At 71.6% G+C, this 54,944-nt stretch carries 56 protein-coding genes, 1 tRNA gene and 3 pseudogenes (1 of these 60 cut by a window edge); 32 read left to right on the forward strand and 28 right to left on the reverse strand.

Annotated elements, in window-relative coordinates:
* Positions 1-150: 150 nt before the first annotated feature.
* Both AN216_RS12505 and AN216_RS12510 read right to left on the reverse strand, forming a co-directional pair.
* The gene (locus tag AN216_RS12505; protein ID WP_070196745.1) at positions 151-684 is read right to left on the reverse strand and encodes a DinB family protein; all 534 of its coding nucleotides are present in this window, start codon (positions 682-684) and stop codon (positions 151-153) included.
* Between the two features lie 78 nt (positions 685-762).
* Entirely contained in the window at positions 763-1,389 is a 627-nt protein-coding gene (locus AN216_RS12510) for a pyridoxamine 5'-phosphate oxidase family protein (protein WP_070196746.1), read from the reverse strand.
* A gap of 135 nt (positions 1,390-1,524) precedes the next feature.
* Here AN216_RS12510 and AN216_RS29690 point away from each other — a divergent pair, with 135 nt between their 5' ends.
* A complete protein-coding gene (locus AN216_RS29690) occupies positions 1,525-3,639 on the forward strand; it encodes a DUF8189 domain-containing protein (protein WP_212732697.1) in 2,115 nt (704 codons plus the stop codon).
* Between the two features lie 99 nt (positions 3,640-3,738).
* Here the strand turns inward: AN216_RS29690 and AN216_RS12520 are convergent, their stop codons facing one another.
* Entirely contained in the window at positions 3,739-4,587 is an 849-nt protein-coding gene (locus AN216_RS12520; RefSeq protein ID WP_070196748.1) for an alpha/beta fold hydrolase, read from the reverse strand.
* A gap of 180 nt (positions 4,588-4,767) precedes the next feature.
* Here AN216_RS12520 and AN216_RS29215 point away from each other — a divergent pair, with 180 nt between their 5' ends.
* The 5 genes and pseudogenes from AN216_RS29215 to AN216_RS12545 all read left to right on the forward strand — a co-directional run bounded on the left by AN216_RS29215 (position 4,768) and on the right by AN216_RS12545 (position 10,104).
* A complete protein-coding gene (locus AN216_RS29215) occupies positions 4,768-6,153 on the forward strand; it encodes a hypothetical protein (RefSeq protein WP_070196794.1) in 1,386 nt (461 codons plus the stop codon).
* 110 nt (positions 6,154-6,263) lie between these two features.
* Positions 6,264-6,760 (forward strand): annotated as a pseudogene (locus AN216_RS12530) (alpha/beta fold hydrolase); the annotation flags it as partial.
* Positions 6,761-7,019: 259 nt separating this feature from the next.
* Positions 7,020-8,003: a Bug family tripartite tricarboxylate transporter substrate binding protein gene (locus AN216_RS12535; protein WP_070196750.1), complete on the forward strand. Its 984-nt coding sequence runs from the start codon at positions 7,020-7,022 to the stop codon at positions 8,001-8,003.
* Entirely contained in the window at positions 8,000-8,587 is a 588-nt protein-coding gene (locus AN216_RS12540; protein ID WP_070196751.1) for a tripartite tricarboxylate transporter TctB family protein, read from the forward strand. Before AN216_RS12535 ends, AN216_RS12540 begins: the two co-directional genes overlap by 4 nt.
* A 2-nt stretch (positions 8,588-8,589) precedes the next feature.
* Positions 8,590-10,104 (forward strand): tripartite tricarboxylate transporter permease, encoded by a 1,515-nt coding sequence (locus AN216_RS12545; protein ID WP_070196752.1) that lies wholly within the window; start codon positions 8,590-8,592, stop codon positions 10,102-10,104.
* Positions 10,105-10,186: 82 nt separating this feature from the next.
* Here the strand turns inward: AN216_RS12545 and AN216_RS12550 are convergent, their stop codons facing one another.
* Both AN216_RS12550 and AN216_RS12555 read right to left on the reverse strand, forming a co-directional pair.
* Positions 10,187-11,578, reverse strand: coding sequence for a 6-phospho-beta-glucosidase (locus AN216_RS12550; protein ID WP_070196753.1), 1,392 nt, complete (start codon positions 11,576-11,578; stop codon positions 10,187-10,189).
* Positions 11,569-12,327 (reverse strand): DeoR/GlpR family DNA-binding transcription regulator, encoded by a 759-nt coding sequence (locus AN216_RS12555; RefSeq protein WP_070196754.1) that lies wholly within the window; start codon positions 12,325-12,327, stop codon positions 11,569-11,571. Before AN216_RS12555 ends, AN216_RS12550 begins: the two co-directional genes overlap by 10 nt.
* Positions 12,328-12,605: 278 nt before the next feature.
* Between AN216_RS12555 and AN216_RS12560 the strand changes: the two genes are divergently transcribed.
* The 5 genes from AN216_RS12560 (at position 12,606) to AN216_RS12580 (ending at position 18,279) form a co-directional block, all read left to right on the forward strand.
* Entirely contained in the window at positions 12,606-13,715 is a 1,110-nt protein-coding gene (locus tag AN216_RS12560; protein ID WP_070196755.1) for a carbohydrate kinase family protein, read from the forward strand.
* A 39-nt stretch (positions 13,716-13,754) separates the two neighbouring features.
* A complete protein-coding gene (locus AN216_RS12565) occupies positions 13,755-15,161 on the forward strand; it encodes an extracellular solute-binding protein (RefSeq protein WP_070196756.1) in 1,407 nt (468 codons plus the stop codon).
* Positions 15,158-16,075 (forward strand): carbohydrate ABC transporter permease, encoded by a 918-nt coding sequence (locus AN216_RS12570; protein WP_070196757.1) that lies wholly within the window; start codon positions 15,158-15,160, stop codon positions 16,073-16,075. Before AN216_RS12565 ends, AN216_RS12570 begins: the two co-directional genes overlap by 4 nt.
* Positions 16,072-16,893 (forward strand): carbohydrate ABC transporter permease, encoded by an 822-nt coding sequence (locus tag AN216_RS12575; protein WP_070196758.1) that lies wholly within the window; start codon positions 16,072-16,074, stop codon positions 16,891-16,893. Before AN216_RS12570 ends, AN216_RS12575 begins: the two co-directional genes overlap by 4 nt.
* A 96-nt stretch (positions 16,894-16,989) precedes the next feature.
* Entirely contained in the window at positions 16,990-18,279 is a 1,290-nt protein-coding gene (locus tag AN216_RS12580; RefSeq protein WP_212732698.1) for an FAD-dependent monooxygenase, read from the forward strand.
* A 48-nt stretch (positions 18,280-18,327) separates the two neighbouring features.
* On the opposite strand, the gene AN216_RS12585 is transcribed toward AN216_RS12580, so the two are convergent.
* A complete protein-coding gene (locus AN216_RS12585) occupies positions 18,328-18,885 on the reverse strand; it encodes a DoxX family protein (protein ID WP_070196759.1) in 558 nt (185 codons plus the stop codon).
* A gap of 156 nt (positions 18,886-19,041) precedes the next feature.
* On the opposite strand from AN216_RS12585, the gene AN216_RS12590 reads away from it, so the two are divergent.
* Positions 19,042-19,497 (forward strand): MarR family winged helix-turn-helix transcriptional regulator, encoded by a 456-nt coding sequence (locus tag AN216_RS12590; RefSeq protein WP_070196796.1) that lies wholly within the window; start codon positions 19,042-19,044, stop codon positions 19,495-19,497.
* 134 nt (positions 19,498-19,631) lie between these two features.
* Positions 19,632-20,027 carry a GntR family transcriptional regulator gene (locus AN216_RS12595; protein WP_070196760.1) on the forward strand — a complete coding sequence of 132 codons (396 nt, stop codon included), beginning with the start codon at positions 19,632-19,634 and terminating at the stop codon, positions 20,025-20,027.
* Positions 20,028-20,055: 28 nt separating this feature from the next.
* On the opposite strand, the gene AN216_RS12600 is transcribed toward AN216_RS12595, so the two are convergent.
* Complete coding sequence (locus AN216_RS12600) at positions 20,056-20,670, reverse strand: hypothetical protein (protein ID WP_070196761.1); 615 nt, start codon at positions 20,668-20,670, stop codon at positions 20,056-20,058.
* A 319-nt stretch (positions 20,671-20,989) separates the two neighbouring features.
* On the opposite strand from AN216_RS12600, the pseudogene AN216_RS31050 reads away from it, so the two are divergent.
* The 3 genes and pseudogenes from AN216_RS31050 to AN216_RS12610 form a co-directional block, all read left to right on the forward strand.
* Positions 20,990-21,190 (forward strand): annotated as a pseudogene (locus tag AN216_RS31050) (hypothetical protein); the annotation flags it as partial.
* Positions 21,185-21,325 (forward strand): annotated as a pseudogene (locus AN216_RS29695) (MFS transporter); the annotation flags it as partial. The pseudogenes AN216_RS31050 and AN216_RS29695, both read left to right, overlap by 6 nt.
* 251 nt (positions 21,326-21,576) lie before the next feature.
* Positions 21,577-21,843, forward strand: a complete 267-nt coding sequence (locus AN216_RS12610) for a hypothetical protein (protein ID WP_079166528.1) — start codon at positions 21,577-21,579, stop codon at positions 21,841-21,843.
* A 177-nt stretch (positions 21,844-22,020) separates the two neighbouring features.
* Here the strand turns inward: AN216_RS12610 and AN216_RS12615 are convergent, their stop codons facing one another.
* Together AN216_RS12615 and hmgA are read right to left on the reverse strand one after the other, a co-directional pair.
* Positions 22,021-22,779: a GntR family transcriptional regulator gene (locus AN216_RS12615; RefSeq protein ID WP_070196764.1), complete on the reverse strand. Its 759-nt coding sequence runs from the start codon at positions 22,777-22,779 to the stop codon at positions 22,021-22,023.
* Positions 22,780-22,810: 31 nt separating this feature from the next.
* A complete protein-coding gene (gene hmgA / locus AN216_RS12620; RefSeq protein ID WP_070196797.1) occupies positions 22,811-24,130 on the reverse strand; it encodes a homogentisate 1,2-dioxygenase in 1,320 nt (439 codons plus the stop codon).
* Positions 24,131-24,454: 324 nt separating this feature from the next.
* Between hmgA and AN216_RS12625 the strand changes: the two genes are divergently transcribed.
* Positions 24,455-25,099, forward strand: a complete 645-nt coding sequence (locus AN216_RS12625) for a TetR/AcrR family transcriptional regulator (RefSeq protein WP_070196765.1) — start codon at positions 24,455-24,457, stop codon at positions 25,097-25,099.
* Here the strand turns inward: AN216_RS12625 and AN216_RS12630 are convergent.
* Positions 25,090-25,551 carry a MaoC family dehydratase gene (locus AN216_RS12630; RefSeq protein ID WP_070196766.1) on the reverse strand — a complete coding sequence of 154 codons (462 nt, stop codon included), beginning with the start codon at positions 25,549-25,551 and terminating at the stop codon, positions 25,090-25,092. The two genes, AN216_RS12625 and AN216_RS12630, sit on opposite strands and share 10 nt — an antisense overlap.
* A 131-nt stretch (positions 25,552-25,682) precedes the next feature.
* Positions 25,683-26,165, reverse strand: a complete 483-nt coding sequence (locus AN216_RS12635; protein WP_420855722.1) for a hypothetical protein — start codon at positions 26,163-26,165, stop codon at positions 25,683-25,685.
* A 253-nt stretch (positions 26,166-26,418) separates the two neighbouring features.
* Between AN216_RS12635 and AN216_RS12640 the strand changes: the two genes are divergently transcribed.
* Positions 26,419-27,243, forward strand: a complete 825-nt coding sequence (locus tag AN216_RS12640; RefSeq protein WP_420855723.1) for an SDR family oxidoreductase — start codon at positions 26,419-26,421, stop codon at positions 27,241-27,243.
* Positions 27,240-27,827 (forward strand): TetR/AcrR family transcriptional regulator, encoded by a 588-nt coding sequence (locus AN216_RS12645; protein ID WP_070196767.1) that lies wholly within the window; start codon positions 27,240-27,242, stop codon positions 27,825-27,827. Before AN216_RS12640 ends, AN216_RS12645 begins: the two co-directional genes overlap by 4 nt.
* 93 nt (positions 27,828-27,920) lie before the next feature.
* Here AN216_RS12645 and AN216_RS12650 read toward each other — a convergent pair whose 3' ends face one another.
* The 4 genes from AN216_RS12650 to AN216_RS12665 all read right to left on the reverse strand — a co-directional run bounded on the left by AN216_RS12650 (position 27,921) and on the right by AN216_RS12665 (position 31,029).
* Entirely contained in the window at positions 27,921-29,135 is a 1,215-nt protein-coding gene (locus AN216_RS12650; RefSeq protein ID WP_070196768.1) for an acyl-CoA dehydrogenase family protein, read from the reverse strand.
* A gap of 5 nt (positions 29,136-29,140) precedes the next feature.
* Positions 29,141-30,163 carry a phosphotransferase family protein gene (locus tag AN216_RS12655; protein WP_070196769.1) on the reverse strand — a complete coding sequence of 341 codons (1,023 nt, stop codon included), beginning with the start codon at positions 30,161-30,163 and terminating at the stop codon, positions 29,141-29,143.
* A gap of 135 nt (positions 30,164-30,298) precedes the next feature.
* Positions 30,299-30,634 (reverse strand): DUF202 domain-containing protein, encoded by a 336-nt coding sequence (locus AN216_RS12660; protein WP_070196770.1) that lies wholly within the window; start codon positions 30,632-30,634, stop codon positions 30,299-30,301.
* Positions 30,631-31,029: a YidH family protein gene (locus AN216_RS12665; protein ID WP_070196771.1), complete on the reverse strand. Its 399-nt coding sequence runs from the start codon at positions 31,027-31,029 to the stop codon at positions 30,631-30,633. Before AN216_RS12665 ends, AN216_RS12660 begins: the two co-directional genes overlap by 4 nt.
* Before the next feature lie 213 nt (positions 31,030-31,242).
* On the opposite strand from AN216_RS12665, the gene AN216_RS12670 reads away from it, so the two are divergent.
* Both AN216_RS12670 and ligD read left to right on the forward strand, forming a co-directional pair.
* Positions 31,243-32,913, forward strand: a complete 1,671-nt coding sequence (locus tag AN216_RS12670) for an FAD-binding dehydrogenase (protein ID WP_070196772.1) — start codon at positions 31,243-31,245, stop codon at positions 32,911-32,913.
* Positions 32,914-33,114: 201 nt separating this feature from the next.
* Positions 33,115-34,026, forward strand: a complete 912-nt coding sequence (gene ligD / locus AN216_RS12675) for a non-homologous end-joining DNA ligase (protein WP_070196773.1) — start codon at positions 33,115-33,117, stop codon at positions 34,024-34,026.
* A 63-nt stretch (positions 34,027-34,089) separates the two neighbouring features.
* On the opposite strand, the gene AN216_RS12680 is transcribed toward ligD, so the two are convergent.
* Positions 34,090-35,208 (reverse strand): NAD-dependent epimerase/dehydratase family protein, encoded by a 1,119-nt coding sequence (locus AN216_RS12680; protein ID WP_079166529.1) that lies wholly within the window; start codon positions 35,206-35,208, stop codon positions 34,090-34,092.
* Between the two features lie 255 nt (positions 35,209-35,463).
* Here AN216_RS12680 and fdhA point away from each other — a divergent pair, with 255 nt between their 5' ends.
* On the forward strand, positions 35,464-36,690 hold the full coding sequence (fdhA, locus tag AN216_RS12685) for a formaldehyde dehydrogenase, glutathione-independent (protein WP_070196774.1): 1,227 nt from the start codon (positions 35,464-35,466) through the stop codon (positions 36,688-36,690).
* A gap of 95 nt (positions 36,691-36,785) precedes the next feature.
* On the opposite strand, the gene AN216_RS12690 is transcribed toward fdhA, so the two are convergent.
* Complete coding sequence (locus tag AN216_RS12690) at positions 36,786-37,157, reverse strand: DUF6479 family protein (RefSeq protein ID WP_070196775.1); 372 nt, start codon at positions 37,155-37,157, stop codon at positions 36,786-36,788.
* Positions 37,158-37,875: 718 nt separating this feature from the next.
* Between AN216_RS12690 and AN216_RS12695 the strand changes: the two genes are divergently transcribed.
* Positions 37,876-38,427 (forward strand): SDR family NAD(P)-dependent oxidoreductase, encoded by a 552-nt coding sequence (locus tag AN216_RS12695; RefSeq protein ID WP_139140913.1) that lies wholly within the window; start codon positions 37,876-37,878, stop codon positions 38,425-38,427.
* Positions 38,428-38,533: 106 nt separating this feature from the next.
* Here the strand turns inward: AN216_RS12695 and AN216_RS12700 are convergent, their stop codons facing one another.
* Positions 38,534-39,118, reverse strand: coding sequence for a DUF5709 domain-containing protein (locus AN216_RS12700; RefSeq protein ID WP_070196777.1), 585 nt, complete (start codon positions 39,116-39,118; stop codon positions 38,534-38,536).
* Between the two features lie 256 nt (positions 39,119-39,374).
* Between AN216_RS12700 and AN216_RS12705 the strand changes: the two genes are divergently transcribed.
* From AN216_RS12705 to AN216_RS12720, 4 genes are all read left to right on the forward strand, one after another.
* A complete protein-coding gene (locus tag AN216_RS12705; RefSeq protein ID WP_070196800.1) occupies positions 39,375-40,334 on the forward strand; it encodes a TIGR03557 family F420-dependent LLM class oxidoreductase in 960 nt (319 codons plus the stop codon).
* A gap of 155 nt (positions 40,335-40,489) precedes the next feature.
* A complete protein-coding gene (locus AN216_RS12710) occupies positions 40,490-41,698 on the forward strand; it encodes an aromatic acid exporter family protein (RefSeq protein WP_070196778.1) in 1,209 nt (402 codons plus the stop codon).
* 163 nt (positions 41,699-41,861) lie between these two features.
* Positions 41,862-42,221, forward strand: a complete 360-nt coding sequence (locus AN216_RS29700; protein WP_070196779.1) for a hypothetical protein — start codon at positions 41,862-41,864, stop codon at positions 42,219-42,221.
* 75 nt (positions 42,222-42,296) lie between these two features.
* The gene (locus tag AN216_RS12720; RefSeq protein WP_070196780.1) at positions 42,297-42,683 is read left to right on the forward strand and encodes a DUF2267 domain-containing protein; all 387 of its coding nucleotides are present in this window, start codon (positions 42,297-42,299) and stop codon (positions 42,681-42,683) included.
* Between the two features lie 54 nt (positions 42,684-42,737).
* Here AN216_RS12720 and AN216_RS12725 read toward each other — a convergent pair whose 3' ends face one another.
* The 9 genes from AN216_RS12725 to AN216_RS12760 form a co-directional block, all read right to left on the reverse strand.
* Complete coding sequence (locus AN216_RS12725; protein WP_079166530.1) at positions 42,738-43,256, reverse strand: hydrogenase maturation protease; 519 nt, start codon at positions 43,254-43,256, stop codon at positions 42,738-42,740.
* Positions 43,257-43,311: 55 nt separating this feature from the next.
* A complete protein-coding gene (locus AN216_RS29225) occupies positions 43,312-43,458 on the reverse strand; it encodes a hypothetical protein (protein WP_170843108.1) in 147 nt (48 codons plus the stop codon).
* Between the two features lie 76 nt (positions 43,459-43,534).
* Positions 43,535-43,741, reverse strand: coding sequence for a hypothetical protein (locus AN216_RS12730; protein WP_070196782.1), 207 nt, complete (start codon positions 43,739-43,741; stop codon positions 43,535-43,537).
* 22 nt (positions 43,742-43,763) lie between these two features.
* The gene (locus AN216_RS12735) at positions 43,764-44,354 is read right to left on the reverse strand and encodes a DUF5947 family protein (protein WP_070196783.1); all 591 of its coding nucleotides are present in this window, start codon (positions 44,352-44,354) and stop codon (positions 43,764-43,766) included.
* Positions 44,351-44,938 (reverse strand): NifU family protein, encoded by a 588-nt coding sequence (locus tag AN216_RS12740; RefSeq protein ID WP_070196784.1) that lies wholly within the window; start codon positions 44,936-44,938, stop codon positions 44,351-44,353. Before AN216_RS12740 ends, AN216_RS12735 begins: the two co-directional genes overlap by 4 nt.
* Positions 44,931-46,730 carry a nickel-dependent hydrogenase large subunit gene (locus AN216_RS12745; RefSeq protein ID WP_070196785.1) on the reverse strand — a complete coding sequence of 600 codons (1,800 nt, stop codon included), beginning with the start codon at positions 46,728-46,730 and terminating at the stop codon, positions 44,931-44,933. The genes AN216_RS12740 and AN216_RS12745 overlap by 8 nt, the downstream gene beginning before the upstream one ends.
* 77 nt (positions 46,731-46,807) lie before the next feature.
* On the reverse strand, positions 46,808-47,917 hold the full coding sequence (locus tag AN216_RS12750; RefSeq protein ID WP_070196786.1) for an NADH-quinone oxidoreductase subunit B family protein: 1,110 nt from the start codon (positions 47,915-47,917) through the stop codon (positions 46,808-46,810).
* A gap of 25 nt (positions 47,918-47,942) precedes the next feature.
* The gene (locus tag AN216_RS12755; protein WP_244502439.1) at positions 47,943-49,616 is read right to left on the reverse strand and encodes a hypothetical protein; all 1,674 of its coding nucleotides are present in this window, start codon (positions 49,614-49,616) and stop codon (positions 47,943-47,945) included.
* Positions 49,617-49,926: 310 nt separating this feature from the next.
* Entirely contained in the window at positions 49,927-50,310 is a 384-nt protein-coding gene (locus tag AN216_RS12760) for a winged helix-turn-helix transcriptional regulator (RefSeq protein ID WP_070196787.1), read from the reverse strand.
* An 82-nt stretch (positions 50,311-50,392) separates the two neighbouring features.
* Between AN216_RS12760 and AN216_RS12765 the strand changes: the two genes are divergently transcribed.
* Entirely contained in the window at positions 50,393-51,322 is a 930-nt protein-coding gene (locus tag AN216_RS12765; RefSeq protein WP_070196788.1) for an NAD(P)-dependent oxidoreductase, read from the forward strand.
* 154 nt (positions 51,323-51,476) lie between these two features.
* A complete protein-coding gene (locus tag AN216_RS29705) occupies positions 51,477-51,749 on the forward strand; it encodes a hypothetical protein (protein ID WP_139140914.1) in 273 nt (90 codons plus the stop codon).
* A gap of 995 nt (positions 51,750-52,744) precedes the next feature.
* Here AN216_RS29705 and AN216_RS12775 read toward each other — a convergent pair.
* Positions 52,745-52,829, reverse strand: a tRNA-Leu gene (locus AN216_RS12775).
* Between the two features lie 148 nt (positions 52,830-52,977).
* On the opposite strand from AN216_RS12775, the gene AN216_RS12780 reads away from it, so the two are divergent.
* The 3 genes from AN216_RS12780 to AN216_RS12790 all read left to right on the forward strand — a co-directional run.
* The gene (locus AN216_RS12780) at positions 52,978-54,297 is read left to right on the forward strand and encodes a M20/M25/M40 family metallo-hydrolase (protein ID WP_070196802.1); all 1,320 of its coding nucleotides are present in this window, start codon (positions 52,978-52,980) and stop codon (positions 54,295-54,297) included.
* Between the two features lie 162 nt (positions 54,298-54,459).
* Positions 54,460-54,693 carry a chaplin gene (locus tag AN216_RS12785; protein WP_070196790.1) on the forward strand — a complete coding sequence of 78 codons (234 nt, stop codon included), beginning with the start codon at positions 54,460-54,462 and terminating at the stop codon, positions 54,691-54,693.
* A 151-nt stretch (positions 54,694-54,844) separates the two neighbouring features.
* A protein-coding gene (locus tag AN216_RS12790; protein ID WP_070196791.1) for a chaplin crosses the window boundary here: on the forward strand, positions 54,845-54,944 show its 5' end (the start). 401 nt of this gene lie beyond the right edge of the window; the window shows 100 of its 501 coding nt (coding positions 1-100); the start codon lies at positions 54,845-54,847; the stop codon falls past the right edge of the window.

Consider the following 54,944-nt stretch of genomic DNA (forward strand, 5'->3'; position numbering starts at 1 on the left):
GGCTGTCCGACGCGGCGTGAGGCCGCGTCGGGGTGCTGTGGCGTGAGGCCGCGTCGGGTGCGGTGGCGTGAGGCCGCGTCGGGTGCGGTGGCGTGAGCGCCCACATGGGGCGCCCGGCGGGGCCCCGAACCGGCTCCCGTCCGGCGGGAATCACGGTCCGTGCCGCTCGGCGGCGCGTAGCATCCGCAGCTGACCGATCTCCGCGACGTTCTTCAACAGTTCGGCGTTCACCCAGGACACCATGTGCGCGACGGTGTGCTCGTGGTCGTGCTGCCACGGGAACGGTGCGGTGGCGGTCAGCTCGTCCTCGGTCAGCTCGTCCAACACCGCCAGCCAGTCCGTACGCAGCCCCCGCAGCCACGCCAGGGTCGGCTCCCCGGGCCCCGGCCAGGTCACGGCCGTGCGTTCCCGTGGTGCCCGGCCGCGCGCGTGGTCGAGGGTCACGCTCCACCACCAGCCGATGTGCCAACTGACCCAGCCGATGGTGGGCACGGGCACCGGGTCCGGTTCCGTCTCCGCCCAGTCCGGCAGCCAGCGGCCCGCCTCCTCCGGACGCATCGTCCAGCACAGGGCGGCGGGCTCCCACAGGAAGTCCTCCGGGGACAACCGCTCCAGGTGGTACTCGAACAGCGACCAGGTGAACTCGAACTGCCAACGCGACAGCGCACACGGTGACTCACGCATCGGGGAAGGCTGCCAGCGGCGGATCGGGCGCGCCAGCGGGTTTCCGGAGCGGCTCGCCCCGGTAGGGCCTCGGCGGCGTCAACCGTAGAGCTTCTCCGCGTACTTCGGCCCGTAGTACTCCTCCAGGAACTCCAGCGAGTCATCCGGCCGGTCCAGGGCCTTGGCCATCCGGGCCCGGTTCGGCAGCGCCCCTGGTTGCCACTGCTCGGGCTTCCACAGGGCGGAGCGGAGGAACGCCTTGGCGCAGTGGTGGTAGATCTCCTCGATGTGGACGACCAGGGCCAGTTTCGGGCGGTGCCGGCGTACGGTCATCTCGTCGAGGAACGGCGCCTCCCGTACGATCCGCGCCCGTCCGTTGATTCGCAGGGTGTCGCCTCGGCCGGGCAGCAGGAAGAGCAGGCCGACGTGCGGGTTGGCCAGGATGTTCCGGAGGCTGTCGATCCGCTTGTTGCCGGGGCGGTCCGGGATCGCGAGCGTGTGGTCGTCGAGGGCCTTCACGAAGCCGGGCGGGTCGCCCTTGGGGGAGACGTCACAGCTGCCGTCCGGAGCCGAGGTGGCGATCAGGCAGAACGGCGAGTGGGCCAGCCACTCCCTGTCCAGCGGGTGCAGGGCGGCGCGGGTCTTGTGCAGCACGTGCTGCCCCGGTTCGCCGACCAGTTCGCGGAGTTCGACCTCGGAGGTGACGTCCACCATGTCGTCTGCCATGCCGCTGAGCTTAGTACCGCGTTGACCGAGCCGCGCGGCGTGTCGGAAGCATTGACCGGTCGGGCGGGCGGTCGTACGTTCCGATTCCTGAAAACGATTTCTCGCGAATGGGCCCCGGATCGGAGACGAGTGACCGTGACGACACAGCACACGCGTGCCCGGTGGGCCACCCCGCCCGTACGGCGCGGCGGCGTACGGCGACGCGGCGGGCACGGCACCGTTGGACTGGTGCTGCTCATCAGCCTGTTGGCCGCCGCCGTGCCCACGGCCGCGGCGCCCGCCGGTGACCGGAGCGCGCGGGGTGAGCGGCCGCGGGAGCGAGTCGCCGGGAGCGGGCCGGAGTGGGTCGGATCCGGCACCTTTCGCAAGGTCTACGACACCTCCGCCGAACAACCGGCCAGGTACCTCAACGACCACAGCCTCATCAAGGGCCCGGACGGCACCTGGCACATGTTCGGAATCACCGGTGAGCAGGCCGCGCCCGGCGAGGTCCCGGACTCGGCCGAGGAGGACACCCTCGCGCACGCCACCGCGCCGGAGCTGGACGGTCCGTGGACCACCCGGGAACCCGCGCTCACCGTCGACCCCTCCTACGGCGAGGACCACCTGTGGGCGCCGCACGTCATCGAGCACGACGGCACGTACTACATGTTCTACTCCGGCGGCGGAGGCGAGACGGACGCCGCCATCAACCTGGCCACCTCGCGGGATCTCCACCACTGGACCCGGGAACCCTCCGGCACGCTCTTCCGGGACGGTTGGGTGGCCCGCGACCCGTTCGTGCTCCGCGTCGGCGACCACTGGGTGATGTACTACACCGCGACCGCCACCAGGGAGGGCGGCGCGCACGTGGTGGCGTACCGCACCAGCACCGATCTGCGGAACTGGTCGCAGCGGCGGATCGCCTTCACCGACACGACGACGAAGGAGAACTCCGCCCCGGTCACCGAGTCCCCGTTCGTGCTGCGGCGCGGTGGCTGGTGGTATCTGTTCATCGGTCCGCGTGGTGGCGGCTACACCGGCACGGACGTCTACCGCAGCAAGGACCCGACGGACTTCGAGTCCGCGGAGTACGCCGGGCACTTCCCCGCGCACGCCCCGGAGGTCGTACGGGACGAGGGGCGCTGGTGGGTCACCCACACCGGCTGGTTCCAGGGCGGTCTCCACCTCGCCCCGCTGAACTGGCGCGGCACGCCGCCCCCGTGGCACACCCGGCGCAGCCCGGCGGTGGCGCGGGAGGCCGACGGACGGCTGACCGCGTTCGCCCTGCGGCCGGACGGCACCGGCCTGGCGCGGCGTACCCAGCGGGCACCGGACGGCGAGTGGGGCGACTGGGCGGCGTTCGGCGACCGGGCCGCCGTGGTGCCCACGAGCGTACGCAACGGCGACGGCACCCTGGAACTCTTCGCCGTGGAGGACGACGGCACACTGATCCACCGCCGCCAGAGCGCGCCGAACGGCGCGTGGGGCCCCTGGCGGAAGCTCGGCGGGCGCGCGGGTGCCGCACCGACCGTGGTGCGCGGCGCTGACGGCCGGTTGGAGATGTTCGGCCTCGCGCCCGGTGGCGCCAGCCTGACCCACCGCGCGCGGACCGATCCCGACGGTGGCTGGGGGCCCGAGGAGAGGTTCGGAGGTCCGGCCGCGAGCCCACCGGCCGTAGCCGCCGACGCCGAGGGCCGCCTCCAGGTGTTCGTGGTCGACCGGGGCGGCGAGCGGGTCCTGCACCGCGCCCAGCGCACACCGGGCGGCGCCTGGGGGCAGTGGGAGAAGTTCGCCGGCCCGGCCAGTGGTCAGCCCGTCGTGGCCCGTCACGCGGACGGCGGTCTCGAGGTCTTCCTGCTGAACCCGTACGGGGACAGCCTCCGGCACCGGCGGCAGACCGAACCCGCGGGAGGCTGGGGCGAGTGGTCCGACTTCGGCGGCTTCGCCGGCGGTGCCCCCACCGTCGGACGCAACGCGGACGGGCGTCTCGAGGTCTTCGCCGTCGGCCCGGGCAACGACTACGTGTCGCGACGCGGCCAGCTCGAGCCCTCGGGGAAGTGGGGGGAGTGGGAGCACTTCGGCGGACCGGCCCAGTGCGCGCCGGTGCCCGCCAGCCAGGCCGACGGTCGGCTCAGCCTGTTGGTCATGCGGCCCGGCGGCGCCGGGTTGGCACAGCGCGACCAGCGCGCTCCGGACGGGAGCTGGTCACAGTGGCGGGACTTCTCGGCCGGCCCGGTGGGCGGTACGGCCTGTGGTGAGGCGAGCTGAGCGGATCTCCTCGCTCCGGGCCCGGAACCCGTACGTACGGCCCCGGTACCCGTACGGCATCGGAACCGTACGGGTACCGGGGGCCCGCTCCGCGAAGGCTCAGCCCGGTTCGTGCAGGAAGTCCCGCAGCGCGGCGGTCAGCTCGGCCGGCGCGTCCTCCTGTACGAGGTGCCCCGCGCCCTCGATGAGGCGCAGCCGGGAACCGGGGATGCGGGCGGCCAGCTCGTGTCCCCGGGCGACCGGGATCCAGGTGTCCGCCACGCCCCAACACACCAGCACCGGAAGCTCGATCTCCGGATAACGGTCCTGGATCTCGTCGGTGTACTTCTGGTCCGCTTGGGCGATCTGCCGGTAGAAGGCGGGCTGGCCGTCCTCGCCCAGCCACGGCTGGGTCAGGCGCTCCAACACCGCCGGGTGCAGGCCGACAGCGGACGCCGAGTCGACGTACTCCCGCACCAGTGCGCGGTGCAGCGCTGGCGGCAGTGCGTCGAACACCTCCGAGTGCTCGCCGACCAGTCGGAAGAAGGGCGATCCCCAGGGCTCCAGCGCGACCGGGTCGACGAGGGCCAGCCGGCGGTAACGGGCGCCGTGCAGCAGGTGAGCGCGGAGCGCGACGGCGCCGCCGAAGTCGTGCGCCAGGACGTTCGGCTCGGTCAGGCCCCAGTGCGCCAGCAGCTCGCTGAACACCCGCCCCTGGGCGGCCAGCGACACGTCCTGACCGGCGTGCTTCGCGGAGGTGCCGTAGCCGGGCATGTCCCAGACCAGGACCCGGTATCGCTGGGCGAGGGCACGGGCGACGCCGCGCCAGACGTACGAGGAGAACGGCGTGCCGTGTAGCAGTACCACCGGCTCCGCGTCCGGATCGCCGAGGCTGTCCCAACGGATCTCACCGTGCGGGCTGTCGTAGCCGCGGGTCAGTGTCCAGTCGCTCGAGGCGGGATGTGCCATCGGGCGCCTCCTTCGGCGGGTGTGTCGCGGGAAGTGTGCTGGACACACGCTACGTCACGGCCTCGGACGTCCCCGCCACGAGGCGTCGTTCTCCGGTCCTCCGAGGCGGCCGGGCGAGATTTCTTCTCCGCCGAATGCCCGCAATCACCCTTTTCGCGTTAGCGTCAAAGTATGGGCACCATGGCGCTGCCAGCGGGAAGGGCGGTGCGGCGGCACGGCCGTCGACGCCTGTCCGGCCTGTTGCTGGCGCTGCTGACCGCCGTGCTGCTGCTGGTCACCGGCACCGGAGCGGCGGCGGCGCCGCCCGCCGAGGGGCTGGACGAGGCCGGGCAGGCGCTGCGTAACGGACCGGTGTACGTCGATCCGCGTGCCCAGGACCAACTCTCGGACCGGCAGGCGGACGCGCTGGCGGACACCATCGAACGTGCCGACGCGCCGGTTTTCGTCGCCGTGCTGCCCGAGGACTCCGACTACGACCCGGCGACCCTCTTCCAGGACCTGCGTGCCGAGGTGGGCTTGACGGGCACGTACGCGGTCGCGCTCGGTGACCGGTTCGACGCCCGCGCCGACTCCTCGGTGCTCTCCCGGGACGCGGTGACCACGCTCGCCGACCAGGCCGAGCGCTCCTCTGACGGTGAGCTCTCGCAGACGCTCAGCACGTTCGTCGACCAGGCCACCGACCAGGCCGCCGGAAACGCCCCCGCCAGTTGGGACGGCGTACGCGGCGAGGAGACGCTTGGCCCGGGCGGGGTGACCGTCCTGGTCGGGCTGGTGGTGATGCTCGGGTTCATCACCACCGCCGCGTTGCTCTCCGGTGGCGCCCAGCGGCGGCGGGCGGCCCAGCGGGACCAGGAACAGCTGGCCGCCCTGCGGCCCGTGGTGGACGAGGACATCACCGCCTTCGGGACGGAGCTGGAGCGGATCGACGTCTCGCCGGCCACCTCGGCGCTGGACGACGAGATGCGGGAGGACTACGCACACGCGCTGGACGCGTACGAGAAGGCCAAGTCCGCCATGGCCGCGGCGCGCCGGCCGCGTGAGGTGCGCCAGGTGACCGAGGCGTTGGAGGACGGCCGGTTCGCGCTGGCCAGGCTGGACGCCCGGCAGCGGGGCGAGCCGCTGCCCGAGCGTCTGCCGCCGTGCTTCTTCGACCCCCGGCACGGCCCCTCGGTACGGCAGGTCGAGTGGTCGCCACCGGGCGGTACGGAGCGGGAGGTGCCCGTGTGCGAGGCGGACGCGGCCCGGCTCGAGGAAGGCGCGGAACCCATGGCGCGCGAGGTGGACACGCCCTCCGGCCGGCGGCCGTACTGGGAGGCCGGACCGACGTACGGCCCCTGGGCGTACGGCTACTTCGGCGGCGGCGTGCTGCCGGGCCTGCTGATGGGCACGATGCTGGGCAGCGCACTCGGCACGCCGTACGCGCACGGGGAACACGGCGGCTTCGACGGTGGCGGGGACGCCGGCGGCGGTGGCGACGGCGGTGACTTCGGGGGCTTCGGCGGCGGAGACTTCGGCGGCGGGTTCGGTGGTGGCTTCGGCGGGGGAGACTTCGGCGGCGGGTTCTGAGCGGGCGTCCCGTACGCACGGCCGGCCGTGGCGGACGACGCTGCGGGGGCGGACCGGGTGCGTGAGCAGGTAACCGCTGCCCAGGGGGATCAGATCCGGGGGAGACCCGTATGGCCTGGTACGAGCGCACCGTGACCCGAGACGCGTGCGACGGGTCTGCCGGGACCGGGGCGGGCCGGGCACGCCCCTCCTGCTGCTGCATGGTCTGGCCGGCCACTCCGGCGAATGGGAGGCGACGGCGCGGCGCCTGAGTGCTCGGTACCGTGTCGTCGCGTTCGACCAACGCGGGCACGGAGCCAGCGAACGCCATCCGCCGGATGTCTCGCGCGCCGCGTACGTCCAGGACGCTGTCTCCGTCATCGACCAGTTGGGATTGCGACGGCCGGTGGTGGTCGGACAGTCGCTGGGCGGGCACACGGGGCCGCTGCCCTTCGCCTCCCGGGAGGCCGCCGCCGGGGTTCCTCGGGGGCGGACCGGTCGGTGCGGGGTGGGCGGCTGGCCTGGAAGAGCGCGACGGTGCTGATGGCCACGGTTCGATCGGGACGTGATGGTCCGCTCGCTGGCGGAGAACGCCCGCCGCTCCTTCTGGGTCGAGTGGGACCAGGTCGGCCTCGAATAGGCCCACTCCGGCGGGCACTTCCCCACTGATCTGGCTGACCAGCAGCGGCTCGCCCGTACGCGCGAGTTGAGGGAGCCCCCGATCCGCCGTCGGACCCGGTGGCCGCGTGCGGCGAGGCCGACTGCCCGCCATGGACACGTCGTGTTCGTTATGTACGCAACGGAGACAGCGCCGTGGCCCGGGGGGAACATGTGGCGCGTCTCACCCCCCACTGCCTCAACCATCTCTACCGAAGGCGGGGTTGCGCGTGCGTCTGCGCTCTCTCCTCTCGCTGCTCGTGGCGGCACTGCTGGTGCTCGTCGGGCCACCGCTGCTGACCACCGGCAGCGGCGCCGACTCCGGCACCAGCATCCCCGGGCTGCGCATCATGGTGCCCAACACACCCGGCGGCGGGTACGACATCACCGCGCGTACGGCGGCGAAGGACGCCGAGGACGCCGGGCTCAGCCACAACATCGAGGTGTTCAACCTGCCCGGCGCGGGTGGCACCGTCGGACTCAGCCGGGTCGTGAACGAGCACGGCAACGGAAAACTCTCGATGCTCATGGGCCTGGGCGTGGTGGGCGCGGTGGAGACCAACCACGCGCCGTCCACGCTCAGCGACGGCACCCCGATCGCCAGGCTGGTGGAGGAGCCGAACATCGTGGTGGTCGCCAAGGACTCCAAGTACAAGACCTTCGAACAGCTCATGCGGGACTGGAAGAAGAAGCCCGGCTCGATACCGGTCGGCGGTGGCTCCTCACCCGGCGGCCCGGACCACCTGGCACCGATGCTGATGGCTCGTGAGGCCGGCATCACGCCGAAGTCGGTGAACTACGTGCCCTTCGACGGAGGTGGCGAGCTCCTCGCCTCGGTGCTCGGCGGGAAGGTCGCCTTCGGCGTCTCCGGAGTCGGCGAGTACCGGGACCAGATCGAGTCCGGCGAGCTGCGACTGCTCGCCGTCACCGGGCCCGAGCGCGTCAAGGGTCTGGACGCGCCCACTCTGCGGGAGGCCGGCCTGGACGTCGAGTTCACCAACTGGCGGGGGATCGTCGCGCCACCCGGGCTGAACGAGCAGGAACGCGAGCGACTGATCCGGTTCTTCACCACGATGCACGACACCGAGCAGTGGCGGAGGTCGCTGAAGCGCAACGGCTGGGACGACGCCTTCCTGCCCGGCAAGAAGTACGGACGCTTCCTCGACGGGCAGGAGCGACGCGTCGACTCGGTGCTGAAGGAGCTGGGCCTGTGACGGAGCGAAGCGAACCACCCCACGAGCCGGCCACCGAGCCCGCGGAGCCGGCCGCCGAGCCGTCGACCGCCGCACCACCCGTCACGGGCTGGCGGGCGTTCCTGCACGGCCGGTCCGAACTCCTCCTGTGTGGCCTGCTGCTGGCCGTCGGTCTGCTCGTGCTCACCGACGCCGTCACGATGAACACCACCTTCGCCCAGCGTGGCCCCGTCGGCCCCAAGACGGTGCCGTACGTCGTCGGCACCGCGCTGCTGGTCGTCGCCGCGCTGCTGGCCGTCGACGTGCTGCGGGGCGGGAAGGGGGAGGCGCAGGGCGGCGAGGACGTCGATCTGGACGATCCGGGGGACTGGCGTACGGTCGCCCTGCTGGTGGGCGTATTCCTCGCGCACGCCGCCCTCATCAACCCCCTGGGCTTCCCGATCGCCGGCGCGCTCCTCTTCTGGGGCGCCGCCCACATCCTCGGCAGCCGCAGTCCCGGCCGGGACCCGCTGATCGCCGCCGTGCTGTCGGTGCTCACCTTCGTGATCTTCAACAACCTGCTGGGCGTACCGCTGCCCGGTGGCCCGCTGATGGGGGTGCTGTAGCCATGGATTCCGTGAACTCCCTGCTCGAGGGCTTCGGTACGGCGATGTCCCCGCTCAACCTGCTGTGGGCCGCCGTCGGGGTGCTGTTGGGCACCGCGATCGGGGTACTGCCCGGGATCGGGCCGGCGATGGCGGTCGCGCTGCTGCTGCCCGTGACGTACGGGCTCGATCCCACCGGCGCGTTCATCATGTTCGCCGGCATCTACTACGGCGGCATGTTCGGCGGCTCGACGACCTCCATCCTGCTCAACACCCCTGGGGAGAGCGCGGCGGTGGTGGCCGCCATCGAGGGCAACCCGATGGCTCGTTCCGGGCGTGGCTCCCAGGCGTTGGCCGCAGCCGCCATCGGCCACTTCACCGGCGGCGTCGTCGGTACGATCGCGCTGGTCGCGCTCGCGCCCGCGGTGGCCGCGCTCGCGGTGGACATCGGGGCGCCGGACTACTTCGTCATCATGCTGCTGGCCTTCATCGCGGTGACCTCGGTGCTGGGCAGCTCCCGGGTGCGCGGGTTCGCCTCGTTGCTGATCGGCCTCACCATCGGGCTCGTCGGGCTGGACCAGATGACCGGACAGCAGCGGCTCACCTTCGGCAGCCTGCAGCTCTCCGACGGCATCGACGTCGTCATCGTCGCCGTCGGGCTGTTCGCGATCGGCGAGGCCCTGTGGGTGGCGGCACACCTGCGCCGTTCCTCCCAGAAGGCGATCCCGGTCGGACGCCCCTGGCTGGGCAGGGGCGAGCTGCGCCGCAGCTGGAAGCCGTGGCTGCGCGGCCCGGCGATCGGTTTCCCGTTCGGTGCGATCCCGGCCGGCGGCGCGGAGATCCCGACCTTCCTCTCGTACGTCACGGAGAAGCGCCTGTCCAAACACCCTGACGAGTTCGGGAAGGGAGCCATCGAAGGGGTCGCCGGACCGGAGTCGGCGGCGTCCGCCTCGGCGGCCGGCACCGTCGGCACGATGCTCACCCTCGGGCTGCCGACCACCGCCACCGCCGCGGTGATGCTCGCGGCCTTCCAGCAGTACGGCATCCAGCCCGGGCCGCTGCTCTTCGAGCGGGAGACCGAGCTGGTCTGGGGCCTGATCGCCTCGTTGTTCATCGGCATGGTGCTGCTGTTGGTGCTCAACCTGCCGCTGGCGCCGGTGTGGGCCAAGCTTCTGCGGATACCGCGCCCGTACCTCTACGCCGGCATCCTCTTCTTCGCGGCGGTGGGCGCGTACGCCATCGGCGGCGAGGCCATCGACCTGGTGGTTCTGCTGGTGATCGGGCTGATCGGGCTGGTGATGCGGCGGTACGGACTGCCGGTGCTGCCGGCGGTGATCGGGGTGATCCTCGGTCCGTCCGCCGAACTCCAGCTGCGGCGGGCGCTCCAGCTCAGCGACGGCAGCCTGACGGGGTTGGTCAACACGCCGTTCTCGATCACGGTGTACGCCCTGATCGCGCTGATCCTCTGCTGGCCGCTGGTGCGGAAGCTGCCGCTTCCGGCGCGGTGGCGCCAGCGGGCGGGCACCAGCGCGCGGTGAGCCGGCCGGGGGCGGGGCGTCGGGCCGTCCCGCCCCCGGTCTTGAATCCGCCGGTTCACACCCGCCGGTTCACACCCGCCGGTCAGAATCCGCCGGACGCGTCCAGCATCCGCCCGGCCGCCCGTACGGAGTCCACCAGCGGATGCAACGCGAGCGCCCGCAGCGCCGCCTCCCGGGAGCCGGCGAGCGCCGCCTCGATGGTGGACCGCTCAACGGCCTTGAGGGTGAGCATCAGCCCCAACTGGTCGGCGGCGACCGTCCCGGTGGCCAGGGGCCGCGCCCCGGCCGCGTCGACCAGGCACGGCACCTCCACCACGGCGTGCGCGTCGAGTCCCGGAACGGCGCCGCGGCCTGGCACGTTGAGGATGAGGGTGGTGCGCTCGTTGTGCGCGATGGCGCGCATCAGGGACAGCGCGACGCGTTCGTAGCCGCCGCCCTCCAGGTCGCAGCTGTCACGTTGCCAACCGCCGGACGCCGCCCGGCTCTCCGCCATGTACGTCTCCTCCCGCTCCCGGCGGGTGCGGTCCCAGGCGGCGTAGGCGTCGGGCGGGTCGGCCGCGCGCAGCTGTTCGTAGAAGCCGGCCTGCTGCTCGTGCAGGAACTCGCCCCGGGTGGCCGGCGCCTCGCGCACGGCGGCGACCGCCTCGCGGTTGAAGTAGTAGTAGTGCAGGTACTCGTTCGGCAGCGCCCCCAGCGCGCTCAGCCACTCGGCACCGAACAGCCTGCCTTCCTCGAAGGACTCCACCGTGTCGGCGTCGGCCAGCAGTTCCGGCAGCCGGTCCCGGCCGGCCACGACGACCCGGCGCAGCCAGCCCAGGTGGTTCAGCCCGACGTAGTCGTAGTCGGCCGCGTCCGGGTCCGCGCCCAGCGCTCGCGCCGCGCGCCGGCACAGGCCCACGGGCGAGTCGCAGATCCCGATCACCCGGTCACCCAGGCCACGTTCCCGGAACACCCGGCTCATCGCCTCGGTGACCATGCCCGCCGGGTTGGTGAAGTTGATGATCCAGGCGTCCGGCGCGAGCTCGGCGACGCGTTCCGCGATCCGTACGGCCACCGGCACGGTACGCAGTCCGTACAGCACCCCGCCGGCTCCCACGGTCTCCTGCCCGAGGACGCCCTCCGCGAGCGGGACGCGCTCGTCCCGTACCCGCCCGGGCAGCCCGCCCACGCGGATCGCGGAGAACACGAAGTCCGCGTCGCGTAGCGCCTCGTCGAGATCCGTGGTGACCCGCACGGCGGGAGCCGGGCCACCACGCAGCTCGGCCTGCCGGTCCAGCACCGCGCGGATCGCGGCCAGTCGGTCCGGGTCGCTGTCGTGCAGGACCAGCTCCACTCCCGGTCCAGCGACGGCGTCCGCGCCGGCCGGGTTCGCGTCCGCCGGGGCGCTGTCGCCGCTGTTGTCGCTGTCCGCCAACAACGCGCGGTGTACGAGCGGCACTCGGAAACCGCCACCGCCCAGTACGGTCAGTCGCATACCTGTACTACCTCCACTTCGGCGTCCCAGAACACGGCGAGGGTGGCCGGGTCCGCCGCCCGGCCGGTGACAAGCAGATCGATCTCGGGCGGCTCGCAGACCCGGGCACTGCCGGTGCCCGGGAACTTCCTGGCGGTGGCCAGGAGTACGACCTGCCGGGCGGCGGCGAGCATCGCCCGCTTCACCGGCACCTCCACGGCGGTGGTGTCCAGCACGCCCCCGTCCCGGAGGACTCCGCTGGTGCCGAGGAAGAGCCGGTCGACGTGCAGCTGGCGCAGGCTCGCCTCGGTCAGGAAGCCCACCAGCGAGTGGTAGTTGCGCCGCACCTGGCCGCCGAGGAGCAGTAGCGTGACCTCCGGGTCACCACGCAGCTCCTCGTAGACCGCGAGGTTGCTGGTGACCACCGTGATCTTCCTGCCGTGCAGCCGCCGGGCCAACTGGAGCGTACTGGTGCCGATGTCCAGCAGCACCACGTCACCGTCCGCCACGAGGCCGGCGGCGTGCGCGGCGAGGGCGTCCTTGGCCGGCAGGTCCGCCAACTCCTCCTCGGCGAACGGCCGTTCGGCGGCGTCCCGGGCCACGGCGCCGCCGTACACCCGGCGCAGCCGGCCGGTGGCGCTGAGGTCGGTGATGTCCCGCCGGGCGGTGGCCGCGCTGACCTCCAGCCTCCGGGCGATCTCGGTGACGGGCAGCACGCCCTCCTGACGGAGTATCCGCAGGAGTTGCTCGTGGCGGGGCTCACGCAGCATGCGGGGAATGTATCCCGACTGAGCGATCCTGCGCGAGTATGACCGAGGTATTGCATTACGCCCGCGGGACCTNACGCAGCATGCGGGGAATGTATCCCGACTGAGCGATCCTGCGCGAGTATGACCGAGGTATTGCATTACGCCCGCGGGACCTGCAAGGTGTCGGCCGAGAGCCGACACGTTCAGGTCTGACCGCGAGGCCGGCCGCAGCAGCCGGACTACCGGGACCAGCGGGACCAGCGGGACCAGTCAGACCAGTCTGAGAGGAGCAGTTCGGTTTGAGCACCACCGGGAGCGCCCAACCGGCACCGGTCCCGGGCACCGTGGACCCGTTGGCCGCCCTCCGCGGGGACGGCTCCCCGGACGTGGACGTGTTCCTGACCGGCACCGTCTTCCTCGACATCATCTTCACCGGGCTCGACCACGCGCCCGTACGCGGCACCGAGTCCTGGGCCCGCGGCATGGGTTCCAGCCCGGGCGGCGTGGCGAACATGGCGACCGCGCTGCGTCGACTGGGCCTGCGCACCTCGTTGGCGGCGGCCTTCGGTGACGACGTGTACGGCGACTACTGCTGGGAGAGCCTCGCGGACAACGAGGGCATCGACCTCACTCCCGCGCACCGGGCGCCCGGCTGGCACTCCCCGGTGACCGTCTCCATGGCCTACGAGGGTGAGCGGACGATGATCTCGCACGGGCACGAGGCGCCGCAGCCGTGCGCGAGCGTGGCGGGACGTCCACCCTCCCGCGCCTGCGTGACCTCGCTGGCCCCCGGCCGGCTGGAACACTGGGTACGGCAGGCGCACGCCGAAGGCAGCATGGTCTTCGCGGATGTCGGTTGGGACGAGACCGGCGCCTGGGACCCGGACACGCTGGCCGACCTGCCGTACTGCCACGCACTGCTGCCCAACGCGGTGGAGGCGCAGCGCTACACCGGCACGGACTCCCCGGAGGCGGCCGTACGCGCCCTCGCCGAGCTGGTGCCGATCGCGGTGGTCACCAAGGGCGCCGGTGGCGCGCTGGCCGTCGACGGCGTGAGCGGGGAGAGCGCGGACGTGCCGGCGCTGCCGGGGGACGCCCTGGACACCACCGGAGCCGGCGACGTGTTCGTGGCCGGTTTCACCACCGGGACTCTGGCCGGTTGGCCGCTGGCCGACCGGCTCGCCTTCGCGAACCTCACCGCCGGCCTGTCCGTGCGGCACTTCGGCGGTTCGCTGTCCGCGCCCGGGTGGCGGGAGGTCGCCGCGTGGTGGCAGTACGCCACCCGCTGCGGCGGCCAGAGCGCCGAGGTGATGCAGCGCTACGGCTTCCTGGACGCGCTGCTGCCCGCGGGCCAGAACCAGGGGGCGCTGCGCAGGGCCACCCCGACCATCGGTTTCCGGGCGTCGTAGGCGGCAGTGGCCGTCGGGTGCCGAGAGGAGTTGCTGTCGATGAGGTTCCGCCGCGCTCGGTCACGTGCGTCCCGCCGGCCGACGACCGTACTGTTGGCCCTGGCCGTCGCGTTGCTCGGCTCGGCCTGTGTGCCCGGCACGGACGGCTCCGGCATGGGCACCGGCGCGAACGGGACGGCGACGGCCGTACCGGACCCGGCGAAGGCCGGAGAGGTGACGCTGCGCGTCTGGGACCAGGAGGTACGCGGCGGGCAGAACGCCGAGATCAAGCGGCTGAACCGGGAGTTCGAGGAGAAGTACCCGAACGTCACGATCAAGCGCGTCTCCCGCAGCTTCTCCGACCTGAAGACCACCCTGAAGCTGGCGCTGTCCGGGAACGACCCGCCGGACGTGGTGCAGGCCAACCAGGGCTACGCGGACATGGTCGCGTTCGCCAAGGCGGGACTGCTCACCCCGCTGGACAACTACGCCGGCCTCTACGGCTGGAACACCCGCTATCCCAAGACCCTCCTGGACCTCAACCGGGTCTCGGCGGACGGCGAGCGTTTCGGCACCGGCCGGCTGTACGGCATCTCGCAGGCCGGCGAGTACGTGGGCGTCTACTACAACCGGCAGGTGCTGCGCGAGGCCGGCGTCGAGCCGCCGCGTACCTGGAAGGACTTCACCCGGAGCCTGGGCGAGCTGAAGGACGCCGGCGAACTGCCCGTACAGTTCGGCAACCTGGACAAGTACCCGGCCATCCACACCTTCGGCGTGCTGCAGAGCCAGGCGGGGAGCGCGGAGGACATCCGGGACACCGTGCTCGGCCGAGGCGGTGGCTTCGAGGACGCGCCCACCAGAGAGGCCGCCCGCACCCTGGCGGACTGGGTCGAGCGCGGATACCTGCCGCAGGGGGCGAACGGCCGGGGGTACGACGACGCGGCGAAGAAGTTCGCCGGCGGCGACGGCGCCTACCTCGTCACCGGCACCTGGCAACTCGCCGACCTGAAGCGGACCATGGGCGACAAGCTGGGCTTCATGCCGCCACCGCCCGCCAAGGCTGGCGATCCGCTGAAGACCACCGGGGGCCAGGGCCTGGCCTGGTCCGTCACCTCCCGCTCCGACCACCCGGATGTCGCCGCCGCCTACCTCGACTTCCTGACCGGCCCGCACGCGTCCGAGGTCATGACCCAGGAGGGCGTGCTGCCCGTCGTGCCCGGCAAGGCCGCCGACCGACTGCCGGAGGGCAGCGCCGAGGCGCGGATGGTCGAGGGCTGGGAGCGGCTGAGCGCGGACGACGGCCTGGTGCCGTACCTCGACTACGCCACCCCGACCTACTACGACACCCTGTCCGCCGACCTCCAGAACCTGATCGAGGGCGGCCTGCCGCCCGACCGGCTCGCCCAGCGGATGCAGAGCGCGTACGCGGAGTTCCGCGACCAGCGGTCCGGCGAGGGGGCCCAGTGAGGGCACGGCAGGCGGTCGGCGACCTCGCCGCCCGGTACCGTCGCCCGCCCGGCGCGCCACGCGCGGTGGCGTACCTCTACATCCTGCCGGCGCTCGCGGTCTACGCCCTCTTCCTGCTCTTCCCGCTCGGCCAGACCGTGTGGCTCTCGCTGCTGCACTGGGACGGGCTGTCCGCGGCGAGTTGGGCGGGACTGGAGAACTACCGGGACCTGCTCACCGATCCGGCGCTGCGCGCGCCCTTCGGCCACGCCCTGGTGCTGCTCCTCTTCTACGCGGGCCTGCCGGTAGTGCTCGGCCTGCTGCTGGCCGCCGTCCTGACCCGCTTCCGGGTGCGCGGCATGACCTTCTTCCGCACGGTGTTCTTCCTCCCGCAGGTGCTGGCGATGGTGGTGGTCGGGGTCACCTGGCGGTCCATCCTGGCACCGGACGGACTGCTCAACGACCTGCTGCGGGCCGTCGGGGCGGACTCACTAACCCGCTCCTGGCTGGGCGACCCCACCTGGGCGCTGCCCTCGGTCGGCGTGGTCGGTACCTGGGTGATGACCGGGTTGTGCGTGGTGCTCTTCCTCGCCGGCGTCCAGCGCATCCCGCGGGAGCTGTACGAGGCCGCGCGGGTGGACGGCGCCGGCGCGGTACGCGAGTTCCGCACCGTCACGCTGCCGGGGCTGCGGGGCGAGACGGCCGTCGCGCTCACGCTCACGATCGTCGCCGGGCTGCGCAACTTCGACCTCATCTACATCACCACCAGCGGCGGCCCGGGGAACGCCACCTCGGTGCCGGCGTACGAGGTGTACCGGCGCGCGTTCGAGATCAACTCAGCGGGTTCCGCCGCGGCGATGGGCGTGGGACTGACCGTGCTGATCTTCACGCTCACCGTCGTGGTGGCCCGACTGGTGGAGGGCCGCAAGTCTTGACCACCCGCGCCGAGCGACTGCTCACCTACGGCATCCTGGCCCTGTTCACCGTCATCTCCCTCACCCCGGTCGTGGGCATCCTGTCCTCCGCCTTCGGCGACCGCGCCACGACGGACGCCGGCTTCTCCTGGCCGGACGCGCTGCACTGGGGGAACTTCGCCGAGGCGTGGACCCGCGGGCACTTCGCGACCTACCTGGGCAACTCGCTGCTGGTGGTGGCGGCCGTCGTCACGGTGACGACCGTGTTGTCCGTGCTGGCCGCCTACGCGTTCGGGGTGATGCGGTTCCCCGGCTCCACGGTGTTGTTCTACCTCTTCGTACTGGGCCTCACACTGCCCCAGGAAGCGGTGGTCGTACCGCTCTACTTCGACCTGCGGTACTGGGGACTCACCGACACCTACTGGGCGTTGATCCTGCCGCAGACCGCGCAGTCGTTGGCCTTCGGCGTGTTCTGGCTGCGCACGTACTTCCGCAACAGCTCGCGGGCGGTGATCGAGGCGGCGCGCATCGACGGAGCCACCAGCTGGACGGTGCTGTGGCGCGTCCTGGTGCCGATGGGGCGGCCCGCGTTGTCCACCATGGTCGTCATCGTCTTCATGTGGACCTGGAACGAGTTCCTGCTGGCCCTCGTCATGGTCAGTGACGAGGCACATCGCACCGTGCCGCTGGGGCTGGCCTTCTTCCAGGGCCAGCACAGTTCGGACACGGCCCTGCTGGCAGCCGCCTCGGTGCTGATCGCGCTGCCGGTGGTCGTGGTGTACATCGCGCTGCAACGCCGTTTCATCGAGGGCATGTTGAGCGGCGCGACGAAGGAGTAGCCGGCGGGAGCCGGGAGTACGGTGTACCCCCCGCGAGCACGGCACACCGCACGGCGGCGGGTGGCGGGGGCGACAACGAGGTAACAGGGGGCGAAGTTGCTACGCGAACGGCCACATGTCCTGATCGTCGGGGCCGGCATCGGCGGACTCAGCACCGCCCTCAGCCTGCACGCCGCCGGTGTCACCGACCGTGTCCAGCTGGTGGACGCCTCGCGGCGGCTCCGGCCGCTGGGCGCGGGCATCAACCTCCAACCGCACGCGGTGCGGGAGCTGACCGAACTCGGCCTCGGCGACCGCCTGGCCGCCGTGTCCGCCGAGCCGCAATCGTTGCTGTTCACCGACCGGCACGGCAACCGGATCGTCGCGCACCCGCGTGGCCGGCACGCCGGATACGCCTGGCCGCAGGTGTCCGTGCACCGCGGTGACCTCCAGGGGGTGCTGCTGGAGGCCGTACACGAGCGCCTGGGCCCGACGGCCGTACGCACCGGGCTGGCCCTGGAGGACTACGAGGAGCGCGCGGACGGCGTCACCGCGCGGCTCCGGGAGCGTACGGCGGACGGTGACCGGGCCGGCGCTGAGGTGCGGCTGGACGCGGACGTGCTGGTCGGGGCGGACGGGCTGTACTCCGCCGTACGCCGGCACCTGCACCCGGGGGAGGGCCCGCCGCGCTGGAACGGCATCCGGATGTGGCGTGGCGTCACCGCCGCCCCGGCGCCACTGGACGGCCGGACCATGGTGGTCGCCGGCAGCTACCAGCCGGCCCGGATCGTCGTCTATCCGCTGGGCCGTGGGCGGGTCAACTGGGTGGCCGAGGCGCGTGCGGCGCGGCCGGCGGCGCTCTCGGACGCCGACTGGTCGCACGAGGGACGACTCGCGGACGTGTTGCCGTACTACCAGGACTGGCGGCTCGACCTGGACGGAATCGACGTTCCCGGGCTGCTGCGCGGGGCGTCGCGCATCCTGGAGTATCCGATGGTGGACCGGGATCCGTTGGACTGCTGGGGCCGTGGGCCGGCCACGCTGCTGGGGGACGCCGCGCACCCGATGCTGCCGGTGGGGTCCAACGGCGGCTCCCAGGCCGTCGTCGACGCCCGCGTCCTCGCCCGGGAGCTGGCCCGACGGCCGGACGACCCGCGGGCCGGCCTGCGGGCGTACGAGACGGCGCGGCGCGCACCGGCGAACGCGATCGCCTCCGCCTGTCGGGACATGGCCCTCGACCGGCTGCTGGACACCGTCGCCGAACGGGCCCCGGAGGGGTTCGACCGGATAGCGGAGGTGCTCACCGAGGCGGAGCTGAGGGTGCTGCGGGACACCATGCGGCGCACCACGGACCAGGACGTCTCGGAACTCAACTCCCGCCCGTCCTGGTCCGTGCGGCCCGGCTGACGGCCGAGGCCGCCGCATTCGCCGCCGCGGTTGCCGCCGAGGTGGCCGTCAGTCGCGCAGCAGCAGCACGACGCCCGCGGTCGCCGCCGCGAGCAGCACGGCGGCCAGACCGTGACCGAGGCGGTGCGCGGGCAGCACGGGCAGCGCCCGATCGGCCGCGTAACGCCCCGGGCCGGTGAGGGTGAGGCCGGCGGCGGCGCAGACCAGCAGCAACTCGTACTCCACGCCCCCGGTCTGGGCGAAGAAACCGTCGCCCCACTTCACCGCGAGGGCGTTGAGCATGGTGCCGAGCACCGCGGCACCGGCCAGCGGAGTGAGCAGGCCCAGAGCCAGCGCGAGGCCGCCGAGGGTCTCGGTGAGGCCGGCGATGAGGGCCATGAGGCCGGCGGACGGATAACCCACCGAGGCGAAGAACTGTTCGGTGCCCTCCAGCCCGCCGCCGTCGAACCAGCCGAAGAGCTTCTGCGCGCCATGGGCCGCCATGGTCAGGCCGAGCGCGAGTCGGAGCAGCAGCAGGCCCGCGTCGGTCGCCGGGCCCGGGCCGTCCGGGTCGGTCCCGGGGGACGTCGGAGTGGGGGCGGTGGCGGTGGCGTGTGGGGGTGCCATGACTGATCTCCCTGGGTCGGTGAGGCGTCGGAGCGTCGGGGCGTTGGCGGGCGGTGCGCTGTCGTTCGAATTCGAACCTCCGGCGCACGCCAGCTGGGGGTCTGGAGCCTAGAGGTTGATTCGAATTTGAACAACCTCCTGCGCTACCGTTGGCCGATGAACGAAAGAGCGTGGCTGGACGAACAGGAGATGGCGGCCTGGCAGGGCTTCCTACGCTCGAGCCACCGGGTCGCGCACCATCTCGAGCAGCAGCTCAAGGAGGACGCCCAGCTCTCCCACCCGCAGTACGAACTGCTGGTGCTGCTCGCGGACGCTTCCGCGGGCGCGATCCGGATGACGGAACTCGCCGAGGCGGCCATCACCTCAAAGAGCGGCCTGACCTACCAGGTCGGGCAGTTGGAGAAGCGTGGCCTGGTGCGCCGCCGGTCCTGCCCCACGGACGTACGCGGCGTGCTCGCCGAGCTGACCGAGCAGGGCCGGCAGGTGCTGGAGAAGGCCGCCCCGGGGCACGTGGCGGCCGTACGCGCGGTGTTGATCGACCATCTCGACCGCGAGGAACTCGAGGTGCTGGCCCGCGCTCTGGGCCGGGTCGCGGCCCGTCCGGGGCACTGACCGGCGGCGCGGCGGGCCGAACGGCACGGCCCGAACGGCACGGCGTTGGCCGCTCTGAGGCAGAATCAGTCCGGCAGGCCGAGCGCGCGGTGTCGTGAGCGCCCGGCGACCCCATCGACCGTCTCGGAGCGTCCGTGCCCACACCCTTCGCCATCGACCCGGCCGCCGACGAGGCCCCCTACGAGCAGTTGCGTGCCCAGATCGTCCAGCGGGCCAGGAACGGCGAACTGCCCGTCGGCCAGCGGCTGCCCCCGGTGCGCGCGTTGGCCTCGGAGCTGGGGCTGGCGGCGAACACGGTCGCCAAGACCTACCGCGCCCTCGAGGCGGACGGAGTCATCGAGACCCGTGGGCGACACGGCACGTTCATCGCCGCCGCCGGAGCGTCCGCGGACCGGCTGCTGGCCGAGGCCGCCCAGACCTACGCCGCCACGGCCCGTCGGCTCGGCGCGGACCGTACGGCCGCGCGCGACGCGGTCGGGGACGCACTGCGCGCGGCGTACGGCACCGCGGAGGCCGGTGACCCGGAGTGACCGGTCGCGGGTCACCGGCGCCGGCTCGTCAGAGCTTGTTCAGGGCGGTGTTGAGGGTCTCCCGGAAGTCCTTGGCCGGGGCGTCGCCGAATGTGCCCATCTGACCCCACTGCACGACGGTGACCTTCCGGCCGTCCATCCCGACGCCGAAGAGATGCACGTTGTGCGAGGAGTTGGGCAGCGCGGTGTGGGTGGCGTACAGGTGCCCGCCGTCCGCGGTGTCCACGGTGCCGTGGTCCTGCCACTCGGCGGTGCCCTCCGGATACTTCTCCAGCCACCTCTCGGTGCACCGTTCCACCGAGTCCCGCAGCTGGCCGGCCAGTTCGGCGGCCTGGTCCGGGGTCTCGGCGGTGGTGCTGACCTGGACCGCCTCGGTGTCCAGACCGGTGCTGAAGTCCCGGTGGTACGTCCTGTCGCCGGCCGGCAGCGTGTCGGCCACACAGAACGGCAACGGATCGGGCAGGCCCTGGGTGACCTCACCCGCCCGCCAGGACTCGGACGGGTGAGGTGGCAGATCCCCTGCCGCCAGGAACCCGGGCCGCGTGGCCGTGGCGTCCGGACTCGCGGTGGCGACCCCGGCCACCACCGCGACGGTGGCGACGCCGGCCGCCGCGGCGGCCATGACGCGCGATGACTTGTGCATGTGTGCGGAACCTTCCCCCTGGAAGAAAACCAACTGGTCACCACAGAAGACACCCGGCCCCCGGAAAGGGTTGTACCGCGTACCGGGTATCGCGTACCTGATCCGGCGTGGTCCGGGCGGACCACGCGCTGCCCGGCGCGGCCCGTTCGGATCAGCAGCGGATGCGGCCCGCCCGCACCACTGGTCAGCTGAGCGGCGACGGGTCGCCGGCACCCGGCACGCCGGCGCCACGGCGACCCCGGGGCGCCGCGGCCGGCAGGCCCGTACGCCGTCGCAGCGAGGAAGAGTTCCCGTGTCCGCGACCTCCGAGCCGGAGGACGTGAGCCCGGCGCCCGCCTGGCACGCCGCCGGTCCGGACGGCACCGCCAGCGAACTTCTGCTGCGCACCGGGCGGCACTTCACCAACGGCACGGTCTCCGAGGACCTGCGGGCGGTGTACCGGAAGGGCGGCCGGGCCGGTGACGTCTTCTACCGGGACCGCTGGAGCCACGACAAGGTGGTGCGCTCCACACACGGCGTCGTGCCGCCGCTGGTGATGGGCGCCATCTACAGCGGCAAGGGGTCTTACGCCATCGGGTTCATGCTGCTGTCCGACCCGGCCCTGGCCGGCTGCGTCCACGCGTACGCACGCATGCGCGGTGGCGGTTCGGACTGATCCACGAACGAGTGCGGGGCGGCGCCGACTCCTCGAACGGCCATGGGTGGGCGAGCCGGGGCCGTGGCGCGGTGGCCGGCCATGGGGGAGGCCGCTCGGCCGCGACCCGGTGACGTACGTGTGTGCGCGCCGCGTTCGCCAACGCCCTTACGGGGTAGGTGAGTCGAGAGCCCGGGATTCCGGAGTGTCGCTCGCAGGCGATAGGGTTACTCTGCCCGGGGCCCGTTGCCCTCGTATGGGTGGGGAGTGACATGGAACAGATAACAGTGCGTGGCAGGGCGCGCGTGCCGGAGGTGAAATGCGGCACAGGCACGACGAGTTCGCGCCTGGACCGGCATCTCGCGGTGCTCGCGGGCCCGGCCGCACCACGGGTGGAGACCGAGGAGGCGACGACGCTGGTGCGCGAGATCACCAGGCAGGACATGGCGCCGAGCCGGCCTGCGACCCGTCGTGCGCGCGTCTCGCTCTTCGCGCCGCTGCGCCGGCTGCGGCGTTCCGTCTTCGGCGGCCGTGGCTGACCGAGGTCGCTGCCGTACCACCCGGTGCCGGCTCGGATGCCGTGCACCGGGTGGGCGGCGTACGGGCCCCAGCGCCGAGGGGGACGGTGCTGGGGCCCGTACCTGCCTGGGCTGAATTGTCATGTCTATGACTCTTCGGCGCCCGCCCTGAGCGCCGAGTCCCGCGTCCCGCCCAGGTCAGTCCACCGCCGCGTCCACGGTCAGCGACAACGAGAAGCGGTCGCCGCGATAGTGAATCCGGGCCACATCCACCACCCGGCCACGATGGTCGTACGTCACGCCCGTGTAGTGCAGGATCGGGCTCAGCAGCGGCACGTCCAGCAGCCTCGCGGTCTCCGGGTCCGCCAGCCGCGCCTGGACGGTGTCGGTGATGCGGCTGATCCGCACGCACGCGCCGTCCCGCAGCACCTTGGTCATCGGCCAGCCACGCACCAGGTCCGCCGGGTCGACCAGCGCGGCGACCTCGGGATGCAGGAGGTTCTCCGCCCAGTTCGTCGGCTCGCGGCTGGCGGGGTCCCGGCGCAGCCTGCGGTAGGTCATGGTCTCCTCGACGCCCGGGAAGTGCTCGGCCAGTTCGGCCGGCACCGCTCCCGGACCGTGCGCGAGCAGTTCGGTCTCCTCACCCGACTGCTGGGCGACGATGGTGTCCACCGAGCCCAGCAGCCGTACCGTACGTTCCCGGTGCGCGTGCGCGGCGATGAAGGTGCCGCGTCGGCGGTACCGGCTGATCAGCCCTTCCGTCTCCAACTCCTTGAGCGCCTGGCGCATGGTCAGCACGCTCACGCCGTAGTGCCGGGCCAATTGCTCCTCGGTGGGCAGGCGCAGCGGCGCGTCGGGCGCGCGGCCGAGTATGGAGGCGCGCAGCGACTGTGAGACCTGATACCAGAGCGGCAGCTTCCGATTGAGTTCGAGCGAGTCCGGCGCGAAGACGGTCACATGGTTTCCCTGGCTTGTCGAACGTGACGGATCAGGATCGGAAATGGCGCTCCAAACCCTGCCACACCTCGTCATAACCCCGCTGTAGGCATTCGGAGTTCATGGCCTGCGTGCTGGTGAGCACCGGCCACCGGGTCTCGAACATGAAGGCCAGGCCGTCGTCCACCTTCTGCGGGACCAGCTCGGCCGTGCTCGCCCGCTCGAAGGTGTCCCGGTCGGGGCCGTGCGCCGACATCATGTTGTGCAGCGAGCCGCCGCCGGGCACGAAGCCCTCCGCCTTGGCGTCGTACGCGCCCTCGATCAGTCCCATGTACTCGCTCATCACGTTCCGGTGGAAGTACGGCGGTCGGAAGGTGTCCTCGCCCACCAGCCAGCGTGGCGCGAACACCACGAAGTCCACACCGGCCAGCCCGGGGGTGTCGGAGGGGGCGGTGAGCACGGTGAAGAGGGACGGGTCCGGGTGGTCGTAGCTGATGCTGCCCAGCACGTTGAACCGGTGCAGGTCGTAGACGTACGGCAGGTGGTTGCCGTGCCAGGCCACGACGTCGAGGGGAGAATGGTCGTAGGTGGCGCTCCAGAGATTGCCGCAGTACTTGTTCACCACCTCCACCGGCCCCTCCGCCTCCTCGTACGCGGCCACCGGCGCCAGGAAGTCCCGTGCGTTCGCGAGGCCGTTGGCGCCGATCGGGCCGAGGTCGGGGAGCTGGAACGGTCGACCGTAGTTCTCGCAGACGTAACCCCGCACGTCCGCCTCCAACGGCTCGACCCGGAAGCGCACGCCGCGGGGCAGCAGCGCCACCGAGCCCGGCTCCACCCGCAGCAGCCCGAACTCCGTGCGCAGCAGCAGGCCACCCTGCTGCGGGACGATCAGCAGCTCGCCGTCGGCGTCGCTGAACACCCGGTCGGCCATGGGGACGTTGGCGGTGTACAGGTGGATCGCCATGCCGGTGCGCTGGGTCGGGTCGCCGTTGCCGCCCAGGGTCCACAGGCCGGACAGGAAGTCGGTGCCGGGGGGTGGCGCGGGCGGCGGGTTCCAGCGCAGCCGGTTCGGGTCGGGCACGGCGTCGGTGAACGGGGCGCTGGCCAGGGCGCCGTTGTCGGTCCGTACGAAGCGCGGGTGGGCGGCCGAGGGACGGACGCGGTAGAGCCAGGAGCGGCGGTTGTGCGCGCGCGGCTCGGTGAACGCGCTGCCGCTGACCTGCTCGGCGTACAAGCCCAGCGGGGCCCGCTGGGGAGAGTTCCGGCCCAGTGGGAGGGCGCCGGGCACCGCCTCGCTGCTGTGCTCGTTCCCGAAACCCGAGAGGTGGTCAAGCTCCTGCGCTGCCTTGCGTGCCCGTTCGACGCTGCTCATCGACATGCTCCCGCCCTGGGTGGATTCCTATGGACAACAATAGGAATCCACCCAGGGCGGGTCAACGACCCTGTGCGAAGGGTGAGTCGACGCGTTCCCGGCACCGCGAGTCCCGCATCGCGCCGGAGTGCAGGGGCGGCGTTGTCGGGTTCACGGTTCCGTGCCCGGCCGCTCGTCAGCCCGCGGGGCGGATCAGCGAGCTCGGGGGATGGCGCTCCTCGCAGTGCTCGGCGAGTGCGGAAACGAGTACTAAGCGTGCGCTCAGCAAGCGAGGTAGGGTGTGCGGCCGGCAGCGGAAACCCCGAGGAAAGCGGGTCGAGCGCGATGACGGAGACGGGCCCGGACGAGGCAGTCCCGGGGGAGTCCTTCGGCGGGGTCACCCCCGACGCCGCTCGAAGGCTGCTATTGGCCGCGGTGGAGGCGTTCGCGGAACGCGGCTTCCACGCCACCACGACCCGGGACATCGCGAGCCGGGCCGGTATGAGCCCGGCCGCCCTCTATATCCACTACCGCACGAAGGAGGAGCTCCTCTACCACATCAGCCGGGTCGGCCACGAGCGCACGGTGTGTCTGCTGACCGCCGCCGAGCAGAGTGGCCACAGCGTGACGGAGCGGCTGGACGGCGCGGTGCGCGACTTCGTGCGCTGGCACGCCGCGCACCACACCACAGCCCGGGTGGTGCAGTACGAACTGGCGGCGCTCGGCGCGGAACACTACGCCGAGATCGTCACCATGCGCCGCCGGACCGAGGAGGTCCTGCGCGGGCTGCTGGCGGACGGGGTGAGTGCCGGGGAGTTCACGGTGCCGGACATCCCGGGGACGGCGGTCGCCGTGCTGTCGTTGTGCATCGACGTGGCGCGCTGGTTCCGTACGGACGGGCCGCGCACGCCGGAGGAGATCGGGGCGTTGTACGCCGCACTGGTGCTCCGCATGGTCGGCGGTGAGCCGCGCGAGGCCGACTACCAGTAGTAGCGGCTCACCGTCTCCGCGACGCACACGGGCTTCTCGCCGCCCTCCCGCTCCACCGTCACCGTGGCGGTGACCTGGACACCCTCGCCCGCCTCGGTGACCTCGGTCAGCGTGGCACGTGCCCGCAGCCGGGCGCCCACGGGGACGACGGAGGGGAAACGGACCTTGTTCACGCCGTAGTTCACGCCCATCCGCATCCCGGTGAGCGTCATCACCTGCGGCACCAGGGCGGGCAGCAGAGACAGCGTCAGGTAGCCGTGCGCGATGGTCGTGCCGAACGGGCCGTCCTTGGCGCGCTGTGGATCGACGTGAATCCACTGGTGGTCGCCGGTCGCGTCGGCGAACAGATCGACCCGGTTCTGGTCGATCTCCAGCCAGTCGCTGACTCCCAACTCCTCGCCGACAGCCGCTCGCAGCTCCTCCGGTGAGGCGAAAATCCGCGGCTCAGCCATCCGTACGACCTCCCAGGAACTTGGCATCCAGCGGCGCCCGGTACCCCTAAGCGCCCGCTCAGCATGCTGTCGGGGCGGCGGTCTGTCAACGTCGGCCGGGGGCAGCGCCCTGCCCGGCTATCGTCCCCCGACTATCCGGCAGCCGAGGCCATCCGGCGCCCTGGCAGCTGGCGGTAGTCCGGGGCGGCGGCGTTCTCCATGGCGGAGATCAGTCGGCGCAGCACGTCAGAGAGGCGGGTGTCCGGCGGAGCCGTCGGGTCGTCACACGGCAACAGGGAACGCCCGCCCCAGACGAGCCGATGCCAGCCGTCGACGTCGGTCGGCTGTCTGATGCCGAGCTGCTTCTCCCGTCGACGCCGATTCGCCACCTCGGCTTCGTAGGCCAGCCAGACCGAACGAGCCTCCTCCAGCTCCTCCAGCGCCACGACCAGTAGCGCGGGGTCCGGGTCCCGCTGGTCCGGTGGGATGCCCGCCCGGCTGCACAGGTGGTGCCAGGTCGCGCGATGGCCGTACGGGGCGAAACGCTCCAGGCACTTGCGCAGCGCTTGGCGGCGCTGGGCTGGGGTCCTCGTCTCATCACGCACCTGCTCGGCGAGTGCTCTGAAACCGGCCAATTATCCCACCTCCGGCGGAGAGAAGCCGACGCGTCGAGGATGTGACGTAGGAAAGGCCGCGTCGGCTCCCTCTTGGGGGTCGTTTCTTTTGCTGGGCAATCTGCCTCATACGGACAACGCGGCAACGGGGGCGGCCGTTCCCCGGTGGCGGACTCTTTTCCGGCGGCATACCGACCGGTTAGTCTGCCGGCTGCGCGCGCACGTCGGCCGTACGCAGGCGAGCGCGACCGTACGGACCGGAGAGGGGAGCGGCGTGGCGGAAGACGGAACGGCGACCGTGCCGGACCTGCGTGACTCGGGAGTCGTCATCACCGGCGCGGGCGACGGCATCGGCGCCGCGCTGGCGCGGCGTTTCGCGGCGGTCGGAGCCCGGGTCGTCGTCAACGACCTGGACGCCACGAAGGCGGCCGCGGTCGCCCACGAGATCGGCGGTATCTCGCTGCCGGGCGACGCCTCGACCATCGTGCCCGCGGCCCGGGACGCGTTGGACGGCCGAGTCGACACCTTCTGCGCCAACGCGGGCGTGGGCACCGAGGGCGGGCCCGAGGCCCCGGACGAGGCGTGGGACACCGCCTGGGAGCTGAACGTCAAGGCACACGTGCGGGCGGCCCGGGAACTCGTCCCGGACTGGCTGGCGCACGGCGGCGGCCGATTCGTCGCCACCGCCTCGGCGGCGGGACTGCTCACCATGGTCGGCTCCGCGCCCTACAGCGTGACCAAGCACGCCGCCGTCGCCTTCGCCGAATGGCTCTCGGTCACCTACCGGCACCGGGGCGTCCGCGTACACGCGGTCTGCCCGCAGGGGGTGCGTACGGACATGCTGCGCGCCGCCGGACACACCGGTGAGCTGGTGCTCGCGCCCACGGCCATCGAGCCGGCGGCGGTCGCCGACGCCGTGCTGGACGCCATCGCGGCCGATCGCTTCCTGGTGCTGCCGCACCCGGAGACGGCCGAGCAGTACGCCGCCCGCGCCGCCGAGCCGGATCGCTGGCTGACGGGCATGAACCGGCTCCAGCGGAAGGTCGAGCGCTCTGGAGTCGGATCGACCCCCGACGGGTCACCGGGAGTCCCGCGGTGACCGCCGGCGCCAACGACCAGCCGGTGCCCGGCCGGCTGCTCGCCGCCGCCACCCGGTTGTTCGCCGAGCGGGGCTACGACCGTACCTCCGTGCAGGACATCGTCGAGGCGGCCGGAGTCACCAAGGGTGCGCTCTACCACTACTTCGGTTCCAAGGACGATCTGCTGCACGAGATATACGCGCGCCTGCTGCGGCTGCAACAGGACCGGCTCGACGCCCTCGTCGACGCGCCCACTCCCGTGGAGCAGCGACTTCGGGAGGCCGCCGCGGACGTGGTCGTGACCACCATCGACAACCTCGACGACGCGATGATCTTCTTCCGTTCGATGCACCAGCTCAGCCCGGAGAAGCGGAAGCAGGTGCGGCTCGAGCGTCGCCGCTACCACGAGCGGTTCCGTGGGCTGGTCGAGGAGGGTCAGCGCGTCGGGGTGTTCAGTGGCGAGACGCCCGCGGACCTCGTGGTGGGTTACCACTTCGGCGCCGTACACCACCTCAGCAGCTGGTACCGGCCGGAAGGTCCGCTGGCGCCGCGGCAGGTCGCGGACCAGCTCGCGGGGATGCTGCTGCGCGCCCTACGGCCCTGAGCACCGGGCGGCGCCACGGCGCGGGCCGGCAACCACGGTGGGGGCGTACGAGCCGGGCCCGTCCCGCGGCGGGAGCGGACCCCGCACCAGGGCTCAGGCGTACTTCGCCAACTCCCGGCGGGCCAGCGAACGCTGGTGCACCTCGTCCGGCCCGTCCGCGAGCTGGAGCGTACGAGCCGCCGCCCACAGCTCGGCCAGCGGGAGGTCCTGGCTCACGCCGCCCGCGCCGTGCAATTGCACCGCGCGGTCCAGGACGTCCACCACGGCACGCGGCGTGGCGATCTTGATGGCCTGGATCTCCGTGTGCGCTCCACGGTTGCCGACGGTGTCCATCAGCCAGGCCGTCTTGAGCACCAGCAGCCGCAACTGCTCCACCCGCACCCGGGCGTCCGCGATCCACTCCCGCACCACACCCTGCGCGGCCAGCGGCTTCCCGAACGCCTCGCGGTCCACCGCCCGTCGGCACATCAGCTCGATGGCCCGCTCCGCCATCCCGATCAGCCGCATGCAGTGGTGGATGCGGCCCGGACCCAGCCGTGCCTGCGCGATGGCGAAGCCGCCGCCCTCCTCGCCGACAAGGTGACCGACGGGAACCCGCACCTCGTCCAGCGTCACCTCGGCGTGCCCGCCGTGCCAGTGATCCTCGTATCCGTAGACCCGCATCGCCCGACGGACCGTCAGGCCCGGCGTGTCCCGGGGGACCAGCACCATGGACTGCTGGCGCCGCACGTCGGCGCCGTCCGGATCGGTCTTGCCCAGCACGACGAAGATCCGGCAGTCCGGGTTCATCGCACCCGAGACGTACCACTTGCGGCCCGTGATGACGTACTCGTCGCCCTCCCGCCGGATACGGGTCCGCACGTTGGTGGCGTCCGAGGAAGCCACCTCCGGTTCGGTCATCGCGAACGCCGAACGGATCTCCCCGGCCAGCAGCGGCTCCAGCCACCTGCGGCGTTGCTCGGCGCTGCCGAACTCCGCCAGCAACTCCATGTTCCCGGTGTCCGGCGCCCCGCAGTTCAGCGCGGCCGGGGCCAACTGCGGGCTGTGCCCGGTCAGCTCGGCCAGCGGCGCGTACTGCAGGTTGGTCAGCCCGGCGCCGTACGCCCGGTCCGGCAGGAAGAGGTTCCACAGCCCCCGCTCCCACGCCTCCGCCTGCAACTCCCGGAGCACCGGCGGCGTACGGAACGGCGAGTCCGACTCGGCGCGCTGCGCCTCGGCGACCGGCTCCGCGGGCCGCACCTCCTCCTCCACGAAGGTCCGCAGGCGGTCCCGCAGTTCCTCGGTGCGCTCGTCGAACGCGAAGTCCATGCCGCTCAGCCCTCCCGTAGCGTGGCGAGTCCGTTGTCGATGAACGCGGGTACGACCGACCCGATCCGGTCGAAGCCCGAGCCGACGGTCTGCCCGAGCGTGGAGCGGTAGTGGATGCCCTCCAGGATCACCGCGAGCTTGAAGTAGGCGAACGCGGTGTACCAGTGGACGTCGGACACCTCCCGCCCGGAGCGTTCCGCGTACCGGGCCACCAGCTCGGCGGGTTCCGGATGCCCCGGCGCGTCCCGCGCCCCGGTGATCGGGGAGTTCGGCGCGTCGCGCTGCTCGCTGTACATCACCAGCAGCCCCAGGTCGGTCAGTGGGTCGCCCAGGGTGGACATCTCCCAGTCCAGCACCGCGGTGATCCGTCCCTCCGGGTCGGCCAGCACGTTGTCCAGTCGGAAGTCGCCGTGTACGACCGCGGGTCTCCCGGAGGTGGGCAGCGACCTGCCCAGTAGCGCGTGCAGTTCGTCCACCCCGGCCAGCTCCCGGTGTCGGGAGGCCGCCAGTTGCTTGCCCCACCTGCGCAGTTGTCGCTCCAGGAAGCCCTCCGGCCGCCCGAAGTCGCCCAGGCCGACCTCGTCGGGACGTACGGCGTGCAGCGCGACCAGGGTGTCCACGAGGCACTCGACCAGCGCCCGGGTGCGCTCCGGGCCGAGCGGCGCCAGCTCGGCGGCGGAGCGGTACGGCGTGCCCGGCATGTGCTCCATGACGTAGAACGGCGCTCCGAGCACCTCCTCGTCCTCGCACAGCAGCACCGTCTCCGGCACCGGTACGGCCGTCCCACCCAGCGCGCTGATCACCCGGAACTCGCGTGCCATGTCGTGTGCGGTGGCCAGCACATGCCCCAACGGCGGCCGGCGCAGCACCCATTGAGCGGCGCCGGCGGTCACCCGGTACGTCAGGTTCGACCGACCGCCCTCGATCACCTCGGCCCGCAGCGGGCCGTCGGCCAGGCCCGGGCGCGCCCGCTCGAGGTACGCGCCCAGCGCTCGTAGGTCGAGTCCGGGCGGGTTCTCCTGACTCATGGCGCGCCTTCCTGCTCCGAGACGTGGTTCGGTGGGCTTCCCCGATCATGCCGACTGGTCGGTATGACGTCCAGAGGTCGGCACGGAGAGCGTGACCACATGTCACACGCTTTCCTCTCGGCTCTCGGCGGCCGCTCACCACAGCAGCACGGCGCCGAGGACCGCCATGACCAGCGCGCACAGGACCGCCCCCGTCACGAACCGCCCCGCCGCGGCGCCGACCGGCCCCCCGACGCCGCCACCCGCCGTCGTCAGGGCGTGAATCCGGCGGTGCGCCACCACCAGGAATCCCAGCCAGGCCAAGGCGGTCAGCGCCGCCGCCATCCGGGCCGGCGGCGTGTTCCCGTCCACCAGCGCCGTACGCACCGCCAGGGCGGTGACCACCGTGTACGCCAGGGTCGTACGCCGCCACGACAGCCGGGTGCGTTCCCGTTGTGCCCCGTCCGCCTCCCCGTCGCGCCCGGCGGTCACGTGCCGGCCCGTCCCAGCACCACGGCCGCGACCACCAGCAGCGCCGCCACCGTGGTCGCCACCGCCAGCACCGCAGGGAACCGCGAGGCCGGCAGGTCCTCGCCGCGTCGCATGGCCCGTTCGCACCGGGTCCAGTGGTTCACCGCCCGCAGCGCGCACAACGCGCCGGCCACCAGCAACGCCAGCGCGATCGCCGTACGCACCCACCAGCGCATGTCCGTCAGGAACTGGTCCACCGCCATGCCGCCGGCGACCAGGGCGAGGGCGGTACGCACCCAGGCGAGGAAGGTGCGCTCGTTGGCGAGGGAGAAGCGGTAGTCGGGCGTGTGGCCCTCCTGCTGGAGCCGACCCGGCACGAACCACAACCGGAGGGTCGCCAGAAGCCGCTTGATCATGAATCGAGCCTATGTCCCTTCCCCCGTGGTCGCCCGGCGCGCCGACAGCACCTGGTACACGGGGTGCCATGTACGGACCGGACAGATTACTCTCCAGTCACTTGTCGTCTTCGAGGCTGCCTCGTCTCCCGGGGCGGTCACTCGTACCGTCCCGACGTCCGGCTCCGGAGGCGGCGCCCGTAGCCCGCACCCGGCAAGCTGGTGGAGGAAGCCATGGCATACGACGCCGACGTGATCGTGATCGGGGCCGGCCTCGCCGGGCTCACCGCCACCGCCGAACTCGTCGACGCCGGGCGTCGGGTCATCCTGCTGGACCAGGAGCCGGAAGGCTCGCTCGGCGGGCAGGCACACTGGTCCTTCGGCGGCCTGTTCCTGGTAGACACCCCGGAGCAGCGCCGGTTGCGGGTACGCGACAGCCAAGCGCTGGCCTGGCAGGACTGGTTGGGTACGGCCGCCTTCGATCGTGCCGAGGACCACTGGCCGCGCCGCTGGGCGGAGGCGTACGTCGACTTCGCGGCCGGCGAGAAGCGGTCCTGGCTACGCCAACAGGGCCTGCGACTCTTCCCCGTGGTCGGCTGGGCCGAGCGTGGCGGGTACGAGGCGACGGGCCACGGCAACTCCGTACCGCGCTTCCACATCACCTGGGGCACTGGCCCTGGTGTGGTCGAGCCGTTCGAGCGGCGGGTGCGCGAGGGAGTGCGGCGCGGGCTGGTCGAGCTGCGCTTCCGGCACCGGGTCACCGGCCTCGCGCGCGGTGGAAGCGGCGGTATCGGCGACAGCGTGGACACCGTGACCGGGCGGGTCCTGGTCCCCAGCGACGCCGAACGCGGTACCGCCAGCAGCCGGGAGAGCACGGGCACCTTCGAGCTGCGTGCCCAGGCCGTCATCGTCACCTCCGGTGGCATCGGCGGCAACCACGACCTCGTACGCGCCAACTGGCCCGAGCGGCTCGGCACTCCACCACGCCGGATGCTGTCCGGGGTGCCGGAGCACGTGGACGGGAAGCTGCTGGGCGTCGCCGAGTCCGCCGGCGGACGGATGATCAACCGGGACCGTATGTGGCACTACACCGAGGGCATCCAGAACTGGAGTCCGATCTGGGAGCGGCACGGCATCCGCATTCTGCCGGGGCCGTCCTCGCTCTGGCTGGACGCCACCGGCCGCAGGCTCCCGGTCCCGCTCTTCCCGGGCTTCGACACCCTCGGCACGCTCGATCACATCATGCGTACGGGACACGAGCACACCTGGTTCGTGCTGAGCCAGAAGATCATCGAGAAGGAGTTCACCCTCTCCGGCTCCGAGCAGAATCCCGACCTCACCGGCCGGTCCGTACGCGATCTGCTCGGCCGGCTCGGTTCCGGGGCACCAGGGCCGGTACGGGCGTTCCAGGAGCAGGGGGCCGACTTCGTCGTCGAACGGGAACTGCCCGCGCTGGTGCGGCGGATGAACGAGCTGGTGGGTCAGGACCTGATCAGCGAGCCGGAACTGCGTCGTGAGATCGCCGCCCGGGACCGCGAGATCGCGAATCCGTTCAGCAAGGACCTCCAGGTCACGGCCATTCACGGGGCGCGGAGGTTCCTCGGGGACAAGCTCATCCGGGTGGCCTCGCCGCACCGCATCCTCGACCCGCGGTCCGGGCCGCTGATCGCCGTACGGCTCAGCATCCTCACCCGCAAGACGCTCGGTGGCCTGGAGACCGACCTGGAGGGACGCGTGCTGACCGAGGGCGGAGAACCGCTGTCCGGCCTGTACGCGGCGGGCGAGGCCGCCGGATTCGGCGGCGGTGGCATGCACGGCTATCGCTCGCTGGAGGGCACCTTCCTCGGCGGCTGCCTCTTCTCCGGACGTACGGCCGGACGCTCGGCGGCCCGGGCGGTCGGCTGACCGGGCCGCACGCCCTACGGGGGCACGCTCGCTGTCGGGCCGTTCGCGGGGCCGTTCGCGGGGTTCGTCTCCGGACCGTTTTCCGGGGCCGCGCGGAGGTACTCGGCACGCGGGGATCGCGAGCACCGCGATCCCCGCGTCGTGACCGGGGAAGGTGAGGACTGTGCCCAGCGGGTCCAGCCGTAAGGGACGGGCGGACCGGTGACCGGCGGCACGGAGATCCGGGCCGGCAGCCACGGGTTCCGGCTCAATCGGCCCGAGAAGGTCCTCTTCCCGGACGACGGGTTCACGAAGCGGGACGTGGTCGAGTACTACCGGGCGGTCGCCCCCCGGATCGTCCCGCAACTGCGCGGCCGGCCGCTGATGATGCTGCGACACCCGGACGGCATCGAGCGGCCCGGTGTCGTACAGAAGAACGTCCCCGACCACTTCCCGGACTGGATCCGACGCGAGCGGCTGCCCAAGGAAGGCGGCTCGGTGCTCCATCCGGTCTGCGACGACACCGCCACCCTGCTCTATCTCGCGGGGCAGGCATGCCTGACCCCGCACCGATGGCTGGCGCGTGCCGACCATCCCGATCACCCGGATCGTCTGGTCTTCGACCTCGACCCCTCCGGGGGTACCGGTTTCGCCGACGTACGCTGGGCCGCGCGGCGGGTGTGCGCGCTGTTGGAGGAGGAACTCCGGCTGCCGGTGGCGCTGATGACAACCGGCTCCAGCGGCCTGCACGTGGTGGTACCGCTGGACGGCCGGACGCCGTTCGACGAGGTGCGCGGCTTCGCCGGCGACGCCGCCCGGCTGCTCGTGGCGCGGCATCCGGAGCGGCTGACGGTCGAACCCCGGAAGGCCGACCGTGGCCGGCGGACCTACCTCGACGTGCAGCGCAACGCGTACGCGCAGACGGCCGTGACCCCGTACGCCCTGCGGGCGCTGCCGGGCGCCCCGGTGGCGATGCCACTGTGGCGCGGCGAACTCGACGGCCCGGACCTGGACCCGCGGGGGTGGACTCTCACCTCCGCGCCGGACCGGGCGCGGGAGGACCCGTGGGCCGGCATGCCGCGCGGCCGGGCGCTGGGACCGGCCCGGCGGCGGCTCGCGACGGTCGAGGAGTGAGGTACGGCCCCCGCCGGCGGGCGACGAACTGCCGGTCAGGCCGCCGAAACCGCCGAAACCCGGTCAGGGACGTGCGGCCAGCGGCGGCGTCTCCATGCCCTCCCTCCCGCGCACTCCGGTGAGGAACTCCTGCACGGCCTCGGTCGCCCGATGCCGCGGACGCCAGTCGAGCTCCTCCCGGGCACGGGCGCTGTCCAGCAGCGGCATGTGCAGCGCCGCGTCGAACAGTTGCGGTGACGCCGGCAACAGGCGCGCGTGCCAAGCGGCGCTCAGACCCGGCCGTACGACACTCGCGGGCACCCGCATGGTGCGTACGCCCAGGAGTTCCGCCAGCACCCCGGCGTCCAGCACCGGATCGGTGGCGAGGTTGAACGCCCCCCGGACGGGGCTGGTGACGGCCAGCCGCACGCCGTCGGCGGCGTCCGCGGTGTGCAGCGCCTGGAGGCGCATGCCCGGCAGCTCGGGGAGCACCGGCAACCGTTCCGGCTGGAACCAGGCGCGCGGCAGCAACTGCCCCGCGAAGATACGCCGTTGCTCGGAGGCCGCCTCCCGCTTGAAGAGGAATCCCGGCCGCACGCGCACCATGCGGACCCAGGGGAACCGCCGCTCGTAGGTGTCCAGGTAGCGCTCCAGATACGCCTTCTCCCGGCAGTAGGCGGCCGCCGGCCAGCCGTGCGTGGGCCAGGACTCGTCCACGGCGCGGTCCTTGGGGCCGGGGGAGTAGGCGCCGACGGAGGACACGTAGACGACGGCGGGAGTCTGGGCCTCGGCTGCGGCCTCGAAGACGCGGATGCTGCCGAGCACGTTGGTCTCCCAGGTCACCTCGGGGTGCCGGGTGGGCTGGAACATCCAGGCGAGCGGGACGATGACGTCGACACTGCGGAACAGCTCGGCCAGTTGCGGCTCCGTTCGGATGTCGGCCCGTACCCAGGTCGTTCGTGGCGGCGACCACGTCGGCGTACGCCGGGCCAGGCCGATCACCCGGCCGATCCGTGGGTCCGTCGACAGGGCCGCCACCACGCTGGTGCCGAGGTTCCCGCTGGCGCCCACGACCGCGACAGTCAAGCCGTCGGCCACTCCCGTACGCGGCCCGGCCGCGACGATCTCCGCGACGTTCGCGACGTGGCCCCAGCCGGCGCCGTGCGGGTCGGCTGCCGGCCGGGTGTTCTTGCTGTCCTCCATGCGGCCACCTCTTCGGTCCGGCCCCGGATCTGTGTCTGCCTGCCGTCCCTCGCCCGGGGCGAGGGACGGCCGTGGGCGGGTACCCCGGCGGACGCCGGCCTAACGGCGTGTGGGCGCGGTCGTACGGGTGACCCGAGGGGCCTAGGCCCCCGGCGTCCGCGTGGTCGGGCGTGGTCGGGCGCTGAGTGGCCCAGGTCGTGGGCACGGCGCAGAATTCTCCGGGGGGCTGTCCTGATTCGTCCGGAGGTGGCAGTCATGAGTGGAAACCGAGCGGTGGCCTACATCGAACCAGGCGTCGTCGAGGTGCAGACGATCGACTACCCCGATCTGGTGCTGCACGACGGGCCGGGTGTCCATCCGCAGAACGCCGGCCGCCAATGCCGACACGGCGTGATCCTCAAGGTGCTGGCGACCAACATCTGCGGTAGCGACCAGCACATGGTGCGCGGACGCACGACGGCTCCGCAGGATCTCGTACTCGGGCACGAGATCACCGGTGAGGTGGTGGAGAAGGGCCCGGACGTCGAGTTCACCGAGGTGGGGGACGTCGTCTCGGTGCCCTTCAACATCGCCTGCGGCCGTTGCCGCAACTGCAAGGAACGCAAGACCGGCATCTGCCTCAACGTCAATCCCGTACGTCCCGGCTCAGCCTACGGTTACGTCGACATGGGCGGCTGGGTCGGCGGCCAGGCGGAGTACGTCATGGTGCCCTACGCCGACTGGAACCTGCTGCGCTTCACCGATCGGGACCGGGCCCGGGAGAAGCTCCTGGACCTGACGATGCTCTCGGACATCTTCCCCACCGGCTTCCACGGGGCGGTCAGCGCGGGCGCCGGCGTGGGTAGCACCGTCTACGTCGCCGGCGCGGGACCGGTCGGTCTGGCCGCCGCCGCGTCCGCGCAGCTGCTGGGCGCCGCCGTCGTCATCGTCGGCGACCTCAATCCGGAGCGGCTCGCCCAGGCCCGCAGCTTCGGCTGCGAGACCATCGACCTGACCCAGGACCCTCCGCAGGCGCAGATCGAGGCCCTGCTCGGCGAGCCCGAGGTGGACGCGGCGGTGGACGCGGTCGGCTTCGAGGCTCGGGCACACGGCCCGGACGCCGGCGAGGCGCCCGCCACGGTCCTCAACACCCTGATGGAGGTGGCCAGGGCGGGTGCCGGCATCGGCATCCCCGGGCTGTACGTCACCGAGGACCCCGGCGGCGTGGACAACGACGCCCGCACCGGGGCGCTCAAGATGCGCTTCGGGCTGGGCTGGGCGAAGAGCCACTACTTCATCACCGGCCAGTGCCCCGTGATGCGGTACCACCGGGAACTGTCGCAGGCGATCATGCACGACCGCGTGCAGATCGCCAAGGCGGTCAACGCCACCGTCATCTCGCTGGAGGACGCGCCGCGCGGCTACGCCGAGTTCGACCAGGGCGCCAGCCGGAAGTACGTCCTCAACCCGCACGGGGCGCTGGACGGCGTCACCGCCATCTGACCGACGCAACCCCGCACGCACATGGCCGGGGTTCGCGCCGGAATCGGCGCGAACCCCGGCCATGTGCGTGCGCGTCGTGCGCGGAGTCGCCGGGTCTAACGATGTCGCCCGCCGGGGCCACCACTGCCGAAGGAACCGCTGCCGCCCTCGTTCCACCTCGGCGGCTCCGCCTCGGTGCCGCCGGACTCCGTCCCCGTGTTGCCGTGGTCCTTGAGTTCGTGCGGCAGTCGGCGCTTTCCGTCATGCGGCATCTCCGCCGGGGCGCGGACCTCCGGGTCGTAGTCCTCGGGGTGATGCTCATGGGGCGGCGCGGCCTGGGATGCGCGTGCGTCACCACGCTGGCGAAGACGCATGCCGTAGGCCACCGCCAGGATCAGCGCGGCGACGATCACCAGTCCGAGGATGAGCGGCGCGAGGCCCACGAGGAAGTCGCGGGCGACGGCGAGCGGAATCTGCACGGTATCCATGACGGATATATCCCCTGTGATCGGATGGACAGTCGACTCTTATGAAAGTATTTGCCGTATTTGCCCTTATCGACGGAGGCGCGCAAGCGTGGGCGGCTCGGTGCTGCGCTCTCGCTGGTCGCTCCTCGTACGAGTCGGTCTCGGGGTGCCCGCGAGCGGCTCGTCCCGCCGCCCGCGCGAAGCCGGCGGGCTCCTGCAGGACGGGTGCCGTGCATGACGGGTTTCATGCGTATCGCTGTCCTTCCGGGGCCGGACCGACGAGGCTTCGCCGCGCCGGCGACCGCCGGTGGCGTCAGGGGCCACTCTGGCGGGCACGTGGCGCCGTGAGGTTGTCGGGGCATCCCGACGCGGCCACGCCCTGAGAGAACCCCTGTACCGTATATGGCGAAGCCTCCGGCCGTACGACCTGCGCGTCCTGAAAGAGAGCGCGGGGGAACACGGGGGTTCTCGAACTTGTCGATCCAGCTCTGTGGGATGTGACTCTCGAGACCCCACTCGGTCACGGAGTTGTCGAAGTCCGTCCGTCCTTCCAACCCGTGCGTCATCCAGAAGCCCTCCTTTTCGAAGGAGGGCGTTCAGACGTTCGTCGAGGTCGCCCAAGGTCCGCAGGAAGGCGTTGGAGAAGATCAGCAGGGATTCCCCCACCTTGTGGCTGGCTCGCTGCTTGTCCGTGGGTTGGTCCACGCAGACGACGGAGCCCGCACCGCGTGTGGTGACGGTGAGCAGTGAGCAGCATCGAGTCTCCCGCCTGGACCTGGACCGTGAGCCGTACCTGCCGCGGAGCCGACGGGCCGGGGACTCCCTGGGGGTTTACGGACGCTCGAAGCAGGCCAACGTCTACCTCGCCGCTGAACTCCAGCGGCTTGTCCAGATCGCGGGGTCGACGCTGCGCAGCGTGGTGGCGGTCCCCGGCCTCACCGGCACCGGCGTGCTCAGCCGTGGCGCCAACGCCGACCGGGGCCATACGTGGACGATGCTCGCCAGCCTGGTGCACCTGGTGGCCAAGCGGGTGGCGCAGGGGGCCTGGCCTCTGCCGTACGCGGTGACCGACGAGAGCCTGCCCGGTGACGCCCACATCGTCCCCTCCGGGCCCCTGCAAGGTTTCGGCCGACCCGTACCCCGAGACGCTGGTCGTACGGCTCGGGATCGTGGGGCGGCGCGACGGCTGTGGGAGCTGTCCGAGCGGCTCACCGGCGTCCACCACGGCGAGTTGGCCGGCCCACCACCGGTACCGGAAGCCGATGAGGCCCCGACGTTCTCGCTGCGGTGACCGGGGCCTTCCACCGCGCCCCGGCGCCGCGGCTGTGCGCGTCCGCGCGTGTGGGGCGCGTCGACGCCGCGGGGTACGAGATGCCCCGGGGAGGCAGGGCCGCTCGTCAGCTCCCCGGTGGTTCGCCGCCCTCCTCGGCCTCCGCAGGCTCCTCGGACTCCGAGACCACGTGCACGGCGGCCTCCTCGGCGGAGGCGGCGCCGCCGTCGATACCGACGTCCGTGCCGACGGTGTCCTTCTCCCGGTCCGGGTGCGTGCCCTCGTCCGGCGCCAGCAGTCGGCCAGCACGGCGGCCCGCCGCCTCGGTGTCGTGGCCGAGTTCGTCCACGGTCCCGGCCCGCTCGTCCCCCGCCCACTCGGCGCTGCCGACCTCCGCCGGGTCCTCCTGGTCGATCCGCTGGCCGGAACCTGCCTCGCCGCCCCGCCCCTCGGACCCGGTGACGACCTCCGCGGGCGCGTCGCTCTCCCGGGCCAGTCGCTCGTCCAGCGGCTCCCGTTCCCGCTGCTCCTCGGCCGTCGTGCCGTGGGTCTCCGCCGCCAGTGGCTTCTCCGGCGGCGAGTACCCCTCATCGAGCGCGCTGTCGACGCCGCGGTCGATGAGCGTGTCCTCCGGTTCCAGCACGCCGGCGTCCTCCCGCACCTCGGACGCGTCGTCATCGGGTTGGTAGACCTCGTCGCCCATGTCGCTCATCGGTCCGCTCCTTGCCGAGTCCCGCTGCTCGTGCTGCTGGTGCCTGGAACGTACGGGTCACCGGCGACGGGGACCCGCAAACGGTGCGGGCGGGGCCGTACCGCGGAGGGTCGTGCGGGGCGGCCACGCGTACGTGGACCAGGCGGGACGGACGCCGCGCGGTTGGTTTCCAACCCCCCAACCGCGGGATACCCGCAGGCGCATGGAGACACCGAGCCCGCCCCTACCGGACAGCACCGCGAGCACCCCGAACGCGATGTCCTGCGGCTACTTCCTCGCCAGCGAGGACCACGGCCCCAGAGCGCTGGTGGAACAGGCCCGGATGGCCGAGCAGGCGGGCTTCACCTCACTGTGGATCTCCGACCACTTCCACCCGTGGACCACCGAGCAGGGTCACGCGCCCTTCGTCTGGTCGGTGATCGGGGCGCTCGCGGAGGCCACCTCGTTGCCCGTGGAGACCGCGGTCACCTGCCCCACCGTTCGTACCCACCCGGCAGTCATCGCCCATGCCGCCGCCACCTCGGCCGTCACCCTCGGCGAGGGGCGCTTCCGGCTCGGACTCGGCAGCGGTGAGGCGCTGAACGAGCACATCCTGGGGACGACCTGGCCGCAGGCGCCCGTACGGTTGGCGATGCTCGAGGAGGCCGTCACGGTGCTCCGACAGTTGCTGTCGGGTGAGGAGACGAGCCATACGGGCCGGCACTACACGCTGGAGAACGCCCGACTGTACGACGTGCCCGACACTTTCGTGCCCCTGGACATCTCCGGCTTCGGTCCCGCCTCCGTGGAACTCGCCGGACGCGTCGGCGACGGATTCATCACGATGGCCCCGGACGAGGAGAGCGTGGCCCGCTTCCGACGCAGTGGCGGCGGCCAACAACGCGTCGGTGGTGGCATGAAGGTCTGCTACGACACCGACCAGGAAGCCGCGATCCGCACGGTACACCGGCGCTGGCCCAACATGTTCCTGCCAGGCGAGCTGTCGCAGGTGCTGCCGACTCCCGCGCACTTCGAACAGGCCGCTGGGTTGGTGACCGAGCAGCACGTGCGGGACGGGCCGGTGGTGTGTGGCGCCGACCCCGAGGAACACCTGCGCGCGATACACGCCTACCGGGACGCGGGCTTCGACGCCGTGCACATCAACCAGATCGGGCCCGACCTGCGTGGCTTCTTCGACTTCTACCGCACCAAGGTGCTGCCGCACTGCGGGGGTTGACCACCGACCTGGCCGACCGGTAGTGGCCCGCCGGCGTACCCGCAGGGGACCTCGCCGACCGTGCGCGGACGAGAATCCGTCAGCGCGCCGATTCTGACGAACGCTCGTCCACCTCGCGACGTGAGCACCACGGTGAAGGGAGGTCTCCGGCACTGATGGCGAGCAACGACGCGATCCCGGAACCGGTCGGTGGAGCGCGCGCACGCTGGCGGTCGCTCGTCCACGCCCCGCGGCGGGCACGGGGCAGCCTCCGCCGGGCTCGGCAGCACTCCGGCCCGGACCGCGACCTGCTGTTGCTCCTGCTCAAGAGCGCCCTCGCCGGAAGCCTCGTCTGGGCACTCGCCGAACTGCTCATCGCCTCGGCACAACCGGCCTACGCCCGCTACATGGCGCTGCTGGCCATGCAGTCCAACGCCTACCAGTCGCTGGTGCACTCGTTGCGACTCGTCATCGCGGTGCTGCTCGGTGTCGTCGCGGCCGGGGTGGTAGCGCCGGCCGCGGGCACGCTCCTGCCGGCCTTCGTCGTCATGCTGCTCGTCGTCCTGGTCATCGGGCGTTGGCGACGGCTCGGCCCCGAGGGCGTGCAGGTGTCGGTCGTGGCCGTGTTCTCGTACGACGCGTTGTCCGGCGCGCCGCTGGTCATGGTCTGGGAGATCGTGTCCATGGTGCTCCTCGGTGCCGGCGTGGGCCTGACGATCAGCCTCCTCGTGATGCCACCGCTGCGGTACCGCACCGCCGAGCAGGGCGCCGACGGACTGTCGTGGGCCTTCGGCGGGCTCCTCACGGACATCGCGGACGGCCTGCGGGAGGGAGTGCCCGAGCGGGACACCCTCATCGACTGGCTGGGCCGGGCACGACAGCTCGACCACTCGGTGCAGAACGCGCGCCAGGCGGTCGAATCGGGGGACGAGAGCGTCGTGTACAACGTCCGGCGGTTGCTCAGCCGCCGTCACCCGACCAGCTTCGCGGGTTACCGCGGCTTCGTCGATACTCTCGGCAGATCCGCTGAGCAGCTGCGCAGCATCTGTTACGGCTTGCTGCGCACCGTCGAGGAGCAGGACGGGGAACCACCGGACGACCGGGTCCTGCGGGCCTTCGCCGAGCTCCTGGACGAGTTGGTCGAGGCGGTGTGCCAGCTCGGTGCCGCGGAGGGCACCGAGGAGCAGGACCCCGGCGCGCTGACCAGCGCGCTGCGTCGAGCCCGCGAGCGACAGCGGGAACTCGCCGGCATGTTGGAGGGCGCCTCCGCCTGGCGTGAGCAGTCGGTGTTGTACGTCGACGCCGACCGACTGATCAACGAGCTGGCCCGCGGCCACGACTACGGCGCCCTCCACCCGCCGCTGCCCGAGGACCGTTCCACCTGAGCCGCACCCGCGCCCTCCGGGCAGGCCCGTCGTTCCACCGCGTTGTTTACCCGCGAGGTGGCGGGAACCCGGCCCGTACGGAGGTCGGGCGGCCGAGGGACAACGCCCGCCCCATGGGGGCGCGCCGCTCGTACGCAAGCTGACCCGTACAGGAGGCGAGCCGATGTCCGACGAGGAGACCACACCACAGGAGCAGCCCGAACGCCGAGGATCGCGGGATCGTCGGGATCCCGGCGGCGACGCGCGGCGCCCGGACGACGAGGCTCTGGCGGAGCGCGTGGAGTCCGAGCGAGCCGCCGCCGGCGTGACCGACTACGCCCGCGAGGACGTGCCCGAGGCCGAGGACACCGAGGGTGTCGAGGACACCCCGACCCGCTCCGGGGTGGCGGACACCGCCGCGCACCGCGAAGCGGACGCCGAGGTGCGGCGCCAGGCGCGCTCCGGGAAACTCGACACGGGTGACGACACGCCACCCGACGCGGAGCGCTCGCCCTATCCGCCCACCCGCTACGGGGAGCGGTGACGGAGTTACCCGAGTGCCCGCCGACCGGCTGACCGATCCGGGGCCCGCCACGCACGAGCGGAAAGCGAGAAGGACATGGAACACGACGCCTTCCTGGCAGCCGTACGGGAGCGCGGAGCGTACGACCAGGACGAGGCGCGCAGCGCCACCGTAGGAGTGCTCGCCATGCTGGGACGGCGGCTGCCGCCGGAGTCGGCCGAGCATCTGGCCGACCAACTGCCGGGCAGCCTGGGCGAGATCCTGGGGGATGCCCAGGCCCGGTCGGAGACCTGGGGCGTGCAGGAGTTCCTCGCCCGAATCGCCCAAGCCACCGGGGTGGACGAGACCTCCGCGGAGGAGGAGGCACGCGCCGTGCTGAGCACGGTCGGGGAGACGGTCAGTGGCGGCGAGTTGAACAAGGTGCTCGGTCGGCTGCCCGCCGGTTACGCCGCCCTTTTCGGCCATCCGGAACTGGCCGGCTGACGCGGGCTGACCGTCCGGCCCGGGGCGTACGCCGTCCGCCCGCCAGCTCGCCCCTCACGGAAGGGCGGCTGCCGGGCCAGCGTCCACGGTGTCGTCCAGCAGGAGGGCGACCATTTCGTCGACCGCGACCAGGGCGGGCTCGACGGCGTCCGCCACCACCTCGGACAGGCCCATGCCCTCATCGAGCTCGGCGGGCTCGCAACCGAGGACCAGGACCCTGTCCACCGGGCGGTCGATGCCGTGCACCGCGGCGAGCCCGTCCAGCGTCGCCAGCACGGTGGCCGGGTCCATGCCGTGCCCGTCCAGTCCGGCGCCTGGACCGGTGCCCTCCAGGTCGTGTTCCAGCCGGTACAGCGTGCCGGGAGCGCCGTCCCGGTGCACCGTGTCGACCAGCAGCAGGCCGGCGCAGCCGTCCAACAGCCGGTAGGCGAGATGCATCCCGCGAATGCCGACATCCAGCACCGCCGCCTCATCGGGCAGCCCGCCGCGCCTCATGAGGCGACGGGCCACCTCGACACCGAATCCGTCGTCCCGCAGGAAGACGTTTCCGATCCCCGCGACCAGCACGCTCACCGGCGAGCCCCTTCCCGTGCCCCGCGTGAACGTGTCCCGCGGCGCCAACGCGCGGTCATCGGCCGTGCCGGAAGCCGGCCTGGCGGCCCATCATCCGCCAGATGCGCACCTCGCGCATCAGCCCCGGAAACTCCTTCACGGTCAGGGCGAGTACCGCCCCTCCCAGCAGCACAGCCTGCGCGATCAGTACTCTCCTGGCCATCGGTGACCCTCTCCTTGGCAGTGGCAGTGGCAGTGGCAGTGGCAGTTGCGAGGTCGCGCCGTACGGGTCGTACGCCTCAGCCCGGTGAGATGTTCGGCATCGCCGGCAGGATCGCGTCGTGCTTCTTCCAGTGGACGCCGGTCGAGCGACGCGCGTCGGAGGTGCCGGACCTGTGATGGCCGGGCTGGCTCTCGGCGGGTCCCTCATTGCCCTGGCGGGTACCGTCGATGTGCGCAGACATGTCGGGTTTCGCGTCGGGTCTGCCGACTCGGATCTGGCCCATGGTGTGCTCCTTCGAGGGGACGTCAGGACTGTTCGGTCAGCTCGGTGAAGAACCGTTCGATCTCCGGCCACACCCGGCTTCCCCCGGAGATGCCCCGCCACTCGCGGCGTACGACGGCGACCAGCCGGAAGCAGTCGTCGACCGGGAGGATCCAGTGCGCTTGCTCGCCACGAGCGGTGTTGACCAGCAACGCCTCGGCGTGCGGCACCAGGGTCGCCAGCTCGGCGCGGCAGTCGACCACGCCCTGCCAGGTCGCCGCGTCGATCTCCCACCGGGTCGCCCCGGCCGGACTCGGATAGTGCGCCAGGGCCGTACCGTCCGCGCGCGGCACGAAGAAGGCGAGCCCGACCGGCACCCCGAGCGGCTCCGTGGCGACCGGGGCCAGCCGGAGTCGTCGTCGCGGCACCAGCTGGTAGTGCCCCTCGCTGGCCGCGTCGCGTACGAAGAGCAACGAGCACGGCAGGCAGGCGCACAGCAGCTCCTGGCGAGCGGTGTCGACCATGTGCCGGTGCTGCGCGTCCAGGGGGACACTGCACAGGTCACAGTGCTCCGCCGAGTCCGCTCGGCGGGCCCCCGCCTGGTCGACGAGGCGTTGCAGGGCGCCGGCGGTCATGTCGGCTCCGTGCCGCTCGCGGACGGCCGTAGCAGCGCGTTGAGCGGCACGAAGGCCGGCTTCGAGCCGGCACCGTCGCTCGCCGGTGCCTGCCGGACCTCCGTGAGCTCCGGCGCCACGGCGAGGACCGCCTCGCGTACGGTCTCACCCACGGCGCCGGAGGAACCGCCGCAGCCCTGGGACGTCAGCCGGATGTGCGCCACGCCCTCGTCCACTCCGGCGAGTTCGACGTCTCCGCCACGCTCCTGGACCGCCGGCCGCAGATCCTCCACCGCGCGGGACACCCGGCGCTCCGTCGGGTCGGGGTGCAGGTCGTGCAGCACCAGCAGGTGGTTGAGCAGCTTGTCCCCGGTGAGTTTCGCGGTGAGCCCGTCGGGGGCGAAGTCCAGGACACGGGCCAGGGCCTCACCGTAGACCTCGGTCAGGGCCCGCACCGCGTCGAGCGCCGCCTCCGCGGTCGGGCCGGCGACTTCCTCGACTCGTTCGAGGAGTTCGTCGATCCGGGCCAGCCGCTGTCCGACCGCCGGGTCGTCGAGCCGTTCGTGCGCGGCAGTGGAGTGCCCAGCCGTGGAACGCTCAGCCATGGATGGCTCCGAAGGTTGGGGAGTGCAGCTGTCTCAGCTCGTTGCCGTTGCCGAGGTACATGTGCACGCCACAGGGCAGGCAGGGGTCGAAGCTGCGTACGGTGCGCATGATGTCGACTCCCTTGAAGTCGTCCGCGCCGTTCTCCTCGAAGATCGGCTGACCCTGTACGGCGTCCTCGTACGGGCCCGGGGTGCCGTAACTGTCCCGCGGACTGGCGTTCCACGGCGTGGGCGGATAGGGATGGTAGTTCGCGATCTTCTTGTCCTTGATCACCAGGTGGTGCGAGAGGACGCCCCGTACCGCCTCGTGGAAGCCGCAGCCGACGGCCTCCTCGGGCACCTCGAAGTCGGTGAAGGTCTTCGTCTCGCCGGCGCGCACGAGGGTCATCGCCTCCTCCACGAACTGGAAGGCCATAGCCGCGGCGTAGGCGACGAAGTACTGCCGGGCCCGGTTGCGCTCCAGGGTGTTGTTCCAGCGCGGGATCCTCCACTCGAGCGTCGTCTCCGGCAACTGCTCGCTCTTCGGCAGCGAGATCCGCACGCTGTGGCCGGTCGCCTTGACGTAGGGGGTGTCGACCAGTCCGTTCAGCGCCGTGGACCACAGCCGTGCCAGCGGGCCGCCGCCGGTGTCCAGCGCGAGGTGCTGGCCGGAGGTCCGGTCGTACCAGCGGGGGCTCATCACCCAGCTGTAGTTCCCCTCGAAGTCCCGTTTCTGCGGCTGCGGCACAGTCGTCTGGTTCCACGGGTGGCGCATGTCGACCGGGTTGCCGAGCGGGTCGTGGGTGACGAACGGCTCCTCGCCCACCCAGTCCTCGTAGTACGAGCTGCCGAGCAGGATGCGCATGCCGAGGTTGATGTCGACCAGCTTGTTCGTGACCAACTCGCCGTCGACGATGATGCCCGGGGTGACGAACATCCGCCTGCCCCAGTCGTTCATGGTCTCGTAGCGGTAGTCGCAGAAGTCCGGGTTCTGGAAGGAGCCCCAGCAGCCGAGCATGACCCGGCGGCGGCCCACCTCCTCGTAGCCGGGCAGGGCCTCGTAGAAGAAGTCGAACACGTCGTCGTTCATCGCCACGGACTGCTTGACGAAGTCCAGCACCTTCACGAGCCGCGAGAGGTAGTCGGTGAAGGTGTTGGGCTGCGGCATGGTCCCCACTCCACCCGGATACAGCGTGGAGGGATGGACGTGCCGGCCGCCCATCGTGCAGTACATCTCGCGGGTGATCCGGCTGATCACCAGCGCCTGCTTGTACACCTCCCCCTCGAAGGGGTTGAAGGCCCGCATGATGTCCGCGATGGTGCGGTAGCCGTGCACGCCCGCCTGTGGCGCCGGGGTGTTCTCGGCCTGGGCCAGCACGCTCGGGTTGGTGTCCTTGACCATCGCCTCGCAGAAGTCCACGAAGACCAGGTTGTCCTGGAAGAGCGTGTGGTCGAACATGTACTCGGCCGCTTCGCCGAGGTTGACGATGTGCTCCGCGAGCGGCGGTGGCTTGATGCCGTACGCCATCTGCTGGGCGTAGTCGGAGCAGGTGGTGTGGTTGTCACCGCAGATGCCGCAGATGCGACTGGTGATGAAGCCGGCGTCCCGGGGGTCCTTGCCCTTCATGAAGACCGAGTAGCCACGGAACAGCGATGAGGTGCTGTAGCACTCGGCCACCTCCCGGTTCGCGAAGTCGATCTTCGTGTGGATGCCGAGGTTGCCGATGATCCGGGTGATCGGATCCCACGCCATGTCCACCATCTGTGGTGACTGGCGCTCCTTGGACCGGGACGGCCGCTCGGTGGTGGTCATGCCACTCCCTACGTGTCTGTCGCTGCTGCGTGCTGGGTGCGGTGCTGAGCGAGGGGTGCGGGTGCGGGCGCTGCCCGCTAGTTGCTCCGCGCGTCGGTCTCCGAGCGCCAGTACGGGTCGTAACCACTGGTCAGCTCGGCCTTGTTGTGGCGCCACTTGGTCTCCCGGTTCACGGCGACGTTGGTGATGCCGCGCATCCGCCGGATGAAGGCGCCGTAGGGCTTGATGAGCAGCGAGGACAGGCTGCCGCCCGCGGGCTCGTCCATGAACGGCATGAAGGCGTCCGGGAAGCCCGGCATGGTGCAGCCGATACAGATGCCGCCGACGTTCGGGCAGCCGCCGATGCCGGACATCCACCCGCGCTTGGGCACGTTGCAGTTGACGACCGGTCCCCAACAGCCAACCTTCACCTGGCACTTCGGCGAGTTGTAGTCCTTGGCGAAGTCCGCCTGCTCGTAGTAGGCGGCCCGGTCGCAGCCCTCGTGGACGGTCTTCCCGAACAGCCACTGGGGCCGCAGCATGTGGTCGAGCGGGGGCGGCGGAGCCGACCCGGCCGCGTGGTAGAGCAGCCAGGTCAGGGTCTCCATGAAGTTCTCCGGCTGGACGGGGCAGCCCGGGATGTTGACGATCGGCAGCCCGCCCCGCGAGGTGTAGTCCCAACCCAGGTAGTCGGCGAGCCCCATGCATCCGGTGGGGTTGCCGGCCATGGCGTGGATGCCGCCGTACGTCGCGCACGTACCGGCGCCGACGACGGCCCAGGCGCGCGGCGCGAGGTGGTCGAGCCACCAGTTGAGGGTGAGCGGCTGGCCGGTCTCCTCGTCCATGCCGAAGGAGGTCCAGAAGCCCTCGCCCTCGATGATGTTCTGGTTCGGGATCGAGCCCTCGATGACCAGGATGAACGGCCCCAGTTCACCGCGTGCGGCGGCCCGGAACGGCGCGAGGAAGTGCTCACCGCCCAGGCTGGGGGACAGCACCTTGTTGTGCAGGTTGACCTTCGGCAGTCCGGGAATGAGACCGAGCACGACGTCCTCGATCGCCGGCTGCGCGGCAGCCGTCACGGACACCGTGTCGCCGTCGCAGCTCATGCCCTCGGAGATCCAGAGGACGTCGATCTCCTGGAAGCCGTCCGGACGCTCCGCCGTGCTGGTTTGCTGGCCTGTCGTACGGGTATCGCTCTCGACGCTCATCTGCTCGGTCTCCTTAGGACTGCGGTCACGGAACCGGTCTGTCGGGGGGCTGCGGCACCTCGCGGTGGTCGTCGCATGAGGAAGTCAGCGGCTGGACCTCGTCCGGGCGGAAGTAGCGGAACCGGCCGTACCAGCTGTGCAGTTCGGCGGCCGGGTCGTCCTCGAGCGTGACGGCGACGTGCCGGCTGCCGTCCACGTCGTGGAACACCGCCGACACCTGAGCCGTACGCCCGGCCAGGAACATGTCCTGGGCGTCGGCGCCCCCCTTGCGCGGACGGAGGCGTACGATGCTGCCCTTCGCGACAGCGACCCCGTCGACCAGCACGCTGTCCGTCGCCGGGGATAGCCCGTCGTCGCCGCCCTCCTCCCACCACGGGGTGGTCATCCGAGGCGGTACGGAGTCCGCCTCGGGCACCGACACCTCCCGCGCCGGCTGTGCTGCCGCTTCCGGTCGCGCCCGCTGGGCCGGCCGCAACGAGCGGATCGCGCCGTGCAGCCGCTCGAACACCTCGGGCGGCAGCTGTTCGACCCGCTCGAGGATGTCCGCGGCGCGTTGGTCGGTGGCGCGTGCCTCGCGCTTCTCCTCGTCCGTTAGCAACAGCGTCCGCAGGGACAGGATCTCGTCGATCTCGGCGGAGTCGTGCAGATCCCCCGGGCTCTCCGGAGCGACTCGTGGGTGGTCGGGCAGAATGATCGGCGCGGACAGGACCAGTTCGCGCGATCCCTCCTCACCGGCGAGCACCGGGAAGGTGTGGACGTTACGGCAGCCCGCGGCATGCCGCGCCGCCCACTCGGGCGGGTCGGTCAGCGAGACGAACTCCACCCCCTGGCCGCCGATCAGGGTGTGCGTGGCCACCAGCGCCTGCCGTAGGGCCTCGTCCCGGGTGAGCCGCCCCGGGGGTGGACGCCCCGTGTTCTCGGTGCGCACCCGCAGCAGCCAGGGGGCGGCGGGGCCGTCAGGCCGTTCTGCCGACAGCGTCACCCTCGCCTCGACCGGCTGGCGCCGTCGTACGACCCACCCGGCGCCGTCCGGAAGGCTCTCGGTCTCCTCCCCGCCGGGCGCGGTGACCGGTACGGACCGCTCGCCCAGCAGGAGTTCCGCCAGCGGGACCACGACATCGACCTCCCTGGGCACCGCCTCGTCGAAGGAGAGGTGCAGGGTGCCGGCGACCTCCAGAGAGTCCACCGGCTCGTACCAGCCGTCCTCGGACCGGCGCCGCACGGACTTGCGCTGGAGTTGGAGATAGCGCACCCGTGCGTGCACCACGGCGTCGGGCAGCGGCTCCAGCAGACACTCGGTCTGCTGGTACCAGGACTCGGCGGAGCCCGCGATCCCCGGACTCACGGGTCCGTCCGCCTCCACCCAGTCCCGCGGGGCGAGGACGCCGAACTGCCACCGCACCCGGTTCTTCGGTGAGGAGCGGCGGTAGGGATAGAGCAGATATCCCTCGTAGAGCACGGAGTCCGCCACCGCGCGCACGCGCTCGAAGTCGGGCCGCGCCGCCGACGGCGACGCGGGCGGGGGCGAGGGCTGTCCCGCGTTCTGGGGGAGCGGCTGGTTCGCGGGGGCGGTGACGAGGTCGTCAGCCGGTCCGTCAGAGGGCTCGCGCAGCACCGTTTCCCTCCGTTCGTGCTCGACGTCCCGGGGCTCGATGAAAGGCGTGGCCTGATCGACCTGTCTCAGATTGGCATGGTTCATCACTTTTGACACTGATTTGCCGTTCGGGAGGGACCCAGGAGAGGGACATCCCCCAGTCAAAGCTCCGCACGGACAACGCGCTCGCCCGCAAAGAGGAAGGAGGGAACGCCGACAGGGCAGTGCTGGCAGACCGTCGACGAGGCGCGGGGCCGAGGCGACTCGTGCGTCGTCTCGACCCCGCGCTCGTGTTTCCGTGCCGGGTGCGGGAGCGTGGGTCTTCGCCACCCGGTCCCGTCGGGCGCAGCCGTCCGGCGAGGTGTGGCCCCGTTGGCACTCCCGGGCCGTGTCGACGGGCGTCACCCGCGTGCGGTCAACGTGTCCGGGCGTGCGAGGTCTCCCCGGTGGCGACCACTTCGGAGCCTTCGCGGTCAATCCGTTCGATGCCCCACGCGCCGAGCGACCCGAGCGCCTGGTTGAGCGTGCGCCCGTGCTCGGTGAGCGAGTACTCCACCCGCGGCGGCACTTCGGCAAACACCTCGCGGTGCACGAGGCCGTCCTCCTCCATCTCACGCAGGTGTTGGGTGAGCATCTTCTCGCTCACCCCGGGCAGGCCACGACGAAGCTGGGCGAAGCGGCGTACGTGATGAGCGTCGAGTTCCCAGAGAATCAGGCCCTTCCACTTGCCGCTCACCACGTCGAGCGCGGCGTCGATCCCGCAGACGTACGGTCCGCGCCTTGATGACCTGGCGGTCACTGATCCTCCTTACGAAAAGGTAAGTACCGCAGAACATAGTGGGTACTTCCAACTTTAGCGGCACTCCTTCGAGGATGGGGGCATGAACGAACCACAACCCCACCTGTCCAGCCGGAAGACCGCCGTCACCATGCTCGGGATCGGCCCGATGGGGCAGGCGATGACCCGCACCCTGCTCACGGCCGGCCACCCGGTCACCGTCTGGAACCGCACCGCCAGTCGCGCGGACGGCGTCGTCGCCGACGGAGCGACGCGCGCGGCGTCACCCGGCGAGGCGGTCGCCGCGAGCGATCTCGTGATCCTCAGCCTCACCGACTACCAGGCGATGTACGACGTGCTAGGCAGCGCCCTCGACTCGCTCTCCGGCCGGACTCTGATCAACCTGAGTTCCGACACGCCGGACCGTTCACGCCAGGCGGCGACCTGGGCGGCGAGCCACGGCGCCCACTTCGTCACCGGCGGTGTCATGGTCCCCGCGCCGATGGTCGGTACGGCGGCGGCCTACGTCTACTACAGCGGCCCCGCCCCGGAGGCTCGCCGCCACCTGGACGAGCTGGCGGTGCTCGGCGAGCCGAGGTACCTGGGCGAGGACCCCGGCCTGGCTCAGATGATGTACCAGGCCCAACTCGCCCTGTTCCTCACCACCCTCTCCGGGCTGATGCACGCCACGGCGATGCTGGGCGCCGCCGGGATGAAAGCCACGGAGGCGCTGCGGGAACTGCTCCCGGCCGCCGACTCGCTGGGCGACATCCTGCGGTCCGGAGAGGACACCCCCGGCGCCGCGCTCGACGCCGAAGAACACCCCGGCGACCTCAGCACCGTCACCATGATGGGCGCGACGGCCAACCACATCGTGGACACCAGCACGTCACTCGGGCTCGACCTCGCGCTTCCGCTGGCCGTGCGGTCCCACTACCGACGCGCGTACGAGCACGGACACGGTGGCGACAACTGGACCCGCATCATCGACAGCATCCGAGCGGGCACGGAAACCCCGAAGGCACTCAACTGACCCACGACCCCCGGAGGACGACGGCGGTGCGGCGGGCGCTCGCTGAGCTCGGCGCCCTGGACCCGCTGCATGTCCGTGTGGGCCCGGAGGGGATGGCCGCTACGCCCGACTCGACCGGGTCACGCTGTGCGAAGCGCTAAAGCCGATCCTGGGCATGGGCCCGAGGTACAGCCGCGACCGCGCGCAGAAGGACATTCATCATGTGGCCGCGGGGATGCTGGGCGAGAAGCTGCCCGACCGGCTCAACGGCTTCTCCGCTGTCGATCTCTACCATTTCCCGGCACCGTGGTCTCCGCCCGGGGCGATGCTCGAAGCGCGTCTGATCGAGGTCATCGAGCTGATCGGGTCCGGGACCGATCCTTCCTGCTGGCTCTGCCCACCCTTTTCACCGGTGAGTTGCAGCCGGCCACATTGGTGGAGCGGATAGCGGAACTGGAAAGCCTGGGCGTCACACCCGCCCCGGTCGACCTGACGCAGGCCCTGTTGCGCGTCACCCCCGCTGCGGACGATTCGGTATGTCGCGCGGCCGGGGAACTCCGCTCGGCCGCCGGGCGGCAGCTGGCCCGGTGGCTGCTTGAGGGCGGTCTGCCGTACCAGGACTCGATTCCGCGAGAATGGCCGGCCTCCGATCCGACGAGCGCCCCGGCCGGGGTGTGGCCCCCGTACAACCCGGGCTTGACGCTCACCCGTCACTACCGGCGGTCGCCGCGACCCTCGTCGACAGCTACGACCTGCGTCCGCATGGGACGACCGCCATGATCTCGCCCGCCTCCTTTGCCGCGCCCTACCGGGCGGCAGAGTTGCCGCATCACCGCGACGAGGTGGCGGCCCGTGCGGGCCTGCTGGGGAGGACCATGCTCCGGTCTCTGCTCGAAGCCAGCGGACCTGCGGGGTACGGATGCGCTGGCAGATCGCGCACGACACAGTACCGGTTCACGCGCTGCTCTCGCTCGCCGCACAATGCCAGTTGGACAGCGGACTGCTCGCGGGGCAGCTGCAGGCGCTGCTGCGCAGGAAGAGGATCAAGCCGAACCCCGTTGTCACCGCGCTGCGCGAGGCGGCCGAGACGGGGTGCCGGACAGTTCCTCGCCCTCGCCGTCGAGTGCGCGTCGACATGCGGGGCCACGGGCCGTATTGCCGAGGTCGATGAGTTGGCCGCACGCGCCGGTTCCAGCCAGACGGTGCGGAACGCTCGGCTGCTGCGCGACGTACTGAGCTGAGGTCCCATGGGGACGGCCGCCGGGCATGCCTTGACTGACTCGGGCGCCCTTAGTCGCCGTACGGCTCCCGCCGGCACTCGGCGTTGACCGGCGGCGAGCGCCGGGTCCGAGGCCCACCGGGCCCAAGCTGACGTACGAGGCTGGAAAGAACGTGTGCGGGTCGAGGCTCACCTCGACCCGCACAAGCTGGGGACACGATCTGTGTCGGGAGGGGGACTTGAACCCCCACGCCCTGTAAAGGGCACTAGCACCTCAAGCTAGCGCGTCTGCCATTCCGCCACCCCGACAGGTGGTCCCGCCGGCTTCTCGGCCCGCGCGACGGGTACAACTCTAGCACCGGCCACGAGGTGCTCGATCACGGTAGTTCCCTGGGCCACCGGCCCGGGGAAGCGGGAGTATGGGAACTCCGTCACCCGAGGAGGAAGTGTGACCCAGCTGAGCAGCCCGACCCCGGGCCGTAGCGGTACGGACGAGGTCGTCGATCTGTGTCGTGACCTGATTCGCATCGACACCAGCAACTTCGGCGGGAACGAGGCGCGGGGCGAACGCGCCGCCGCGGAGTACATCGCCGAGCAACTCGCGGAGGTGGGGCTGGAGCCGGAGATCTACGAGTCCAGCCGCGGTCGGGCGTCCACCGTCGCCCGTATCGAGGGCCTGGACCGTACGCGGCCGGGGCTGCTGATCCACGGCCACACCGACGTCGTACCGGCGAACGCCGAGGACTGGACCCATCATCCCTTCGCCGGAGAGATCGCCGACGGCTGCCTGTGGGGCAGGGGCGCGGTCGACATGAAGGACATGGACGCCATGACGCTGGCGGTCGTACGCGAGCGGCTGCGCACGGGACGCAGGCCCCCACGCGACGTGGTGCTCGCCTTCCTGGCGGACGAGGAGGCGGGCGGCATCTACGGGGCCCGGCACCTGGTCGATCACCACCCGGGCCTCTTCGAGGGAGTGACGGAGGCGATCGGCGAGGTCGGGGGCTTCTCGTTCACGGTCAACGAGAACCTGCGGCTCTACCTGATCGAGACCGCCCAGAAGGGCATGCACTGGATGCGACTGACCGTGGACGGCACGGCCGGCCACGGGTCGATGACGAACACCGACAACGCCATCACCGAACTGTGCGAGGCGGTCGGCCGACTCGGCCGACACACCTTCCCGGTACGGGTCACCAAGACCGTGCGCTCCTTCCTCGACGAGCTGTCCGACGCGCTCGGGACCGAGCTGGATCCGGAGGACATGGAGGAGACGCTGGCCAAGCTGGGCGGGATCGCGAAGATCATCGGGGCGACGCTGCAGAACACCGCGGCCCCCACCCAGCTGGACGCCGGCTACAAGGTCAACGTCATCCCCGGGCAGGCCAGCGCACACGTGGACGGACGGTTCCTGCCCGGGCACGAGGAGGAGTTCCTGGCCGACCTGGACCGGGTGCTCGGGCCACGCGTCCGCCGGGAGGACGTGCACGCGGACAAGGCGATGGAGACCACGTTCGACGGCGGGCTGGTCGAGGCGATGCAGAGCTCGCTGAAGGCCGAGGACCCGGCGGCCCGGGCGGTGCCGTACATGCTCTCCGGCGGGACGGACGCCAAGTCCTTCGACGACCTGGGCATCCGCTGCTTCGGCTTCGCGCCGCTGCGGCTGCCGCCGGAGCTGGACTTCGCCGGAATGTTCCACGGCGTCGACGAGCGGGTGCCGGTGGACGGGCTGAAGTTCGGGGTACGCGTGCTCGACCGGTTCCTGGACCAGTGCTGAGTGGAGGGCTCCGGTCCGTACGCCGCGTACCCGAATCGGGCAGTCGTTCCTCCGTAGCCGGTACGGGTGAATGGCTCCGTGTGCTCGTAGCCCGTTGACCAGCTCCTCGTTACAGGTGATGCGGCCCGCGGTATGGGGCCGTCTGTCAACGAGGAGGAATTAATGATCAAGAAGGTCGTCGCTACCGCGGCTGCCGCCGGTGGTCTGGTGCTCGCTGGAGCCGGTATGGCCAGCGCGGACTCCGGAGCCGAGGGTGCCGCGTTCGGCTCCCCCGGCGTGATCTCCGGGAACGTCATTCAGCTGCCGATTGACGCGGACGTGAACGCCTGTGGCAACACGGTCAACGTCGTCGGGGTGCTGAACCCGGCCTTCGGCAACACCTGCGTCAACGGCTGACATGGTCTCTCGCTCCTCGCGGAGCGAAGCCCGTGGGTCCCGGACGCTACTGCGGCGCCCGGGACCAACGGGTCTCTGGACGAGCAGGTGTGACGGTATGACTGCCGGATCTCTCGCTCGTAATTCACACGGAATGAAGGCAGGAACAACCATGCGACAGGTCTCCAGAACCGGCCTGATCACTGTGGCCGCGGCAGGCAGCGTGCTGGCGCTGTCCGGCGGCACCGCGTTCGCCGACTCGACGGCCGAGG

It is taken from the genome of Streptomyces oceani (assembly GCF_001751245.1).
GTDB classification, from domain to species: Bacteria; Actinomycetota; Actinomycetes; order Streptomycetales; family Streptomycetaceae; genus Streptomyces; species Streptomyces oceani.

Excerpts from the sequence above, each read along its gene's own strand:
- AN216_RS12585 (WP_070196759.1), bottom strand. The coding sequence starts at position 18,885 with ATGGCACCCCCACACGCCACCGCCACCGCCCCCACTCCGACGTCCCCC.
- AN216_RS12630 (WP_070196766.1), bottom strand. The coding sequence starts at position 25,551 with ATGGCTGAGCCGCGGATTTTCGCCTCACCGGAGGAGCTGCGAGCGGCT.
- AN216_RS12625 (WP_070196765.1), top strand. The coding sequence starts at position 24,455 with ATGACGGAGACGGGCCCGGACGAGGCAGTCCCGGGGGAGTCCTTCGGC.
- AN216_RS12670 (WP_070196772.1), top strand. The coding sequence starts at position 31,243 with ATGGCATACGACGCCGACGTGATCGTGATCGGGGCCGGCCTCGCCGGG.
- AN216_RS12600 (WP_070196761.1), bottom strand. The coding sequence starts at position 20,670 with ATGCACAAGTCATCGCGCGTCATGGCCGCCGCGGCGGCCGGCGTCGCC.
- AN216_RS12785 (WP_070196790.1), top strand. The coding sequence starts at position 54,460 with ATGATCAAGAAGGTCGTCGCTACCGCGGCTGCCGCCGGTGGTCTGGTG.
- AN216_RS12705 (WP_070196800.1), top strand. The coding sequence starts at position 39,375 with ATGTCCTGCGGCTACTTCCTCGCCAGCGAGGACCACGGCCCCAGAGCG.
- AN216_RS12550 (WP_070196753.1), bottom strand. The coding sequence starts at position 11,578 with ATGCGACTGACCGTACTGGGCGGTGGCGGTTTCCGAGTGCCGCTCGTA.
- AN216_RS12655 (WP_070196769.1), bottom strand. The coding sequence starts at position 30,163 with ATGAGTCAGGAGAACCCGCCCGGACTCGACCTACGAGCGCTGGGCGCG.
- AN216_RS12730 (WP_070196782.1), bottom strand. The coding sequence starts at position 43,741 with ATGGGCCAGATCCGAGTCGGCAGACCCGACGCGAAACCCGACATGTCT.
- AN216_RS12650 (WP_070196768.1), bottom strand. The coding sequence starts at position 29,135 with ATGGACTTCGCGTTCGACGAGCGCACCGAGGAACTGCGGGACCGCCTG.
- AN216_RS12555 (WP_070196754.1), bottom strand. The coding sequence starts at position 12,327 with ATGCTGCGTGAGCCCCGCCACGAGCAACTCCTGCGGATACTCCGTCAG.
- AN216_RS12755 (WP_244502439.1), bottom strand. The coding sequence starts at position 49,616 with ATGAACCATGCCAATCTGAGACAGGTCGATCAGGCCACGCCTTTCATC.
- AN216_RS12750 (WP_070196786.1), bottom strand. The coding sequence starts at position 47,917 with ATGAGCGTCGAGAGCGATACCCGTACGACAGGCCAGCAAACCAGCACG.
- AN216_RS12510 (WP_070196746.1), bottom strand. The coding sequence starts at position 1,389 with ATGGCAGACGACATGGTGGACGTCACCTCCGAGGTCGAACTCCGCGAA.
- AN216_RS12590 (WP_070196796.1), top strand. The coding sequence starts at position 19,042 with ATGAACGAAAGAGCGTGGCTGGACGAACAGGAGATGGCGGCCTGGCAG.
- AN216_RS12745 (WP_070196785.1), bottom strand. The coding sequence starts at position 46,730 with ATGACCACCACCGAGCGGCCGTCCCGGTCCAAGGAGCGCCAGTCACCA.
- AN216_RS29225 (WP_170843108.1), bottom strand. The coding sequence starts at position 43,458 with ATGGCCAGGAGAGTACTGATCGCGCAGGCTGTGCTGCTGGGAGGGGCG.
- AN216_RS29215 (WP_070196794.1), top strand. The coding sequence starts at position 4,768 with ATGGCGCTGCCAGCGGGAAGGGCGGTGCGGCGGCACGGCCGTCGACGC.
- AN216_RS12765 (WP_070196788.1), top strand. The coding sequence starts at position 50,393 with ATGAACGAACCACAACCCCACCTGTCCAGCCGGAAGACCGCCGTCACC.
- AN216_RS29705 (WP_139140914.1), top strand. The coding sequence starts at position 51,477 with ATGGGCCCGAGGTACAGCCGCGACCGCGCGCAGAAGGACATTCATCAT.
- AN216_RS12610 (WP_079166528.1), top strand. The coding sequence starts at position 21,577 with ATGGAACAGATAACAGTGCGTGGCAGGGCGCGCGTGCCGGAGGTGAAA.
- AN216_RS12700 (WP_070196777.1), bottom strand. The coding sequence starts at position 39,118 with ATGAGCGACATGGGCGACGAGGTCTACCAACCCGATGACGACGCGTCC.
- AN216_RS12735 (WP_070196783.1), bottom strand. The coding sequence starts at position 44,354 with ATGACCGCCGGCGCCCTGCAACGCCTCGTCGACCAGGCGGGGGCCCGC.
- AN216_RS29700 (WP_070196779.1), top strand. The coding sequence starts at position 41,862 with ATGTCCGACGAGGAGACCACACCACAGGAGCAGCCCGAACGCCGAGGA.
- AN216_RS12680 (WP_079166529.1), bottom strand. The coding sequence starts at position 35,208 with ATGGAGGACAGCAAGAACACCCGGCCGGCAGCCGACCCGCACGGCGCC.
- AN216_RS12690 (WP_070196775.1), bottom strand. The coding sequence starts at position 37,157 with ATGGATACCGTGCAGATTCCGCTCGCCGTCGCCCGCGACTTCCTCGTG.
- AN216_RS12545 (WP_070196752.1), top strand. The coding sequence starts at position 8,590 with ATGGATTCCGTGAACTCCCTGCTCGAGGGCTTCGGTACGGCGATGTCC.
- fdhA (WP_070196774.1), top strand. The coding sequence starts at position 35,464 with ATGAGTGGAAACCGAGCGGTGGCCTACATCGAACCAGGCGTCGTCGAG.
- AN216_RS12720 (WP_070196780.1), top strand. The coding sequence starts at position 42,297 with ATGGAACACGACGCCTTCCTGGCAGCCGTACGGGAGCGCGGAGCGTAC.
- AN216_RS12505 (WP_070196745.1), bottom strand. The coding sequence starts at position 684 with ATGCGTGAGTCACCGTGTGCGCTGTCGCGTTGGCAGTTCGAGTTCACC.
- AN216_RS12740 (WP_070196784.1), bottom strand. The coding sequence starts at position 44,938 with ATGGCTGAGCGTTCCACGGCTGGGCACTCCACTGCCGCGCACGAACGG.
- AN216_RS12520 (WP_070196748.1), bottom strand. The coding sequence starts at position 4,587 with ATGGCACATCCCGCCTCGAGCGACTGGACACTGACCCGCGGCTACGAC.
- AN216_RS12665 (WP_070196771.1), bottom strand. The coding sequence starts at position 31,029 with ATGATCAAGCGGCTTCTGGCGACCCTCCGGTTGTGGTTCGTGCCGGGT.
- hmgA (WP_070196797.1), bottom strand. The coding sequence starts at position 24,130 with ATGAGCAGCGTCGAACGGGCACGCAAGGCAGCGCAGGAGCTTGACCAC.
- AN216_RS12565 (WP_070196756.1), top strand. The coding sequence starts at position 13,755 with ATGAGGTTCCGCCGCGCTCGGTCACGTGCGTCCCGCCGGCCGACGACC.
- AN216_RS12710 (WP_070196778.1), top strand. The coding sequence starts at position 40,490 with ATGGCGAGCAACGACGCGATCCCGGAACCGGTCGGTGGAGCGCGCGCA.